We start from the raw sequence: 57671 nt of genomic DNA, 5'->3' as shown, positions 1-57671 counted from the left end.
CAACACAAAGGGGAGCCTGGGCTCCCCTTTAATATGTCGTGCATGCTCTTTTTTTATTATTGAAGGGCGGTTTATTGTTGTTTTTGGAACTCACCCTTTACTGCGTTTTTTTGCGATCCCCATCCGGGATCAAGAGCAAACGTATTTTTTTGAGCGCTGATCCACTTTCATCACGGGCTATCAAACCTGTGATCCAACCTGTGCGGGTGCTACCTGAAGGTAGTTTTATTATTCTCTGCCCGGTTGCGAGGTGGTTTTTAGGCGCCTCGGAAAAGTAAACCTTCTCCAAAAAAATCTGTTAGCTGCGTCTCTGCCGTGTTGTTTTTGTTATGTCAGAGTCGTTTCGTATTGTTTTTATTATGTTGCTGCGGTTTTTATTCTTGTTATGCCATAGAGATAGCAGGAGCCGTGCCAACTTTTAAAAATCCTTATAAATCAAAGGCTTGTATTTCTTGGCAATAAAAAATCGGCCAGTGGGATGGCCGGTTTGTTTCCGTGTTACTCGTTTGTGGGGAGGTGAGGTAACACCATGGAACACTTTTTAGCCCTGGCGGGCCTTTGCTACCCGTGACCCGGTAACACGTCCCAGCACGTTGCAGATGTGCTCGCCTGCCAGGAGCAGCTTGTCCATGTCGACTCCGGTTTCGATGCCCATGCCATTGAGCATGTACAGCACATCTTCCGTGGCCACGTTACCGCTGGCGCCCTTGGCGTAAGGACAACCGCCGAGCCCGGCGATGGAACTGTCGAACACGGCAATGCCTTCTTGCAGGCTGGCGTAGATATTCACCAGCGCCTGACCGTAGGTGTCGTGAAAATGCCCGGCGAGTTTTTCCCGTGGTACGTAAGCCGTTACAGCTTCAAACAGGGTGCGCGTGGCCGTTGGTGTTCCGGTGCCGATGGTGTCGCCCAGCGACACCTCATAGCAGCCCATGGCGTACAACTCGTTGGCCACCTGTGCCACCTGTTGCGCGCTGACCTGACCTTCATAGGGGCACCCGAGCACGCAGGATACATAGCCGCGAACGCTGATGCCGTGCTGTCGGGCGGCCTCGATAATGGGGATAAAGCGCGCCAGGCTTTCGCTGATCGAGCAATTGATGTTGCGCTGCGAGAACGCCTCGGAAGCGGCTGCAAATACCGCCACTTCTTTTACGCCTGCCGCCACGGCATCTTCAAACCCGCGCATGTTGGGCGCCAGTGCTCCGTAGACCACGCCCGCCTTGCGGCGGATTTGCGCAAAGACTTCGGCCGATCCGGCCATTTGCGGCACCCACTTGGGCGACACAAAACTGCCGACTTCGATATAGCCCAACCCGGCATCAGTCAGGGCGTCAACCAGTTGCACCTTGTCAGCGACGCTGATGGGCAGGGCTTCATTTTGCAAACCGTCGCGCGGGCCAACTTCGATCAGGCGCACATGGGTTGGAAGTGTCATGGGGGTCACCTTCTGCGAGTAGTTACCCTTCAGTGGGAGCGGGCCTGTTCGCGATGGCATCGCTGCAGTCCGCATGATGTACCGCGTCGCCCGCTTCCACTGAAGGTATCAGCGTCTAATGGGGTATCTGGCTTTGCAGCGTCTGTTCCAGCGCCTGGAGACACCGCTCTTCAGCGGTATCGAGTTCCAGTTGCATCTGCTGGATATCCAGTAACTGTTGTTCAAGCTGCTCGCGGCGTTCGGCAATCTTGGCCAGCATGCTGTTGAGTTGCTTTTGGTTGCCGCTGGTGGGGTCGTAAAGCTCAATCAGCTCGCGGCATTCGGCCAGGGAAAAACCAATGCGCTTGCCGCGCAGGATCAATTTCAGGCTGACTTTGTCCCGAGCGCTGTACACCCGCTCCTGGCCGCGTCGCTCAGGGGCGAGCAGCCCTTGTTCTTCATAAAAACGAATGGCACGGGTGGTGATGTCGAGCTCGCGGGCAAGGTCGGAAATACTGTACGTCTGGCTGCTCATGGGCGGGCTCTGGAAAATTCGTATTCTTAAACTAATGGCTGGTTGACGTTTACGTCAAGCAAGCTGGCAGCGCAGGATTTCTTTTCCAGGGTTGCCTGCTGCTGGCACAGTTCGATCAGTTGCTCGCGCATCCAGCGATTTGCCGGGTCTTGTTCGGTGCTTTCGTGCCAGTACAAATGGGTTTCCACGTTGGGGAGTTCATTGAGTGGCAAGGGCACAAAGTGCAAGGCATGGCGGCGGGCAAAGCGTTCGGGCACGGTCATCACCATGTCGGTCTGTTGCAGCACATTGGAAGCCATCAGGTAATGCTGGGAGCGCAAGGTGACTTTGCGTTGCAGGCCCATTTTGCCCAGCGCCAGGTCCACCTCACCCAGGCCATTGCGACGGGTCGAGATATGAATATGGGACATGGCCAGATAGTCATCCAGGGACAGGGTGGTCTGACTGGCTAACGGATGGCCTTGACGCATGGCGCACACGTACCGGTCTTCCATCAACTTGACGTGGCGCACCTGGGGATCGGTATTGAGCGGTGCATCCACCGCAAAATCCAGACGTCCGGCAGCAAGATCGCTAGTGGTCTCTCGTCGATGGGACAGAAAACTCTCGATCACCACCGAGGGTGCCTGACGCCGCAGACGCTGAAACAGTGGCGGCAAAATGACCGCCTCGGTCAGGTCCGTCATGCTGATGCGGTAGGTCTTGTTGGCTTGCAGGGGGTTGAAGGTGCGGCTTTCTTGCACTGACACGCGCAAAAGCGCCAAGGCACTGCGCACCGGGCTGATGATGTTCTGCGCCATCGGCGTTGGCACCATGCCTTGGGCCGTGCGTACGAACAGCGGGTCGTTGAAACTCTCGCGCAATCGCGCCAGCGCGTTGGACACGGCAGGCTGAGTGATACCGATGATTTGCCCGGCGCGGGTCAGGTTGGCTTCGGTGTAGATGGCGTCGAAGACGACAAACAGATTGAGATCAACCTTGTTCAGATTCATGGCGCTTGGCTCTTATTGTCAGGGGCGGTGACACGGGCGAATCATATATTGCTTATGAATGGTAATACACGCTGCTAATAGGTGGCGCAAATAAAGGGTGGCTGCTCTAGCATCGGGCATCACTTTTCGACATTCCCGGTAGAAGGTAGCCACCTATGGATTTCGCTTATTCCCCGAAAGTTCAGGCACTGCGCGAGCGTGTGACAGCGTTTATGGACGCCCATGTCTACCCGGCGGAGGCGATTTTCGAGCAGCAGGTGGCTGCAGGCGACCGCTGGCAGCCGACCGCGATTATGGAAGAGTTGAAACTCAAGGCCCGTGCCGAAGGCCTGTGGAATCTGTTTCTGCCCGAGTCCGAGCGGGGCGCCGGTTTGACCAACCTGGAATACGCCCCCTTGGCTGAAATCATGGGCCGCTCGATGCTGGGTTCCGAACCGTTCAATTGCTCGGCGCCTGATACCGGCAACATGGAAGTGCTGGTGCGCTATGCCAGTGATGCACAAAAAAAACAGTGGCTGGACCCGTTGCTACGTGGCGAAATTCGCTCGGCGTTCGCCATGACCGAGCCGGACGTGGCGTCATCGGATGCAACCAACATGGCAGCCCGCGCTGTGCGCGAGGGTGACGAGTGGGTGATCAATGGCCGCAAATGGTGGACTTCGGGCGCCTGTGACCCGCGCTGCAAAATCATGATCTTCATGGGCTTGAGCAATCCTGAGAACCCGCGTCATCAGCAGCACTCGATGATCCTGGTGCCCGTTGACACACCCGGAGTGAACATCGTGCGGCCACTGCCGGTGTTCGGTTACGACGATGCACCCCACGGGCACGCTGAAGTGTTGTTTGAAAACGTGCGAGTGCCCTGCGAAAACGTCTTGCTGGGTGAGGGCCGGGGTTTTGAAATTGCTCAGGGTCGTCTCGGCCCCGGACGTATTCATCACTGCATGCGCTCCATCGGCATGGCCGAGCGGGCATTGGAGCTGATGTGCAAGCGCGCCCTGAAGCGCACGGCGTTTGGCAAACCGCTGGCACGTCTGGGGGCCAATATCGACAAAATCGCCGACTCTCGCATGGAAATCGATATGGCGCGGCTGTTGACGCTCAAGGCCGCGTACATGATGGACACCGTGGGCAACAAGGTGGCGAAAAGCGAAATCGCCCAGATCAAGGTTATCGCCCCGAATGTTGCCTTGAACGTCATCGACCGGGCGATTCAGATTCATGGCGGGGCCGGGGTGTCGGGAGATTTCCCCCTGGCCTACATGTACGCCATGCAGCGCACGTTACGCCTGGCCGATGGCCCGGATGAGGTACACCGTGCGGCGGTGGGCAAATTTGAGCTGGACAAGTGGTAATCAGGTTTCTGCCGGAGGGAGTCTGGTCAATATACCCACACCTCAACCCGACGATTCTTGATGCGGCCTTCATCTTCGGTGTTGGCCGCCACGGGCATTTGCTGACCGTAACCACGAATTTCGCGCAGTATCACGCCGCTTTTAACCAGCTCGCGGCGCACGGCCATTGCCCGCAACTTTGACAGCAGTTGTGCCCGCTCGGGATCGTCCTTGGCATCGCCAAAACCCACCAGCGTCACCTGATTGATCATCTTCTCGTGGGTCTTCAAGTAGTCGATGACTCGCAGCAAGTCCTGGTGCGCCTTGTTGTCCAGTGATGCACTGCCTTCTTCAAAGCGAAAGTTGACCGTCAGGCGCTGGGCCTGCCTGGTCAGCGTCTGGTACTGCGCGGGCATATGGGCACCGGGCAGAACACGTGCGGCCTGCACGCTTTGGGCGACGAAGCCGTTCTGCGCGACGATGGCCTGACCCTGCGGGCTTTGGGTGAACGTCACCAGCGCCCTGGCCCAAGGGTTGCTGGAGGAGGGCGGCAAGTAAAAGAACAGTCGTCGCGACAAGGGGTAGTCCTCGCTGGCGATCAGGCTGGAGAGCGGCAACATGGGCTGGGATGCACCGTCGACGATGGCGACGGCTTTGGCTTGGCGGATATAAGGCAGGCCGATGAAACCGATGGCCTGGGGGTCGTGGCTCACGGCATCCGATAGCTGCTCGCTGGATTCGAAGCGCTGCGCGGTGCGGCTCAGGGCGAGCCTGTTGCGGTTCAGTACCAACTCTTTAAACGTGTCCCAGGTGCCGGACTGTTCATCCCGGGCATACAGGTGGATCGTGCCGCCGACACCGCCCACTTGTTCCCAGCGGTTGATCTGGCCGCTGAAAACCTGTGCCAGTTGTTCGGTATTGAGCTGATTCAGCGGGTTGCGCGGGTGAAGAATAATCGCCAGGCCGTCGATGGCGATGACTTGCTCGGCGTCCGGGCTTTTCAAGTCCCCGAGGCGTTCGAGGTCGACCAGTTCACGGTCCTTGATGGGCCGAGATGAGGCCACCAGATCCGCTTGGCCGGCTGCAAGGGCAGTGAAGCCGGTGCCAGAACCGTGAGCCGCGACATCCACACGAATCTGCTGACCCTGGGCGTTGGTGCCGACAATGCTGTGCTCGTTGGGAGGCATGACCGGGACGCTGTGGATGTCGTGCAGACCTTGCTCGGCCAGCATGGCTGCCACCAGTGATGGCCCGAGGTTGGCACCGATAGTGTTGGAGCCCTGGATCCGCAAGTCTGCAGCGATGGCCAGGGTGGCCATCGTGCATAACAGGGTCAACGACATAAAGCGCAGCATTGAGGGGCACCTTCCTGGAGCCATAGAAATGTCTGCAATTTAAGTCAGGAACGTTTCAAACCGATGACGCAAAGTTCCGGGATTGTGGGTCAGCTCAATTCCAGCCAGATCGGCGCATGGTCTGACGGTTTTTCCATGCCGCGCAGGTCGTAGTCGACGCCTGCTGCCTTGATTCGTGGCACCAGCCCCTGGGAGGCAAGGATCACGTCAATGCGCAGGCCACGCTTGGGCTCGTCTTCAAAGCCGCGGCTGCGGTAGTCAAACCAGCTGAAACGGTCGGCCACATCCGGATGCAGGTAGCGGAAGCTGTCTACCAATCCCCAACCCTTGAGGCGCTCCAGCCATTCGCGCTCTTCCGGCAAAAAGCTGCACTTGCCGGTTTTCAGCCAGCGCTTGGCGTTGTCCGGGCCAATGCCGATATCACAGTCTTGTGGCGAAATATTGATGTCGCCCATCACCACCAACGGTTGTTCGTTGCTGAACCGGCTTTCGAGCAACTGCTGCAGGTCGCTGTAGAAACGCTGTTTGGCCGGGAACTTGGTAGGGTGATCGCGGCTTTCGCCCTGTGGGAAGTAACCATTCATGATGGTGACGGGTTGGCCGTTTTCGTCAGCGAAAGTGCCCCAGATAAAACGCCGCTGTGCGTCTTCTTCATCGCTGGCAAAGCCTTTGTGCAGTTCCAGGGGCGCCTGACGCGAGAGCAGGGCCACGCCGTAATGGCCTTTTTGGCCATGGTAGTGAACGTGGTAGCCTAGCGCTTCGATGTCGGCGAGGGGGAACTGGTCGTCATGGACTTTGGTTTCTTGCAGGCCGATCACGTCAGGCTGATGTTTCTCGATCAGCGCTGCCAGCTGATGCGGCCGAGCGCGCAGGCCATTGATGTTGAATGAAACGATTTTCATGGGCGGGCAGTCCTGAGCAAAACTGCGATGCTAGCTGCCAGCGTGCAGTAGGGCAAATGCACTGCTAACGTAGGATGCACTTGGCCATGATTGAACTGTTGTGGCCCTCGGGGGTTCGTACCCATTGGAAGCGCCGCTATTGAGGCCGCGCCGGGGAGGTTGATCGCATGACGCAAACGTCGAACGCCACCAGTCAGATTCAGTTGCTCGACAGTGGTTATTCAAGAGAAGCGCGTTCCTTGCTGTATCAGGCTTATCGCCATGAGCCGACGTTTCGCTTTCTGTTCAACGCCGAGCGCAGTGGTTACGAGCAGCGGGTTCGGGCTACGGTACGGGAGTTGGTCAAACAGCATTTTCTGCAGGATTTGCCAGCGCTGGGGTTGCTGGTGGACGACCGTCTGTTGGGCATTGCCCTGATTGCCCCACCGCAACGGCGCCTGGGTATCACTGAAAGCTGGGCGTGGCAGTTGCGTATGGTGCTCAGTACCGGCTTGAACTGTACGAGGCGCTATCTGGCCTATCACGAGGCGGTGCAGGCCTGCGTTCCGGGGGATGCGGTGCATATGCTGCCGTTGGTGGGGATTCACCCCGAGTTCCAGGGTAAGCACTACGGTGAACAGTTGCTTGAAGCGGTGCATAACTGGTGCGCCGAGGATGAGCATTCCGAAGGCGTGGTACTCGACACCGGCAACCCGCATTACCTGGAGTTCTACAAACGCCAGGGCTATGTGGAAATCGGTGAAGTTGCCATTGGGCCCGTTGTAGAACATGTGTTCTTCCATGCCAATCCGCAGGTGTCGCATACAGCAACGGCCTGAAGACGAAATTTTTGCCCGTTGGCGCGCTCTATGAGCCCCCCAGCCCGTGATAGCATCCGCGCCTATGAAGTTCTCAGGAAGATTTACCAGTGGTGTTGTCCTGCTGCTCAGCAGCTTTGCGGTGTCTGCCCAAAGCGAGTTGGTGGTCAGAGTCAAACCGGCAAACGATGCCCTAAAGGCCAACGTGGAAGGCTACATAGGCAGTCTCGGTGATCGTGACGAGAAAGCGTTATTGCGCTTTCAACGTGGCGCTCAGGAGCAGGCCCTCAAAGCTTCCCAGGCCTTGGGCTACTACCATCCCTCTATAGAAGCCGAGGTCAAACCCGGCGATCCGCCGCGTCTGGTGTTGAGCATTGATCCCGGCGAGCCGGTGCATCTGCGCAACGTCAACGTGCGCGTCGAAGGCCCGGCAGCCGCTCTTAAAGCCTTTCAAATTCCGGCCAGTGATGATCTGAAACCGGGTGCGGTGCTCAATCAGGGCAATTACGAAGACGCCAAGCGAATGATTCAAAACCGTGCCCTGCGTTACGGTTTTTTCAACGGCAAATTTACTCAGCACGAACTTCTGGTCGACCCCAAGGGCGGGTTTGCGGATATCAATCTGGTCTACGAAAGCGGGCCGCGTTTTTTGCTTGGCAAAGTCACTTTTGCGGGCGATGCACCTTTTGACCAAACCCTGCTTGACCGCATGGTGCCTTTCAAGCCGGACACCCCTTACGACTCTGAACTGGTCGCCGAACTCAATCAGAATCTGCAAAGCAGTGGGTATTTTGAAGTCGTGCGCGTCGATGCCGCGCCCAGTACCGCAGTGGGGCAAGTGATTCCGATTGATGTTGATCTGGAAACCCGCAAGCCGCGCACCATGACCCTGGGCCTTGGCTATTCGACCGACACCGGAGCCCGTGGCAAAGCCAGCTGGATGCGTCATTGGGGCAATCCCCGGGGCGACAGTTATGGCTTTGAATCCGAAATTTCCCAGCCCAAGCAAAACGTCGGCGCCTGGTATGACATTCCGCTGGATCCGCCGCTGACCGACAAGCTGCGTCTTGCCGCGGGCTATCAAAACGAAGAAATCGCCAACACCGATACCCTGAGCAAACTGCTCACGGTCGGCCCCGAGTGGCACAGCAAACTGGACAATGGCTGGACGCGAATCGTGTCGCTCAAATGGCAGCACGAAGAATACCGTCTGGGCGACGACTCGGGTCTTAGCACCCTGTTGATGCCGGGTGTCAGCTATTCGGTATTGCGCAGTGACAACCGTATCGATCCCAGCCACGGCTACAGCGTGGTCACGGAGATGCAAGTGGCCAAGGAGGGGCTGTTGTCTGACACCAACCTGTTTCACGGCGATGTGAAATTCAAGGCATTGACCACGTTGTGGGACAAGCACCGCTTTTTGGGGCGAATTCAGTTTGGCGGCAGCGCCACCAACGGCTACAAGTCGATTCCGCCGTCCCTGCGCTTTTTCGCAGGTGGTGATCAAAGCGTGCGTGGCTATGACTACCAGAGCCTGTCACCGAGAAACGCAGAAGGTGATCGTATCGGCGGGCGCTACATGCTGGCCGGCAGTCTCGAATATCAGTATCAGTTCGCCGAAAAATGGCGTTGGGCGACCTTTGTCGATCAGGGCAATGCGTTCAATACGCTGGACTTCCCGAGTCTGAAAACCGGGGTCGGCGTGGGTATTCGCTGGATCTCGCCGGTAGGCCCGATTCGTCTGGATCTGGCCCATGCGCTGGATGACGATGGCGGTGTTCGTTTGCACTTCTCGATGGGGCCAGAACTGTGATTCGTGGTTTGAAAATAGCGGGTCTGGTGCTGTTGGCGCTGGTTCTGCTGGTGGTGGTGAGCGTGGGCGTGATTCTCGGTACGCAGGCGGGCAGCCGCTGGGTGCTGGGTCAGGTGCCAGGCTTGCAGGTTGAAAATTTTGCCGGGCGCCTGGGCGGTCAGTGGGGTGCCGATCACCTGCTGTGGGAGCAAGGCACCAGTCGGGTAGAGGTCAGCAGGCCCATATTTGCCTGGTCGCCGGGTTGCCTGGCCCGTATGACCCTGTGTATCGATCAGTTGCAGGCCGAGACTATCAGCCTGCAATTCCCGCCCAGTGAAGACAGCAGCAGCGGTCCGGTCAGTCTGCCGGAACTGAAACTGCCCCTGGCGATTGAGGTGGGGGTGGTCAAAGTCGGCAATGTGCTGTTCAACGGCATCGAACAGCTCAAAGGCATGCAGATGTCGGCGCAATGGACAGCCAAGGGCCTGGAAATCGAGTCGGTACAGGTCGAGCGTGAAGACCTGAACGTTGAATTGTCCGGGTTGCTACAACCCTATGGCGATTGGCCGTTGACCCTGCAAGGCACTATCAGCCTGCCTGCACCGGACGACAAGACGCTGGAGGTGGTGCTCAAGGTTGAAGGCAATCTGCGCACCACCCTCAACCTTGCGGCCGACACCAGCGGGTATCTCACTGCACACCTGACGGGGGAGATCCAGCCGTTGGCGGACAATCTGCCGGCGCAGTTGAAAATCACCGCCGAGCCGTTCAAGGCCAGTCCCGACCTGCCGGCTACTCTGGTGCTCAACCAGCTGTTGCTGACAGCCAAGGGCGATCTTAAAGACGGTTATGAACTCAATGGCAGCGCCACATTGCCCGCTGAAAAAGAGCCGGTGAATCTGCTGCTCAAAGGTCGGGTAGATGCCAAGGGCGCGCAAATCGCAGCGCTGGACTTGACCGCCAGTCCGCTGCAGCGCTTGAAGCTGTCAGGGCAAGTGGACTGGCAGGAGGGCTTGAGTGCCGAGGCGAAAATCGACTGGCTGGAATTCCCGTGGCACAACCTGTACCCGGTGATCGACAAGCCCGATGTGGATTTGCGCAAGTTTGTCGGCGAAGTGTCCTATCGCGATGGCAAATATCTGGGCAACTTCCAGGCCGATCTCGATGGCCCAGCAGGCAAGTTCAGCCTCGGCAGCCCGTTCAGCGGCGATCTGGGCAAGATATTTTTGCCACAGCTGAAACTGGTCGCCGGGCAGGGCAAGGCCGAGGGGCACGTCAATGTGCAGTTCGCCGAGGGTGTGGCCTGGGACACGGCACTGGACTTGAGTGCCATCAACCCTGCGTATTGGGTGGCCGAATTGCCGGGTACGCTGGCAGGCCCGCTGCGCAGCAAAGGCTCGTTCAAAAATGAGCGTCTTGAGCTGGATGCCAACCTTGATCTCAAAGGCCGTTTACGCGGCTTGCCAGCAGTGTTGCAGGCCAAGGCCAACGGTGCGGGAGAAGCCTGGACGCTCAGTGCGCTGGATATTCGCCTGGGTGACAACCGGATCAATGGCACCGCCACGTTGCAGCAGCAACTCAAGGCCCAACTGGATCTCAACCTGCCGCGTCTGGGGCAGCTCTGGCCGCAACTGCGTGGCCAGCTCAAGGGTCGTGTCGATGCTGGAGGCACCCTGAAAGCGCCCCAAGGCACGGTGAAGCTTAATGGCCAGCAGTTGGCTTTCGCCGATAATCAGCTGCAAAACCTGACCCTGGATGCCAACCTCGATCGAAATCAGCGTGGCCGCCTTGACCTCAAGGGCAGCGGGATTCAGGTCGGGGACACTCAGCTCGGTGTGCTGACCGCCAACGCCAGTGGCGATATCAAGCGCCAGCAGCTCAAGCTGGGTGTGCAAGGGCCGATGCTGCAACTGGCCCTGGCACTGGATGGCGGCCTGGACAAGGACAATTGGCGCGGTCGATTGGCCAGCGGTGACGTCAAGGCCGGTGGGCAGGCCTGGGTGCTGCAAAATCCGGCAAGGCTGGAGCGTCTGGCCGATGGCCGAGTCAATCTGGGCTCGCAGTGCTGGATTTCAGGCCCGGCCAGTTTGTGCAGCGAAGAACAGCGTTTGATGCCTGATCCAAAACTGCGCCTGCACCTCAAGCAGTTCCCCCTCGACAGCCTGGCCGAGTGGCTGCCCAAGGACTTTCAATGGCAGGGCGACCTCAATGCCGATTTGATCCTGGACCTGCCTGCCAGCGGGCCCAAAGGTCAGATCGTGGTCGATGCCAGCGGTGGCACGCTGCTCTTCAAGGACAAGGGGCAGTGGGTCGACTTCCCGTACCAGGCGTTCAAGCTGACCAGCAACCTGACCCCCAACCGTGTCGATTCCCGCCTGGATTTCGACGGTGGCAAGCTGGGGCAACTGATGCTGTCGGCGCGAATCAATCCGCTGCCTAAAAGCAAACCGATCAGCGGGGAGTTCCGCCTGACCGGGCTGGACATCTCGATGATCCGTCCGTTTGCGCCGATGGTAGAAAAGCTCACCGGTCAGTTGAACGGTACGGGCACCATTTCGGGGGCTTTGCTGGCGCCCCATGTCATCGGTAATGTGGCCCTCAGTGAGGGTGAAATCTCTGGACCGCAGTTGCCGACCAACTTCGAAAATGTGCAGCTTTCGGTGGCTATCAATGGCGAGACAGCTCTGCTCAATGGCGGCTGGACCAGCGGCGAGAAAGGACAGGGCAGCGTCAGCGGTAATGTGGCGTGGGGCCAGACCATGGCGGTCAACGTCCTGGTCAAGGGCAACAGCCTGCCGGTAACGGTCGAGCCCTACGCCAAGCTGGAAGTCGCTCCGGATCTGAAAATCACCCTCAGTCCCGACAACACGTTGTTGATCGCGGGTCGGGTCAATGTTCCCAAAGGTGAAATCGTAGTTCGCGAATTGCCGCCTTCGACGGTGAAGGTTTCGGATGACACTGTCATCGTGGGCCAGCAGGCCGCTGATGAGGCGTCGCCGATGCAGGTCGACATGGATATCACCGTGGTAGTGGGCCAGGAACTGCTGACGTTCTCGGGCTTTGGTCTGAGCGCCGATCTGGCGGGGCAGGTCCATATCGGCAACAACCTGGATACCCGCGGCGAGTTGCGCCTGAACAATGGTCGCTACCGCGCCTATGGCCAGAAGCTGACCATTCGCCGGGCGCGTCTGTTGTTTGCAGGGCCGATCGATCAGCCGTATCTGGATATCGAAGCGATTCGCCAGACTGACGACGTGATCGCGGGTATCCGTCTGACGGGCAGCGCCGAACAGCCAACCACGCAAATATTCTCGGAACCGGCCATGAGCCAGGAGCAGGCGTTGTCGTACCTGATTCTGGGGCGTCCGCTGACAGGCACCGGCGAAGATGAAAACCTGCTGGCTCAAGCGGCCCTGGGCCTGGGGTTGTTGGGCAGCTCGGGGATCACCACCAGTTTGGCGAATCATTTGGGGATCAAGGAGTTTGAACTCGACACCGAAGGCAGTGGCAACAACACGTCAGTGGTGGCCAGTGGCAAGATCAACGAGCGCCTGAGCGTGCGTTACGGAGTGGGTGTGTTTGAACCTGCCAGCACCATTGCCCTGCGTTACAAGTTGAGCAAGCGGGTGTATGTCGAAGTGGCGAGCGGCTTTGCGAGCTCGCTGGATATCTTCTACAAGCGGGACTTCTGACCGCTGTGAAATGTGACTCCCCACCCTGTGTGAAAGCGGGCAAGCCCGCTCCCACAAGGGCAGGGGGCGTTTCAGTAACGGTTGTAATAGCCTGGACCGCCATCATGATGACGGTGACCGTCATGCCATCCATGGCCTGGAAAAATCACGCATCCGCTCATGGCCAGGATGAGCAACAACGGAACCAGCCTGGTGACTCGACGTAACATGTGTGGATCCTCATGGTTAGAGCCATAGCAGCTAAAAAACTGTTCTGGCTGTAAGATGAGACCTCGAATGTTTCAATTTATTATCGAAAACCGAACATATTTGTCAGGTCCCGGTTTTCGCTTTCAGACTTACTTTCAGGAACAGGTTATGACCCCTTCGCAGCGCTTGAAATACTCGATTTTGATTTCACTGGTGGTTCTGGGAATCATGTTTGGTCTTTCGTACATGCAAAACGCCGGCATGATCACTGAAAAAATGTTCCAGTACGTCGCTATCGGCGTGGCCGTGATCGTGGTCGTGATCAATGGCGTGATGCGCCGCAAGACCAAGATTTAAGCTTCGATCTTCCCTGTCAAAACGGCTTCAGCCTGCGGATGCAGGCTGTAGCTCTTGTCGCTGTTGAGCACCACCACCCCTTCGCTGCACAAGCGCTTGAGTACCTCGCGCACACTCAGAAATGACAGTGGAATATCCAGTGCCTGCAAATGGCTGTGCATGCCCCGCACCCCCAGCCTGCGATCATTGCCGGCAGCCGTGAGCAGTGCGTCAATGACCTTGAGGCGCACCAGGCTGGTACGCAGCCCGAAGCACTTGAGTAAGTGGCGAATCCGTTCGTTGCCCTGCAAGGGAGTCAGCGTTTGCAACAACCCCGAGTCGGGCTGGAAAGCTGCGTCGCGATGCTGGTGGCTACCATCCGTTGGTATGTGCTGGTTGTGCATGCAAAAAACTCCTTTTCAGAGCCTGATCAGGAAAAAATAAAAAAGCGCTCTTGGTTAACTAGACGAATGAGCGGCTGAAATCATGAACATTGGAATGTAGAAATTTTGTCGTGAATTCATCTCAAACGCGTACGCGTCCAGTGTGGACGGGGGTTTGGACTGATTATTAAATTTTTTTAATCTGTGCGGTCTTTCACAGGCACGCTGAGTTTTCAGGGCCGGGCGTTCAGCACCGGCGAGCCTTGCGCATTGATACTCAGGTACACCGGCAAGACCTTGGGCAGGGACGTGACCAGGTGATCGATTTCGCGAGTATTGAACACCCCGCCGATACGCAGCTTGCCCGTGGCGCTGTCGGCCACGGACAGAGGGCGATCCAGGTAGCGGTTGATCAGGGGCAAGGCATCGGCCAGTGACAGGTTGTCGAGTACCAGCTTGCCGTTACGCCACGCCAGATCCGGCGTGCCGGCTGGGGTCTGGCTGATTTGCGCTGCGTAGTCTCCCGCCTTGTAGCGCGCCTGCATCCCCGGCTCCAGGCGCAAGCCGTCGCCACTCAGACTCTTGTTGCTGGTCACCAGCACGGAGCCCTCCAGCAGCGTGACCCGTACCTGATCCTCGTACATCCACACATTGAACTCGGTGCCTGTGACCCGAACCTGTCCCTCTGCGGCCCGGACCAGGAACGGGTGCGAGGCATCATGGCTGACCTTGAAAAACGCTTCGCCCTTGCTCAGGGTCACCCGGCGTTCATCCTTGAAGTTGCTGAACGTCAGGTGTGTACCCAGATTGAGCTCGACTTGACTGCCATCGGGCAGTGTCACCGTCTTCGCGCTGGTATCGGCCGCAAAGCGTTCATGGGCATTGGGAATCCAGCCCAGCTGCCAGCCGCTATAAGCCGCTACCGGGGCGGCGAGCAGAGTGATGGCCGCGGCCACGGCAACACGCTGCCAGGCGCTTCGACGTGGCGCGCTGGGCAATGCAACCACCCGGGCCTCGGCAGGCGCGGAGCGCGTCAGGTGCTCACTGACATCCCAGATGTCCAGCATCGCTTCATATTCAACGGCGTGCCGGGGATCGGCATTTAGCCACGCAGCAAAAGCTTCACGTTCCTGGTTTGTGCAATCGGGCTCGTGCAAACGCATGCACCACTGAGCCGCAGCTTCAGTGATGGCATCGTTTTCGGCTTCTGTGGGGCGTGCTTCACTCATTGAATTTTCCAGGTTTTGCGCATTCTAACCCCGCACTGGAGGTAACGAGAACATGAGCCAGGTCAAAAGCATGTCAATTAGCCCTATGGCCGGGATTTTCTCTGCTACGGTTGTTCCAGTCACATTGAGTACCAGACGCAACATCAATTAATGGAGTTAAGACAATGTTGAAGAAAACCTTTGCTGCTGTGATCACTACTGCTGCTTTGTTGAGTGCCGGTGCAGCGATGGCTCAGCCTGTTGACCCCAACTGGGCATTCTCCAAAGAACTGGTAGAAGTGCTCAAGAACAAGAACGGCTACACCGTCATCAAGAAAATCGAAGCTCAGGATCCTGCCGCCGGTATCTGGAAAGCAGAAGGGATCAAGAAGGTCGATGGCCTGGAATATGAAATTATCTTCGATTCGACCGGCAAGGTGATTTCCGAGAAGAAAGACTGATTCTCTTCACCTGAGACGAATCGCCCGCTGAGCGTTTTAACCCGGCCCTGATCGTAACCTTTGACAGGACCGGGTGTTTTTACTCCCGCTTTAATTGTTGCGCTTGTGCCGCGACAACCAGTGTTCCCGGGTCATTTCCCATAGGTCGCAGGTAAACCTGCCGCTGACAAAATCCTTTTCTTCGCTGCTGACCCAATGCATTCCGCCCCGTTCGGAAATTCGTCGCGACGCCACATTGGGGGCGGCTTTTGGCACCCGCATACGTTCGCGCCCCAAGGTCTCGAACCAAAAGCGGTCGACTGTCCCGCACGCTTCGCTCATCAGGCCCTGGCCTTGCCACTGCGGTGCCAGCCAGAATCCACGATTGTTGTCGACGGCATCCATCAAACTGATACAGCCAATCAATTCGTCAGGCTGCGACAACAGGCGAATCGTCCAGTGCCACTCTTCGCCGCGTGCAATGGCCGGTAGCGCGACATCGCGCAAATAGTCCATTGCTCCATGGGCTGGATAGGGCCAGGGCACGAGTGCATTCAAGTAGCGCACGACCTCCCACTGGGCAAAGTGTTTCTGGACCGCGGGAGCGTCACTCAGTTGCAGTGGCTGCAGTATGAGTCGCTGGGTCTGCAGTGTGGGTGAGGTCTGCATGGGGGGATGGCTCCTTGCCAATGGTTTGAGTCGAGAGTACCGCCCAATGGCACCCATAAAAAAGCCCCCGTTAAACGGAGGCCTGGTAGATCGTTACCTCGGGAGCGGGTATTAGCCGTTGCTGCAACCATTACCCATCACACGGTACTCGAGAATATGACGCTGACCCTGATGGTCTTCGTAAGTCATTTGCGCCGGTACAACTTCGCAGACATCCGCGATGGGGGTCACGCTGATGACAGTGGCAATATCAAGGTCGGTGGCGTAAGTGTAATGTTCAACAGCCGGTTGTTGTGGCGCAACTTTAACGTCTTCAGCCGCCGCCAGTGTTGAAAAAGCAAGGAGAGCAAGAACAATCAAACGTTTCATTATCGAGGCCTTAAAACAATCACGAATCACTGACTTCAATTGCCGGTTTGGCGGGAGAAGTTATTACGTCATCGGGGGAGCGTGACGCAATACGAAGTACCGTGCCCTGTTTCAATGTTGCGTTGAGGGATGAACATAGAATACGCCCCTTGCACCGTTATTAAAGTCACAAGATCGCCAAGCAGTCTTTCCAGATCAGTAACAATCGTCATTGTTTTTTCGACGCCCAATAAAAAGCCCCCTCTGAAGAGGGGGCTGGGGTCGCATCCGTGGGTGCAGCCACTGAAGATCAGTGCGAACTGCAACCGTCGCCCATAGCCTTGTATTCAAGGGTGTGACGCTGGCCCTGGGAGTCTTCATAGATCATGGTTGCCGGTACGACTTCACACACATCGGGAATGGTCGACAGGCTGATGACCCGTGCAATATCCAGTTTTGTGCCGTAGCTGTACGATTCGACAGTTGAAGGCTGGACGGCGGAAGTTTCACCTGCAACGGCCAGCGTTGCAAAGCCAGCAAGAAAAAGTGCAATTAAAGTTTTCATAGTAAGGCCTCTAAAGTAATCAAGCGTTAAAACTGACTGACTTCATTTGCCGGTGAGGCGGGAAGAAGTTACGGCACCTGTCAAAGTTTTCATGTGCGTACGAAGTACCGTGTATCGGTGTCAATCAATGTTTGAAGCATGTAAGCAATGTTACGCTGATCCACCCAAGGAAAAAGAGTGGATGGCAAAACGCTCTGTTACCGCTCGGGTAACAATGTGGTGGTGGTGTGGCTTTTTTCAAGTGCTCCGTGCGTCTCCTTGCTGGCATACTGGCACCTCTGATTCAGGAGTCAGTCATCCGTATGAATATCGAGTCGCCCCTCAGTGCATATCAACAGGCCATCGAGCGGCAGGGGTTTGTCCATGACCCTGCCCAGTGGGTTGCAGTCCAAGCGCTGCAACGCTGCCATGAGACCCTGCACTCAGGGGCGCAGCCGGTTAATGGCGTGTATCTGTGGGGGCCGGTGGGGCGGGGTAAAACCTGGTTGATGGATCGCTTCTACCAAAGCCTGCAGGTGCCGGCCCGGCGCCAGCATTTCCATCATTTCATGCAATGGGTGCATCAGCGGCTGTTCCAGCTGACCGGGACCGCAGACCCGCTCAAAGCCTTGGCCAAAGGCCTGGGTGCGGAAGTGAAAGTGCTGTGTTTTGACGAACTGTTCGTCAATGACATTGCCGATGCGATCATCCTTGGGCGCTTGTTTCAGGTCATGTTCGACGAAGGCGTGGTGCTGGTCTGCACCTCTAACCAGCCACCTGAAGACCTCTACGGTCATGGTTTCAACCGGGATCGCTTTGCACCCGGGATCACTGCCATTCTCAAGCATATGGACGTCGTTTCGGTGAACGGGATTGAGGACCATCGCCTGCACCCCGGCATTGCTCATCAACGTTATTGGGTGACTGATACGGGGCAGCCGAGTGCGATTGAACCGGTGTTCAAGGAGTTGACCCAAGGGCAGGCGGTGTCAGACCAGCCCATTGCCGTGGGCCATCGTTCGTTGAATGTGGTGCAGGCCAGCGATGCAGTGTTGTGGTGCAACTTTCACGAACTGTGCGAACAGCCGCTGGCCGCTACGGAGTTCATGGAAATCTGTGACCGTTACAAGATGATGTTGCTCAGCGGCGTGCCCTGCCTGAGTGCCGAACAGCGCGAGGGCAAAATTGCCCGAGGTACGGAAGACGGCGCGGTGAAAGTCGAGGCCGGTGATCGTGAACTGCCGCAGTTGTCCAAATACGATGACAGCGTGCGACGTTTCATTGCGCTGATCGACGAGTGCTACGACCGAAAAGTACCTGTGTGCATCGAAGCTCAAGTGCCGATGGATCAGCTCTACACCCAGGGTTATCTGGAGTTCGCCTTTCGCCGGACCTTGAGCCGGCTGCAGGAAATGCAATTGCAGCGGTTTGGTCTCTAAACACCCTCTGCTACGGGTGCAGTTGTTTATGGGTGCCCGTGGTCCAGTGCAGTAGCGCCCCAGCCGCCCCCCATTGCCTTGTACAACGCAATACTGGCTTGCAGCCTCGCCAGGCGCAGCTGTACGTGCTGGTCCTGGGCCTGATAAAGCGTGCGCTGGGTTTCCAGCACCGTCAGCAGCATCTCGGCACCGGCCCTGTAGCGGTTTTGCGCGATATCGAAGGCCAGTTGCGCCTGCTTGAGCTCTTCATCCTGCCATTGACGTTGCTGGTCCAGGCCGCTGGCGCTGTTGAGGGCTTTTTCGACGTCGGCAAAAGCGCTGATGATGCTTGCCCGATAGGTTTGCAGCAGTTCTTGCTGGCGGGCGGTGGCTTTGTCGCGTTCGGCGCCGAGACGGCCATTGTTGAAAATCGGCGCCGCCAGCCCGGCGGTGAGGGTGTAGAACGGGCTGCGCAGGATATCGCTGAATCGATCTGCCCCCGAGCCCAGGCTGGCGCTCAGGGTCAGACTGGGCAACATGGCGGCGCGGGCGACAGTGATATCGGCCCGGGCGGCGACAAGCCTGGCTTCGGCGCTTGCGATATCAGGGCGTCGATTCAGTAACTCACTGGGCAGCCCGGCGCCAATGGCAGGCCAATGCAGACTTGCGAAAGGCGTATCGCCCACTCTCAGGTTCTGAACGGGCTGGCCGAGCAGGACGGCAAGGGTGATCCGGGCCTCTCGGGCCTGTTGCTCCACCCGCGGGACCTGGCGTTGCTGACTGGCAACCAGGCTTTGTTGCTGGGCCAGTTCCAGGGCTGTTGCTGAACCTGCGTCATGACGGGTCTGTACGACCTGCAGCACGCTTTGCGCATTGGCCAGATTGAGTCGGGCAATGCGCAGTTGTTCATCAAGTGCCAGGGTCTGGACGTAACTGTTGGCGACGCCGCTGAGCAGCGTCAGCTCAACGGTGTCCCGATCAAATTCACTGGCCTTGAGTGCCTGCAGCGCGCTGTCGTGGGCCGCTGCCTTGCCACCCCAGAAATCGACCTCGTAACTGGCGCTCAGGCGGGCATCGAAATAGTCCACCGCCTTGTTGTCGTCACCGGTATCCAGCTGGCTGTAGCCGCTGCCGCGCAGTAGTTTTTCACGATTGGCGGTGCTGCCCACTTTTACCTCGGGCAGCAACGGTGCACCGGCAATCACGGCAGAGGCCCGGGCTTGCTGTACCCGCGCCATTGCCGCGGCCAAGTCGTAGCTGGCAAGCCGCGCCTGGTTGATCAGATGATCCAGGTCGGAGCTGCCAAACTGTTGCCACCATTGCTGATTGACCTGATGGCGAGTCTGGACCTGTGCCGATTGCCAGGTTGCTGGCGCAATGATGTCGTTGTGGTCGTCAGGCGTGGAATGGCTGCATGCGCTCAGTAGCAGGCACAGGGTCAACAGGCTCAAGGACGGCTTCATCAATAGATCATTCACTGGTTAGGGCCGTGACCGGGTCGAGCCGGGCAGCTTTGCGGGCCGGCATAAAGCCGAAAATGACGCCGGTTACCAGCGCGCAACCAAAGGCGCCGAGGACTGCGGCCAGGGAGAACGCAACGGCAACATCGCACAGCAACAGCACCCCGCCGACCATAAAGGCCAGGGTGATGCCGGCGACGCCGCCAACCACCGACAGCATCAGGGCCTCGGTCAAAAACTGGCGCAGAATGTCCCGCTGACGGGCGCCGGTGGCCATGCGGATGCCGATTTCGCGGGTGCGCTCGCGCACGGTCATCAGCATGATGTTCATCACCCCGATGCCACCTACCAGCAGCGAGATGGCGGCAATCGAACCGAGCATCAGCGACAGGGTGTTACGGGTTTTGGCTTCGGCCTGGATCATCGCCGCGTTGTTGGTGATTTCGAAGTCGCGTGTACCGTGGTGCAGCTTGAGCATCAGTTGCTCAATGGCCTTTTCGGTTTGCTGGACCCTGCTGGCATCCGCAGCCGCGATGACCACGTATTCCGGATTGTGGCTGCCGAACAGGCGCACGCTGGCAGCGGAGTAGGGCACCACGATGCGCGTGTCGCTGTCCGAGTCACCGGAGCTGGCGCCTTTTTCGGCCAGGACGCCGACCACGCGAAACGGCACGTTTTCCAGCAGGATGTACTGGCCGATCGGGTTGGGCACATCCTTGAGGACTTTATCGCGCACCTTCTTGCCAATCACCGCCACGGCGGCCGCGGCGTTTTCGTCGGCCTGGGTGAAGAAGCTGCCTTGCACCACCGGCCAATTGAAGATGGCCGAGAAGTCGATGCCGTTGCCGCCGGTGTACATCGTGTGGTCGACATTGCCGAAACGCACGCCGATTTCGGCGCCATTGACCGGCATGATCATCTTGACCTGGGGCAAGGTCGACAGGGCCGCCACGTCATTGAGGGTGATGATGCCCAGCGGTGCCCTTGGTCTGGGTGGCATGCCGCTGAGGTAAATAATGTTTGAGCCAAAGGCGCCCATTTCGGCCATCACCTGGCGCTTGCTGCCTTCACCCACCGCCAGCATGACCACGACAGAAGCCACCCCGATGACGATGCCGAGCAGCGTCAGTGCGGTGCGGAAACGGTTGATCCACATCACCCGCCAGGCGGCATGAACCGCATCGACCAGCTCGCCTTTCCAGGCGCCCCGCGCTTCGCTGCCTTCGCTCAGGCGCTTGCGCAGGTCGATGGCCTGCAAGGCGTCGGGGTTGTCGGTCGTGGGGGGTTGCTTGCCGTTGGCACTGTCGCTGATCACTTCACCATCGCGCACCTCGATGATCCGGTTGGCCCGTGCTGCCACTTCACGATCATGGGTGATCAGGATGACGACGTGCCCCTGGCTCGCCAGTTCGTCGAGCAAGGTCATGACCTCGGCACCGCTGTGGCTGTCGAGGGCGCCGGTGGGTTCGTCGGCGAGAATGATATGCCCGCCGTTCATCAAGGCACGCGCGATGGACACCCGCTGTTGCTGGCCTCCGGACAATTGGTGCGGGCGATTGGCAGTGCGCTCGGCCAGCCCCAGGCGATTGAGCAGGGCGGCGGCGCGTGCATGGCGTTCAGCGGCCGGGGTGCCAGCATAGATGGCCGGCATTTCGACGTTCTCCTGGGCCGAGGCCGAGGGAATCAAGTGGTAGCCCTGGAACACGAAACCAAAGGCTTCGCGGCGCAGCCAGGCCAGTTCGTCACTGTCGAGGTGGGCGACGTCTTCGCCAGCAAACAGATAGCGGCCTGACGTTGGGCGGTCGAGGCAGCCAAGGATGTTCATCAGGGTTGACTTGCCCGAGCCCGAAGCGCCGACGATGGCGACAAATTCCCCGGCATGAATCGACAGGCTGATGCCCTTGAGCACGTGAACTTCTGGAGTATCGATGCCGCCGTAGACCTTGCGAATAGCCTGCAGGTCGATCAAGGGAGTGGGCATTTAACCTCCGCTGCCGGTAGCGGGGCCGATCAGCAGGTGATCGCCTTCATTCAAGCCGTCGATGATCTCGAGGCGTAGACGGTCGCTGATGCCGGTGCGGATCTCGCGGGGCTCGACCTTGCCGTTTTCAGTCACGACGTAGGCGGTCTGGCGGTTGTCCTGCGTGGTGCCCTGCAGCGCGATGATCGGGGCCAGCAGTACGTCCCGGGCCTGGTCGGCGACGAAGAATACCTGGGTGGTCATCTCGGGCATCAGTGCCTGATCGGTGTTGTCGACATCCAGCAGCACGGTGTACAGCACAACCCGGGCGCTGCCGCTTTTGCTGGCGGGGCTGCCGCCGCCCTGACTGGTCTCGTTGAGGGGTTTGGGCGGTACGGGCAGGACTTGGCGCACCGTGCTGTTCCAGCGCCTGTTGCCGCCACTCAAAGTCGTGAACCAGGCGTGCATGCCGGGTTTGACATGGCCGATATCAGCTTCCGACACTTCGGCCCACACCGTCATGGGCGAGAGTTTGGCAATGCGCAGAATCAGCGGCGTTTGCTGTTGGGCATTGAGGGTCTGACCCTCGCGGGCATCCAGTGCTACCACGGTGCCGGACATGGGCGCATAGATGCGGGTGTAACCCAGCTCGGCCTCATCACTGCGCAAACTGGCCCTGGCCTGATTGATCTGGGCCTCGAACATGTTGATCCGGGCCTGGGTGGTTCGTACTTCAGCCCGTGCGGCCTGAACGTCCTCTTCCCGGGTGGCGCCGCCTTTGGCCAGATGTTGCTGGCGCTGGAACTTCTGTTTTGCCAGGTCATGCAGGGCACGTTGCTCCTGCAACTGGGCCTTGAGGTTTTCAATGGCAAAGCGGCTGGCATCGAGCTTGGCGGTCTGGGTGGAGGGGTCGATTTCGACCAGCAGCTGGCCTTCTTTGACTTCAGTGCCGACGTCCACGTGAATGTTTTGAATTTGCCCTGATGCCTGCGCGCCCACATCGACGTATTGCCGGGGCTGCAGAGTGCCCAGTGCGGTCACGCTGCTTTCGATATCGCCCCGGGTGACGGGCACGGTGTCATACGCGTCCCGTCCCGGGCTCAGTAATAGCCAGACTAAAACGGCTGCGACCAGTAATAAACACAGGGTGACAAGCAGCGCACGGCGGGTCTGTCGAGGGCGTTTCATGGGGGGATCCAGCCAGTGAAAATCGGCCCGTCGTCATGCCTGAAGGGGCTAGGCAAACGCTGTCGCCCTGGCAACAGATACGGGGAGCTGTTGAGTAAACGAATGATTTGGCGGGGGATTTAGGTATTGGATGATGCGTCTGTTACTGGATGTTTCGACAATGTTTAAGCGTGCGGGGTTTAAATCTATATGAGAATTACTATAAATTACATCCGCAAAAATGCCATCATCACGCCGCTATCCCATTAGATCTGTTTCTGCGCTCATGGAGTGTTGCCGCTGCCGTCGCGGCCTGGAGTCCTGTTGGAAAACTACTATCGAGAACTGGTGGGTTTTTTGAGTGCCAGGCTGGGTAATGCCCAGGCGGCCGAAGATGTGGTGCATGACGCTTATGTGCGGGTGCTGGAACGTACACGGGGCGAGCCGATAGAGCAGCCCCGTGCCTTTCTGTACCGCACGGCACTCAACCTGGTGATTGATGGCCATCGACGCAGCACCTTGCGCCAGTCCGAGCCGCTGGAAGTGCTCGATGGTGAGGAACGTTTTTTCAGCCCCTCACCCCAGGTACTGCTGGATCAGGGTCAGCGGCTGGACATGATCCAGAAGGCGCTCGCCGAGCTGCCTGCAGCGTGTCGCGAGTGTTTTTTGCTGCGCAAGATCGAAGGCTTGTCACACCCCGAAATTGCCGAGCGCCTCGGCGTATCGCGCAGCGTGGTGGAGAAGCACATCGTCAACGCCATGAAGCATTGCCGGGTTCGAATCCGGCAGTGGGACAACGCCTGAATCGTCCGTTTTTGGGCTTAGATAAGTAACGCTCCTGCGCCAATCCCCGCTGTTTTACTGGGTGCTCTTTTCCTTAGAAAGTGAGCGCCATGACTGACTCCCAAACGCCTTCTGCCGCACCTCCCCGCCCAGACTTGCCCAGTACCTTGACTCGCCGCGAGCGGTTCGTGATCGAATTGAGCCGCGCGATTGAGGAGGCTGCGTACCCCAGCGAACTGCTTAATCGATTACAGGCTGCAGTGACCGTGAACCAGCATGCGTTGGGCGAGGTACAGGCTTTGTTCAGTGCGGCGCCGACTCTGTATCAGGTGGTGCATGGCCAGGTGCTCCAGGCTCTGGGGGTCGACCCCGATAACCTGTCATGGACCAGCGCGCTGCGGCCTGATGCGCCGGTCACGTTGACCTTGACTCAAGTTGCGGTCGAGAGCCTGCGCGACGATTTTGCCGAGGCTGATCTCAATCAGCGAGTCAGTCTGGTCGCTGATGAAGGCACTACGGGCCAGCCAGTTATGCTCATCCCCGAGCAGGTATTGAACCAGCTGAATTCACTGAATTTGAAAGGCCGCTACAACAAGGCTGTGCGCGATTACTGGCAGGGCATTGCCCAAGGTCAAAGCGTTAGTTGTTGCGAGTATGTGGGTGTGTTGCGCCGCCAGCTGATTAAAACCCGGGCGCTGCTGGCTCATGCTGCGGGGCAATTGAGCAATGATGGCCTTGGCATGTGGTTGCAGGTGGTGGATGCCCCGACTGATCAGCAACGCCTGGAGGCAGGGGGGGAATCTGGCGATCTGCAGGTCAGTGAAATCGCCTGGGCCAATGGTCATGGAAATGGTAACGGGGTGGTGTTCAAAGGGGCGTTTGTGATCCACGGGCGTGACGCCGGGCAAAACGCCCGCGAGCTATTGTTTGTGCCGGGTATGGATACCGAACTGTTTGAGTTCTCTTCGCGTACGGAGTTACTGGCACAGATGGTGCGCTGGATCGACAGCGATGCGGGGCCAGGCTGGTTGTTATGGCAACTGTTGCCCTATCACAGCCGTTCGGTGCTGTATGAGTCGGGTAACAGACGGCCATTGGCCGACCTCGATTACCGCGCGGTAGCGGACAATATTTTTGAGCACAGCGCCACGGCCAGTGTGTACACACAGCACGCCAATGAGTTGCTTTGTGCCGTTATGGTCAGTCCGGCGATGGTAACCGGCGAAGCGACCCTGGAGCCGATTGATGCCAGTGGTGTGGCCTTGAGTTATGCGCAAACCACCGAGCAATGGCGCCTGGAGGTGGCAGGCAAAGGTTTGTCGTCAGAGTTGAGCGCCGTGGTGACTGAATTTATCCGCCGTGACGCACGCTGGCATGAGCAGGATATTTCTTTTGGCAGCCTGGCACCTGAGTTGGCATTGCGTATTCGCAAGGAAAAAATCGAACTGCACGAACACAGCATTTTGCAGATGTTGAAACCGGGTCAGGTGGGTCAAGACACTCCGCAGTTCAATGAATTTCTGACCCACCAACAAGCCTTGAACAACGAGCGCGAATGGTCGTTGGCCTGTTTGAAGGAATTGGCCAGCGAGGCAAATCTTGAAAATGCCGACGTGTTGACGCTTGATGGCGGGCAGGGTTCGCCCCAGAGCCGGTTGATCGCCAGTCGCAATCTGGCACTGCTGCTTGAAGGCCAGTTGCAAGTGTTGCAAAAGCAACTGACCGCTGCGGATTTTGCCTTGCTGACCCAGGCGCTGAAACTCAATCTCGCAGGCCATGACACCGCCACCGAGTTGCGTCTGGTGGCCATTGCACTGGGTACTGAACAACTGTCCTACCCCTTGGTCGGCTGCTTTGTGATCACTTCGCGCCAAGGGTTGCTCACGCCATCGCTTCAAGCGTCGACCTTGCTGTTTGTACCCGGTCAGGACGGTGGTTTGCTCAGATTCGATTCATTGGCGCAGTTGCGCGAGCACGTGGGTAAAACCCTGTCCCGCCGTGCTGACTGTTCGCTGTGGCTGACAGTGGCGCTGGAGGAGCAGGCGCCAGCGCGGGCCTGGGTCGGCGCGGTGCCTTTGCGCTCGCAGGTTGAACTGCAATTGAGCGAAATTACCCTCGGAATTGTCGAGTACAGCGTCAAAGCGCAAATCAAGGCCCACAAGAAAACCCTGCAGGCCATCAACAAGTTCTTGCTGGTGATTATCGGCGCAGATCGGCAGACCGCGCTGCGCCTGCTGGCTCAGACCAGTGCGATGCAATTGCAAGTGCCCGGGCATGCGGCCCGTGAGGTGGCACTTGCTCATGTGGTGATGCAGCGCCAGGCCATGGCACTCCAGCAGCGGCTTGGGCCCTGGTTACTGGCAGCGCCCAATGAGGTCCAGGCTGACTATGCGCGGCGGTCCAGGCAGATCAACGAAAATCAGCTGGCGGTTGAAGAGTATTTGTCCAGGCGCTTGCCTTCTGTCACGGAGTTCGCCACGCAAAAATTGCGTGAACAGTTCAAGCACGATGGTTTTGAGGAGGATCTGGACCCGCTTGAGGATATGTTCAGCATCCCGGATCAGGTGGAGGTCATCAAGACCCTGGGCACTCCCAATTTGCCTACCCCCACCAACGTCGTGCCGAGCGTCGAGCTGGCGCAACGGCCTCTGGGGATGCGCACCTACAACCTGGTGCAGCTGGCCCTGGAGAACTTCGACCCGGACGACCCGCAGATAGCACTGCGCCTCAAGTATTTGCAGGTGTTGAAACCCGAGTGGAGCTCGCGCCTGACCGTTGAGTACCTGAGCCGGATCATGCCTGCTCTGGATATCGGAGGTGCCTACGAGCAGCAGATCAATCTGGCGTTTTATGGCCGGGCGGTGATTGAACAAAACCATTTCTTGCAAGCGCCGGGCAGCGACGTGCAGATTCAGCTCATGGCCCGGCCGTACCGGCAGACACTGGAGATGGTGCTATGGCAGGCCCGACTTCAGGGCATGGATGCAACCGCCCAGGCGCTGTTCGCTCACACCATCAGGGCGCGAACGTCAGCGGATCTTAAAGTCGCGGGGATGGACATCAGCGTTGGCCATGTCACTTACAGCAGCGATGTCGAACGCTATGCCATGAGCTCGGTGGAGGGGGTGCGCGTCATTCGCGACACCCTGTCGGATATGACACTGATCTATATGCCCGGCACCGCTCACGGCAATAGCCTGGTCATGTATCCCAGCCTGGAGTTGGCCAACGCGGCATTGGCAAGCATGGGCAAAAGCCCGGAGTTGTTGGCTTACCTTGCGCAACGCACGGAACCCGGTGAGGACGCGGCGCAGATTCAAGGCCGCCTGGCCGAAGCCGCGAACCAGGCACCGCAGGACTGGATCGCTGCCGAGTTCAAGGGCGAGGTTGATATGGGCTGGAGCCTGAGTACTGATCGTCCTGAACGCATGATCAAGGTGCTGCGATTGACGTCCCGGTCCACTGCCAAGCGCGATCTCTTGCGCGAGGAGCGCAATCGTCAGCAATGGTTCGCGAACTTTTTTGCGTTGATCGGGTTTATTCCGGGATTGAACCTGTTATCCGATATTTATTTCATCGACCAGGGATTCAAGGCATTGCGCAATGCCAATTCCGCTTATGAAGCAGCACAGCAGGTGCTGCAAATAGGAATGTGCCTGGTTGATATGATCCTCACTTTCGCGATGCTGGGCCTGGAAAGCCCGCAACCGAGCAAGTGGCAAAGCGTTGTCACCCATGATCCTGTACCGCCCCGATTGTTATTGCAGACCTTCAAGGCGCGACAAACCCTGGCGCGTGAGGGCTGGGCGGCACGGGCCATTGCGCCCGAGCCCCAACCCTTTGTGATGCCTGACTTCGGCGGCTATGAAATCTCTCTGGCCCCGCAGGACGCCTGTGCACTGACCGGACAATACGATCTGGGCAGTTATCGCAAGGATGGCGTGCAATTTATTGTTCAAAAGGGCAAAAGCTACCGCGTGACACGCCCAAAAAATGCCCAAACCCTGCATTTGCAAAATCCGCAGACTCAGCGCCTGGGGCCGCCTGTCCGGCTGGCCGAGTCGGGTGAATGGCACTTTGCTTCAGGCTATGGGTTGCCGGGTGGGGTGAAAGAGGCAGAAACCATCTTGATGAATTGCGGCATGTCGCTGGAGGTGGCCCAGGGATTATTGGCCGATTACGACTTTCCGGCCAACTCAGGGCTGGAGCATTTGTTTGCCATGAGCGTGCAGCGAGACGGTATCAGGCCCGAGTGGGCCAACAAATTCCGTGCCGTCAGTGCAGAGCCCATGGCCGGCCCCTCCCATCGTCCAGCGACAAGCCGACCGGTCACCCCGGGGCTGGAAGACTATGTTGTGACGCCCCGTGTCACCCAGACCATAGCCAGCAGCGAGCTGTCGATGGATCGGGTTGTAATAGGTGACCATGATCTGTTTGTTGCCCAAGGCACAGATGCGGATGGTTTTTACCCGTTGTATCAACCCAATCCCCTTGATGCCGGGCAACTGCAGGTCTGCGGGCGTCTCTCTCCAGAAGGTGTCTACCACCTCGAAGTACCTGTTGAAATGGATTACATCTCGATTGATGGGCATTTTTACGAGGCGCACTTCAATGAGAACCTCAATCGACTCACCATCAACAAGCCCGGTGGAAGGGTGGGGCATATGCTGGTGGTGGAGCCCCAAGGGATCTTTCGGCGGATGGGCGAATGGCAATTGCTGCAGTCCCCGGTGGCGCAGCTGGATCTCTCCGCCCGGCTTGACGCACTGGCACGCCAGTTAATGCCGTTACCGGCGACTGATCAGCAAGTCGCCCGATATGTTTCGCGCTATGGGCATCAACTGATCAAATCCACGGTGCCTGAGCTGCTCCTGGCCCGCAGTGTGCCGGAGCTGGAGCGATTGGCCAGGCAGCATACCTATCGCCACGGCTTGCCGATTGAAACGCTGATCCGGATCTTCGAGGCGCAAATCAATGGTTTGCCCGTGCCAGAGGGTTTACCGGTTTACGATGAGCTACAGGGCCTGGCGCCCTTGTCCTTGTCTACGCGCAATACCCTCTATATCCATGAGGCTATGGTTTTGGGTGATTTCCTGAGCATCTTGCCCCTGTCCACCGAAGAGTCTGCGCTATTGGCCGACCTGAGCACCTTACTGAACAGTCGAACAAACATAATGTTGTCGACGCAAATGCCAATGAATCAATTTTTGCGCAGTGTGCTGAGGCGTAAAGGCTATGTGTCATTAGGCCGCGGGAACGAAGCACTGTTTAGACGAGGTTTGTTCAGCCAGATATTCAAAAGCCCTAATGGAGACTTGTATGTGATGACGACAAAGTTCCTGCCACCTCGCAGGACGGGCGTCGGGTTGAAGCCAGTGGTGCTGAATGAGTCGCGACGTGGTTTGCACTTTTCTGATGCCTGGATCGATTCTGTGATTGCCAATCAGATATGGGAGTTACCTGACAACTCTGTGGTCAAAGCCTTGCGCGAAGCCCATGAGCGCCACCGGTTGTTCAAACTGTTGGCCGGGGTGACGCGGGATGGCCAGGTGATGATTTTCAGGCTACTGGCCCCAGGGGACATTTAGTCCGGGCCCATCCCGGGCTGAACCGATCCTGAAGAATATTCTGATAGATAAAACGTCATCCTTCTTACGGCTTACTCTTTAAAACGCCGGGCATCAGCTACCGGCGTTTTGATCATGAGCGAAGTCCCTCAGTGGCATGTGCGCTCGCGTCGCAGGAGTAGCACCATGAAACTCGCCCTGAAAGAATTCTTCGCAGGCTTTTTGCGTACTCGCCATTTCGGCCGGCACTTTCGGCGCCTGGCCTTGCTCGACAGCCTGACCAACACCACGGTCAGTCGGGAAGTACCACCGACTCTGGCGCAAACCCTGGTGGTCGCTGCCAACAGCGACAGCGCGTTATTGATCGACAACCTGGGCACCCACACCGACGGGTTGAGTGATGCCGAGGTCGATGCGTTGCGTCAGCAACACGGGCTCAATGAGGTTGAGCACGAACAGCCGCTCAGTCGCTGGGTGCATTTGTGGCACTGCTACAAAAACCCGTTCAACCTGCTGCTGACCTTGCTCGCAGGTGTGTCGCTGGCCACCGATGACGTACAGGCGGCCGTGGTGATCAGCACCATGGTGGTGCTGTCGACCGTGCTGCGTTTTTGGCAGGAGGCAAAGTCCAACAAGGCGGCTGACGCGCTCAAGGAAATGGTGAGCAACACCGCCACGGTGATGCGCCGAGACTTTGGTGCTGACACTTCGCCGATGTTTGGCCGGTTTTCGGGAGCCGCTCGGCAAATCAGGGACGCGCAGCGTATCGAATTGCCGATCAAGCAACTGGTGCCGGGTGATCTGATTGTGTTGTCGGCAGGCGACATGATTCCGGCCGATTGCCGGGTGCTAAGTGCCAAGGACTTGTTTGTCAGCCAGGCGGCGATGACCGGTGAGTCCATGCCGGTGGAGAAGTTTTCGCGTCAGTTTGACAACCAGACCAGCAACCCGCTGGAGCTGGAAAATATCTTGTTCATGGGCACCAACGTGGTCTCCGGTGCGGCGACGGCGGTGGTACTGACCACGGGTAATAACACCTATTTTGGCGCGCTGGCCCAACGGGTGGGTGCGACCGATCGTGGCCCGACTTCGTTTCAGACCGGGGTCAACAACATCAGTTGGCTACTCATCCGCTTCATGTTTGTGATGGCGCCGCTGGTGCTCTTTATCAATGGTTTTACCAAGGGGGACTGGACCGAAGCCTTGCTGTTCGCGTTGTCGGTGGCCGTGGGGCTGACCCCGGAAATGTTGCCGATGATTGTGACCTCGACCCTGGCCAAGGGTGCGGTGTTTTTGTCCCGTAAAAAAGTCATCGTCAAACGCCTGGATGCGATTCAGAACTTTGGCGCGATGGATGTGCTGTGCACCGACAAGACCGGCACCCTGACCCAGGACAAGATTTTTCTGGCCCGACACGTTGATGTGTGGGGGCAAGAGTCTGACGATGTGCTGGAAATGGCCTATCTCAATAGCTACTACCAGACCGGCTTGAAGAACCTGCTGGACGTGGCGGTGCTGGAGCATGTTGAGGTTCACCGTGAGCTGAACGTGGGCACGGCTTTCAGCAAGGTGGATGAAATCCCGTTCGACTTTACCCGCCGACGCATGTCGGTGGTGGTGGCCGAGCAGGATCAGCCTCATCTGCTGATCTGCAAGGGGGCTGTCGAAGAAGTGCTGTCCGTGTGTAACACCGTGCGCCATGGCGATCAGGAAGAAGCCCTGAGTGACCCGTTGCTGGCGCGTATTCGCCAGGTGACCGCCGAATTCAACGAGGAAGGCTTGCGGGTTGTGGCCGTGGCTGCGCGGCCAATGACCGGGGGGCGGGACACTTACAGCCTGGCGGATGAACAGGAACTGACGCTGATTGGCTATGTGGCGTTCCTGGACCCTCCCAAGGAGAGCACCGCCCCGGCGCTCAAGGCGTTGGCCGAGCATGGCGTTGCCGTAAAAGTGCTGACCGGCGATAACGAATTGGTTACGGCCAAAATCTGTCGGGAGGTCGGCCTGGAGCAACAGGGCCTGCTGATGGGCAACGACATTGAGCGCATGAGTGATGCCCAGTTGGCGGAGGCAGTGGAAACCACCAACGTATTTGCCCGGCTTACCCCCACGCACAAGGAACGTATCGTGCGTTTGCTCAAGGCCAATGGTCATGTGGTCGGCTTTATGGGCGACGGGATCAACGATGCCCCGGCGTTGCGCACGGCAGATATCGGGATTTCGGTGGACAGTGCGGTAGACATCGCCAAGGAGGCAGCTGACATCATTCTGTTGGAAAAAAGCCTCATGGTGCTGGAGGAGGGTGTGCTGGAAGGGCGCCGCACCTTTGCCAACATGCTCAAGTACATCAAAATGACTGCCAGCTCGAACTTCGGCAATGTGTTCTCGGTGTTGGTCGCCAGTGCGTTTATTCCGTTTCTGCCAATGTTGCCAATGCACTTGCTGGTGCAGAACCTGCTTTACGACGTGTCACAAATTGCCATCCCGTTCGATAACGTCGATGAGGAAATGCTGAAAAAACCGCAGCGCTGGCAGCCTGCTGATGTCGGGCGTTTCATGTTGTTCTTTGGGCCGATCAGCTCGGTCTTCGACATCCTGACTTTTGGGCTGATGTGGTACGTCTTCAAAGCCAACACACCCGAACACCAGACCCTGTTTCAGTCAGGCTGGTTTGTGGTCGGTTTGCTGACCCAAACCCTGATCGTCCACATGATACGTACACCGAAAATCCCGTTCCTTCAAAGCCGCGCGGCAATGCCGTTGATGGTCATGACGGGGATAATCATGGCCGTTGGCATTTTCCTGCCAATGGGGCCTTTGGCAGGCTACTTCAAGTTGCAGGCGTTGCCGGGGTTGTACTTTGTGTTCTTACCAATGATTTTGCTGGCCTACATGGCGCTGACCCAGGCGGTAAAAGGGTTCTACATTCGCAAGTTTGGATGGCAATAAGAATTAACTTTGACATCTAAAGGGAGCCGAATCGTTATTCGGCTTTTGGATCCATATCTTGGGAAAAAACCTACAAATCAGATGGTGTTTTCCCTTCTCGTAGATCGTCTCCGATTAGCGATCATCCCCGGCTCGATTTCGAACGGGGTACGGTATGTTGCGCATAGATATTGTGGACTTTGGAGATTATGTTCGTAAGAACTGTCCTATACTTTCAGTGTCATTCATCAGGTCGTTTTTTCCAGGCTTTGGCTTGCCGTACCTATTCAAAACGATATGTTTGTGCCTGATATACGCTGATGCTCGGCTAGCTAGTGTCTCGAGCGGTTAGTTCATTAGCTTATTCTTCATCACACTCAGCTTTGCCATATGTACCGAGCTGATGATGGCCGCTGCGGTCTTTGTCCACTTGAACGGCTTGGCTGAATGCTCGTTATGAGCAGTAATGAACTGGCGGATCGCGACTTTCAGATCAGTAACACTGGTGAAGACACCTCGATACAGTGCGCGTCTCTCCAGCTGTGAAAACCAGCCTTCCACCGCGTTTAGCCAGGACGCACTGGTCGGCGTGAAGTGCAGCTTGAAGCGCGGATGTTTTTCCAGCCAGGCCTTGATCGCTGGGGTTTTGTGGGTCGAACTGTTATCCAGGATCACATGGAGATCCAACTCGGCAGGCGTGTTCTTATCAATCTGCCGGAGGAAATCCAGGAACTCCTTGGCCCGGTGCCGCTGGGTAATCCGGCCCATTACTTCACCGGTCATGATGTCGAACGCGGCGTACAAGCTCGCCGTGCCATGGCGCTTGTAATCATGGGTTCGCCGCTCGATCTGCCCAGGCCGAAGTTGCAGCATTGGCTGAGTACGATCCAGCGCTTGGATCTGAGTTTTCTCGTCAACCGACAGCACCATGGCGTTGTCCGGAGGGCTCAGGTACAGCCCGACCACATCGATGACCTTCTCAGCGAAGTGCGGATCGTTGCTGATCTTGAATGTCTTCAGTCGGTGCGGCTTGAGATCCGACGCAGCCCATATCTGCCGGACTTGCCAGGTGGTAACGCGAGCGTACTTGGCCATCAACCGGACGCTCCAGTGCGTTGCTTCCTTGGGAACCCGGTGCGTTGTCAGGGTCAGGATTTCTTTGACTTTCTCAGCACCCAGCTTCAAAGGCTGACCGCTACGCGGCAGGTCGTTCAGGCCGTCGATGCCCGACGCCAGATAACGCTTTCGCCACTTGAACACGGTCGGTGTCGTGATCAGTAATTGCCCACAGATGGCAATGGGCGTCACCCCTTCATTGAGCAAAAGCAGTATCCGCGCCCGCTGAGCAAGGCTCTGCTCCAGCGTACTCATGCGCAGCCAACCTTGAAGCGTAAGAACGTCGGCGGGCTGTAGTGCAAAGGGAGCAATTGGACGAGGCATGCCTGGAACCATCTCGGGGCGAGGGGTGCACAGTATATCGTGGTACGTTAGAAAATAAACTAACCGCTCACGACACTAGGGAAGCTCCGATCAACTTGCCGCAACCGCGCAGTAAGTTGAAAATCCCGCTGAATTTGGCGCTATTGATCGCGAAATATCCCGTACGCGCCGCCTTGGCGAGCTTGTCAGCCCATTTCTCCGTGTTACGTGCGTAATTAGCCCATACCCATCAGCTTTTTTCGAGCCATCCATAAATTGGACAAGGCAAACAGCGTGGTCAATTGAGCGGTGTTTTTCATCAGGCCGCGAAAGCGCACTTTCACATAACCGAACTGACGTTTGATCACCCGAAATGGGTGTTCGACCTTGGCCCGTGTCTGGGCCTTGAGGTACTCGATTTTGCGCTTGGCTTTGTACAGCACGCTGCGCTTGCTCAGCTTGGAATAGGTGCTGCGTCGCGCGGCGATTTGCCAAACCACTTCACGGTTTTCATGCTCTTCGCGCTTCTCGACACCGGTGTAACCAGCATCAGCGTAGACCGCGTTTTCCTCGCCGTGCAGCAGTTCGGCAACCTGAGTGACATCGGCTACATTCGCCGCGGTGCCGTGAACGTGGTGAACCAGCCCCGACTCAACGTCGGCACCAATATGGGCCTTCATTCCGAAGAAATATTGATTGCCTTTAATGAGATGGTCAGCCCTGCTCGAGAAACCCAGTGAGTCTAGACTTACTGGGTTTCTCTCTTTACCGAAGGAGGATCTCTCATGAATACCGTGACGCTTCTGGGTATTGATATCGGCAAGAATACCTTCCACTTGCATGGCCAGGACGCCAGAGGAAACCAGCTCTTGCGCAAGAAGCTCAATCGTAGCCAATTGCTGCCGTATCTGACGCAGTTGCCAACCTGCAAAATTGCCATGGAGTCCTGCGGCGGCTCGCAGTGGCTGGCTAGGCAGATCGAAAGCTTAGGCCATCGAGTGCAATTAATCGCGGCGCAGCATGTAAAGGCCTACGTCACCGGCAACAAGAATGACTTTATCGATGCAGAGGCCATCTGCGAAGCAGCGTCGCGACCCAGAACCCACTCGGTTCCGGTAAAGACCCTTGAACAGCAGATCCTGTCGACCGAGCACAAGCTGCGCAAGTCTTGGGTGGATAATCGCACGGGAATCATCAACCAGGTGCACGGCTTTCTGTTGGAGTTCGGCATCATTTTCCCCGTTGGATATGCGGCTCTGGAGCAGGTACCGGCGTTAATGGAAAACCACGAACTGCCGATTCGACTGCGCAATGCGGTTGAGCGAATGCTGCTCGATATTCAACGCCTGACTCGAGATATCAAAACCATCGATGTCGAGATCAAACAGCAACTGTCCGAGGACGCAGCCGGCATGCGCTTGTTGAGCATCCCCGGCATCGGCCCTCTCACCGCTAGCGCGCTGCTGGCCGATGTCGGCGACGCTTCGACTTACAAAAGCTCGCGCGACTTTGCCGCCTCACTCGGGTTGGTGCCTCGACAGTATTCAACCGGTGGCAAGACGAGCTTGCTCGGCATCAGCAAACGCGGCGACAAGTATCTGCGCAGCCTACTGGTGCAAGGCGCTCACGCACTGATGATCCGAATCGACAAGCGAAACGATGCGCTCGGAGCCTGGGTAAGAAAGCTTTTGGCTCGCAAGCCGCCGAACAAGGTCGCCTGTGCGCTAGCCAACAAAATGGCAAGAATCGTCTGGGCTGTGTTAGCCCGAGGCGGTAGCTACAACGTGGAACAAACGGCTTGATCTAACCGAATTACCACCGGCTTTTGCGACGACAGTGATGATGACGATAAACGGCAAACATCCCGACTGAAAACCTGAAGACGAAGATAGCTTTTTTCGTAGCTGATCCTTTTATCAAGGACTGTTGGGAGCGACTTCTCATCAAGGGCCGAGCACTAATGACCGTGCTCACAATGAGCCCGGATACATTAGCGCAAGCATGTTTTACCGTTCATCACGCTGGCTTGCGGGAGGTGGGCTGACCATACATCTTCGTCTGATGCATCTCTGGATCGCGTTTACCGTGCTCGTTTTTAGTCGAACTGGGCGCGTGGATAATCGTCGCATCGACGATGGTGCCCTGGCGCAGCGAGAGGCCTTTCTCCTGCAAATAACCGTTGATGACCGCCAGGATCGCCGGCGCCAACTTATGATTCTCCAGCAGGTGTCGGAAGTTCATGATCGTGGTGTCTTCAGGGATCGGCGCGCTCAGGGTCAAGTGCGCAAACTGGCGCATGGGCGTGATTTCATACAGCGCTTCTTCCATGGCAGGATCGCTCAGCGAGAACCAGTTTTGCAGCAAGTGAATGCGCAGCATGGTTTCCAGCGGATACGGTTTTCGGCCACCACCAGCCTTCGGATAATACGGCTCGATCAACGCCAGTAAACCGCTCCAGGGCACGACCTGATCCATCTCGGCGAGGAACCGTTCGCGGCGTGTTTGCTTGCGCTTGCCCGCGTATTCGAAATCGGAAAAGCTCATCTGGCTCATGACGCACTCGGGGCAGGTGGTGAGGCTGTATTTCAGCATACTTGGAGACTTGTTCGGAGTTTCCCTAGCGGAGGATTAAATGTATGAAAGTGTTGATTGCGGATGATCATTCACTTATTCGGTCAGCCATGAAAGTACTGCTGGAAAGCCAGGGTTATGAAGTCGTGGCTGAGGCGGCCAATGGCACTGACACTGTTCAATTGGCGCGTTTGCATCATGTTGACCTGATTGTCCTGGATATCACCATGCCCGGCCTTGATGGCCTGGAGGTGATCAATCGAATCAGGGTCGCAGGGCTGGACACCCGTATTCTGGTGCTGACGTCTCAGTCCCCCCTGTTTTATTCCCAACGGTGCATGAAAGCCGGGGCGGCAGGGTTCATCAGTAAAAGCCAGGATCTCACCGAGTTGTTGAGGGCCGTGAAAATAATCATGGATGGTTACACGTTTTTTCCGTACCTGGCGGCCAGTTCGGTACGCAACAGTGATGCAAACATGAGCGACGTTGAGTTGATTCAGCACTTGTCGGCCCGGGAGTTGTACATATTGCAACAGCTCGCCCGTGGCTTGAGTAACAAGAAGATTGCTGAAGACATGATATTGAGCAGTAAGACCATCAGTACTTACAAGGCGAGGTTGATTGAGAAGTTGAATATAAAGTCGGTCGTTTATTTGGCAGATTTTGCCAAGCGCAATGATTTGATTTAATTGAAAACTCTTGCATGTCTGGGACTTGCTGGGCTGCTGCTTGTCCTTGGCCAGTACGTCGCAGCCGCTGAAACATCGGTGCAGACATTGCGCCTGTTGGGACGTTCGAGTGTTGAAGAGTACAGCGTGGTACTTGAGCCTTCCGAAGTGCAATGGCTCAAACAACAGGGCCCCTTGCGTCTTGGCATCTCGGCCCCCGATTACGGTCCGTTTGACCTGGCCGTCAATGGCCAGGACTTCGAAGGCTTGACCGCCGATTATGCGCAGTTGCTGTCACAGTTGCTGCACATCGATATTGAGGTCAAACGGTATCCCTCGAGGCCGTTGGCGATAGAAGCACTCAAGCAGGGCGAGCTGGACTTATTAAGCAGCTCCAATGGTTTCGAGGCACAAGATCCCCAGTTGGTGCTAAGCCTTGCCTACGCAGACGATTCGCCTGCGCTGGTGACGCGCATCAGTAATCGTGAGCGTCCACCTGTCGATCTGGCAGGGTTGCGTGTGGCCATGCTTGATCACTATTTACCGCCCCAAAAGGTCAAGGATTTTTACCCCAAGGCTACCTTGCAGTTGTATCCCTCAACCCTGACGGCGATCGGCGCCGTAGCGTTTGGCCAGGCCGACGTCTACCTCGGGGATTACATCAGTGCCAATTACCTGATCAACAAAAACTACCTGAACAACGTGCAACTGGCTGACTTTTCCCGGCTGGAAGACAACCCGTTCTCTTTTGCGGTACGCCGCGATAACCCCAGATTGCTGCGCGTTGTTAATGCGGCGCTGGCGGTGATTCCGCCCAGTGCGCGCATGACGATCCTGCGGCGCTGGAGCTCCGACGGGCCTCAAATCACCAACCCCTGGCGCTTTAACCCCAGCCCTGGCGAGCAACGATGGATGGCTATGCACCCCAGGATAAAGGTGGCGATCAATGATCAGTTTGTACCGTTGTCATTCTTTGATGAGCAGGGCACGTTCAAGGGTTTGATTGCTGATCTGTTAACCAAGATCAGTGCACACACAGGACTTGAGTTCGAAGCCGTGCGCGAGAGCACGGTGGCTGAGGGGGTTAAGCTGGTCAGTTCGGGCAAGGCACACATGCTGGGAGGGATCACGAGCGGTACTGCCCGAGAGAATCAACTGCGCTTTACCAGACCTTACCTCACAACGCCTTTTGTGCTGACCACCCGTATTGGTTCTGATGTGCCTGAAACCCTGGATGAAATGTCGGGCCGGCGGGTGGCATTGGTGCGGGGCAACGTGTTGCGCGAGTTTATTGAGCAGAACTACCCCGGCATTCAGGTGGTGGAGGCTGACAACCCTCCTGCGGCCCTGAGCATGGTGGCAGAAGGCGCAGCTGATGCGGCGGTCAGTGCGCTGGTCAGTGCACGCTATCTGGTCTCGAGGCGATTTAGTAAACAGCTGCAAATCACCAGCACGGTAGGCACACAACCCGAGCAGATCGGCTTTGCCACAGCCAGCAATGATCCGCAGCTGAACTCCATTCTGGGCAAGGCGCTCATGAGCATTACCCCAGGAGAAATGAGTGAGCTGACCGGCCGTTGGCGCACTGACATACCCGTCGTTGAAAGCTATTGGCTGCGTAATCGTGCGGCAATTATTCAAGGGTTCGCCATTGCGGCGGCCCTGCTCTTGGTGGCGGTTGCCTGGATTACTTACTTGCAGCGAGTGATTGCCAGGCGCCAGCAGCTAATGAACGAGTTGAACGTCGCCAAACAAAGTGCCGATGAGGCTAATCGGGCGAAGACAACATTCCTGGCGACCATGAGTCATGAAATACGCACACCCATGAATGCGGTAATCGGCATGCTTGAACTGGCCATGAAAAAAGCCGACCAGGGTGTCATGGATCGGTTTGCAATCGAAGTGGCATCCGTCTCGGCCCGCGAGTTACTCGACTTGATTGGCGATATTCTGGATATCGCGCGTATTGAATCCGGTTATTTGTCATTGACCCCCAAGCGCTCCAATCTCAAGTCCCTGGTAGAGGCCGTGGCACGGATGTTCGATGGGCTTGCACGCCAGAAGCACTTGAGCCTGATATGCGAATTGAGCCCTGCGTCGGACACAGATGTCATGATCGATCCGATGCGTTTTAAACAAGTCGTCTCCAACATGTTGAGCAATGCCATCAAGTTCACGAATGTGGGCGCAGTTCGGCTGAAACTGAACGTAGAGCCTGCTCACGATGGGCAGCAGGTGTCGGTGTGTTTGCGCGTTGAGGATACGGGCGTCGGTATTTCTGACGAAGACCAGTCTCGACTGTTCAGTCCATTTGTTCAGGCCAGCAACAACACCCAGTCTGCGCGTAGTGGCTCAGGGTTGGGCTTGGTGATTAGCCGTGAACTCTGCGAAATGATGGGCGGGCAGTTGCACCTCAGTAGCGTGCAGGGGGCCGGAACTCAGGTTGAGATCACGATGGTGGTGCCATTGCTTGAACCTGAAGAAATCGCCGTCGACGAGGCGCAGCAAGAAGTCGGGAGCACACGCTCGCTGAATGTATTGGTGGTGGATGATTATCCGGCGAATCGGATGCTGCTGGCCCAACAACTCAGCTACCTGGGGCACCGCGTGGCCGACGCCGAAAATGGTGCGCTGGGTCTGAAGGCATGGCGGATGGGGCAGTTTGACGTGGTCATCACTGATTGTTCCATGCCGGTCATGGATGGCTATGAGCTGGCACGGGCAGTGCGGTCAGAGGAGGTCGCGTTGGGGCGAGCGCCCTGCCAGATTTTTGGTTTTACGGCCAACGCACAACCAGAGGAAGCTGTGCGTTGCCGGGAAGCTGGAATGGATCAATGCTTGTTCAAGCCCATCAGTTTGAAGGACTTGAGTGCCTGCCTGGCGTCTGGGGTACCGCAGGGGCCATCAGGCAAGAGTGCCGATGAGTCTGACGGGCAGATTGATCTGACTTATCTTAAACAGTTGAGCCAAGGTGATGATGGGGTGGTCCACAAACTGCTCGCTGAACTGGCCATCAGTAATCGCCAGGACCTCGGCGCACTGATCGAGCTGTTTGTGAAAGATGATTATGAGGGATTGAGTGCTCTGGCACATGGTGTCAAAGGAGGAGGCAAGCTCATTCAAGCCAGGAAGCTGATTGAGTGTTGCGAGCAACTGGAAGAGATTTGCAGGATGGCGGAACCACAAGGTCTTGCTGGTGCTGTCGATGCACTGCACTACAGCATGGAGCAACTGGCCGACGAGCTGGACCGTTATGCTCAAGCCGATGAGTCTCATGAATGACGAGGCCAAAATGCCAACAAAAACATTACGAATATTGATTGCCGATGATGATCCAGTACAAGCGCTGAAAATGGAAAGGGCTCTTAACCTTCTGGGCTATTACCGGATCGCGCCTTTGTACAACCCTGAGGCCTTGGTGAGCTTGAGAGCAGCCCGGACCAATGAGTATGACGTGCTGCTGATCAGCCAGAAAATGGCAGGAGGGGGCATTGCGGATGAAGCTCAATTCCACAAGGAAAATTCGCAGTTTCGCCATGTACTGATTTATACGGATGCTGAGAGTTTTTCAAATCAGCTCGCCACCCGGATGTCGATGCTTGATTCCACGCACTTGCCCTGAAACGGATACTTGTGTGCTTCACAGGGGCCGCGCTAAGGTCTGGTGTTCTCATAAACAGAACCAGGATTGGTCGAGGAATGCCCGTAATGTCGGATGTCGTGGTAGTTCAAGCTGATTATACAAACCCGGTTCATGCTCAAGCGCTGAGAGACGTGTTGAACCACTACGCCAAAGACCCCATGGGTGGAGGTGAAGAGTTGTCGCAGGACGTGTTGGCGCAATTGCCGGCAGAGCTTGCCAGACGCCCTCATGCGTTTAGCGTGCTGGCGTTCGTCAACGGCGAGGCGGCAGGTCTGGTGAACTGTTTTGAAGGTTTTTCGACGTTTGCTGGCAAACCGTTAGTCAACGTACATGATGTGTCAGTGGTGGATACGTTTCGCGGTCTGGGCCTGAGTCAGAAAATGTTGCTCAAGGTCGAAGACATTGCCCGTGAGCGAGGCTGCTGCAAGATCACCCTGGAAGTGCTTGAGGGCAACCCCGTGGCTCAAGGTTCCTATCGCAAGTTTGGTTTCAGCGATGGTCAGCTCGACCCTGCTCACGGGCGCATGATGTTCTGGAACAAATATTTGTAAGCGCGGCGGGTTTCACACGTCCTGCGGGAACGGTGCTTGCCCGTCATGCAGGTGGGGCGGTGTTTCAGGCTTGCCGCGGCGATTGCATCGCGAGCAAGCCTGCTCCCGCTGTGCTTGATAAAGCTCCGGTTTAGAGCGTCCACTCCAGGCCAACACTCACCGTTCGCGGTTCGCCCCAGAACACGCCGTTATAGAAGCCGACGTTTTCGTAATACTTCTGATCGAGCAGGTTCTTGACGTTCAATGATGCCGAGACGTGTTCGTCGAATGTGTAGCGGGCCATCAGGTCGACGAGGGTGTAGGACTTTTGGGTGATGTCTTCTTTAAAGGTGATCGGATAACCCGCTGCATTTTTCTGTCCGGTAGGACGGTTGGCAGCGCGATAGATATCGCTTTGCCAGTTGACGGCGGCGCCCACGGTCATGGCATTCCACTCACCTGGCAGGCGGTAGGTGCTCGAAATCTTGACCAGATTCAATGGCGACGCGGTATTCATGCGTTGGCCTGCGGCGTTGCGTGAATGGGTGTAGGTGTAACCGGCGACCATGTTCCAGTCCTGCATGACCTCACCGGCCAGTTCGACCTCAAAGCCATTGATCTTGTTGCCCTTGCCACCGGATTTGTAATATTCCTCGCCCTTGGGGCCGCGAGGCACTGAGTCGTCGATTTCCGGTACGTTGTCCTGCTTGCTCCAGAACACGGCTGTCGACAGGTTGAGGCGTTCTTGCAAGAAGCTGCCCTTCAAGCCCAGTTCATAATTGCTACCCACCACCGGTTCAAGATAAGCATCGCCTACGCCCTTGTTGGTTGTAGGTTTGAAAATATCGGTGTAGCTCGCGTAGACCGTCAACTCCTCGGTGAAGTCATACAGCAAGCCCGCGTAAGGCGTAATGATGTCGTTTTGTGTCTGGCTGACTTTTGTGTGCTTGAGAGGGCCTGAATTGTTCTCAACAAACACGGTGTTGGCGTTGGAGCTTTTCCAGCTGCCATAACGGGTGCCGAGTACGGCATGCCATTCATCCGTCAGGTTGAAGCGTGTAGCCAGGTAACCGGACTTTTGTTTGACGATGTTTTGGCTGCCCTCAATGCCGGTATTAAAGTCCTGATACTTGGGAATCGAACTCATGTCCTGCCAGTTTGGAATGGTGTCGTAGGTCTCTGGGTTGAGGTTAATCATCAAGGGTGACGTGTTGTCGTTTTTGGCCTGGCCGTAACCCACCATCAACTCGTGGTCACGCCCGAACAAGGGGTAAGTGCCTGAGATATTGACGTCGACGGCGGTCATTTTTTCTTCGCCGATAAAATGGCTGTTATAGGCCGACATACCTGTGCCATCGGCATTGGGGAAACCGCCCCCGGCGTAGTAGACCTTGCCTTCGGCGTCACTGGTGCGATGGGTATAGGCCGCTTTGAGGTGCCAGTCATTGGACAGTTGCTGGTCCAGGGTGGCGAAGGCGGTCTTGTCCTTCATCGGCCATGAACTCCAGGAGGTGGCCAGGTTGGTTGAGCGGCCAAATTTGGCTTTCTCGCCCGAACCGGTCCAATAGGGAGTGGTCCCCCAGGACGACCCTTTTACCTGTTTGTCCTGGTAGTCGTAACCCACTGCCAGGAGGGTGGTGTCGGTCAGGTCTGCTTCCAGAATGCCGTAGGCCACTTCACGCTTGAGTGCATAGATATCGCGAAACGACTTGCTGTCGCGATAAGACAACACGGTGCGCCCGCGCAAACGACCGTCGAAAGCCAGCGGGCCGCCCACGTCGACATAGCTGTAATAGTCATCGTAACTGCCGCCTGTTGCCCCGGCCTTGGCCTGCAATTGGTGGGTGGGGCGTTTGCGGATCATGTTGATGGTGCCCGACGGATCGCCCGCGCCGGTTGTGAGGCCGGTGGCGCCGCGCACCACTTCAATTCGGTCGTAGATGATGGTGTCGGCATCAGTCTTCATAAAACTGAACGTATTGAGCATCCCGTCAATCTGGAAATTGGAGATGGTGTAGCCGCGTGATGAATAACTGACCCGGTCGGAGTCGTTGTGCTGCACCACAATCCCCGTGGTATGGCGCATGGCCTCGGTCAGGGTGTTGAGGTTGAAGTCATCCATCTCCTGACGGGTGACGACTGAGATCGACTGCGGAGTTTCGCGAATACTCAGGTTGAGTTTGGTCGCGGTGCTGGTCGAGCCCGTGGTGTAGGAACCGGTATTTTCGGTGCTGGCGCCCAGGCCTTGGGCGGTGACACTGGTACTGCCCAGTTCCAGTGAACGGGAGGTTTTCTCTACGTCATCCTGCTCGGTGTCGGCCAACAATTGCGGGCTGACGGTAGTGCCGATAAGCCCGAGTGTCAGGGTCATGGAACGGGTAAATGGCGCGAACATCGCTGCCGACTCCTTGTCGTTGTTATGAAGTTGTCTAGTGCTTCAAACGAATGACAAGGAGAAGGTTTAGGGGTAAAGAGAATTATTTGTGATGTGTGTGCCTGAAAACGAGCAGGGCGCCATTGGCGCCCTGCAGGTTATTTATTGCTTGGCTACATTGCCTGCAGCCGGAGGTTTAGGCTTGATCAGGCTGAAGTCGATCAAGGCTTTCTGCGGGCGCGAGTACGGATCGCCAATCAGTTGCGGGCGGGCGACAAACTGATCGCTGACCAGGCTTTTCTTGTCGTCCAGTTCATCGGCACTCAGGCCGGCCAGATCAGTCCAGGTATGGATGAACTGCGAGCTGCTGTAAGGACGGCTGAGGTCACTGGCGAAATTCCAGGTGTGGTTTTCACGCCATTTTGGCGATGCCCAGGCCATGAACGGAATGGTGTACATCGGTGCTGTCGGCTTGGCTTCGTTACGGCCCAGGGTGTTGTGACCGACCGAATCGAATACATCTTCGCCGTGGTCGGACAGATACAACAGGAAGCCGTTGGGGTCGGTCTTGGCGAAGTCCTTGATCAGGCTCGACACCACGAAATCGTTATACAACACGGCATTGTCGTAGCTGTTGTAAGTCGGTACCTGGTCGTCGGTCAGTCCGGCTGGCACACCGGTACGGTCCACGAACTTGTCGAAGGTCGGCGGGTAACGGTACTGGTAGCTCATGTGGGTGCCGAGCAGGTGGATCACGATCAGTTTGCGCGGGGCGCTGTCGGCCAGGATCTTGTTGAACGGCTCAATGACATCGCCGTCGTACTGACGAGCGTTCTGGTTGCGGTTGTTGTTGAGGTAGACCTGTTCATCAGCCTGCTCGGAGAAGGTGGTGAGCATGGTGTTGCGCTTGGTCATGGTCTGCTGGTTGGTGACCCAGAAAGTCTTGTAGCCCGCTTGCTTCATGACACTGACCAGTGACGGAGTACTGAGATACAGATCCGGGTTTTCTTCGTCAGCGAACGTCAGCACTTGTTGCAGGGCTTCAATGGTGTAGGGCCGTGGAGTGACGACGTTGTCGAAAATCGCCAGTTGATCGCGCAATTTATCGAGGTTTGGCGTTGTCTCGCGCGGGTAGCCATAGAGGCTCATGCGCTGGCGATTGGTCGATTCGCCTATGACCAGCACCAGGGTGGTTGGCTTGCCGGCTTCGTTGTCCTTGAGGTTGGTCAGGGGCGGAATCTTGCTGACGCTGGCCAGCATGCCTTGCATGTTATCCAGTTGCTCCAGATAACGGCGATACGCCACTACCATCTGCCACGGCACTGCAGGTTCGACACGGCTTTCGAAGCTTTCCATGGCGGAGGCCATAGAGTCGTGCTTCATTGTCTGTTTGATCAGCGGGTAACCGATAACCGCCACCAGTATGGCAACCGCTGCAGCCCAGGCCTGCACGCGGGGCAGGTACACCGGGCGCAAGCGTGACCACAGGAACACGGCGAAAGCGGTATGGGCCACGAATGCCAGCACCATCCACCAGGCAAAATACTGGGTCATGTATTCGCCAGCTTCGGAGATGTTCGATTCGAACATGATGAAGATGACGCTTTGCGAGAATTCTTGCTGATAGATAAAGAAGTAGCCCAGGCTTGCCATCGAGCAGGCCCACAGCACGACGCCAATCACGGCAGCCATTACGCGGGTGTGCTTGGGAAACATCAGCATAGGGGCCAACCAGACGGCACTCATCACAAAGGCCTGGCGGAACCCCGAGAAGCCGGAGGTGCCGGTCAGCTGGATCAGTAGCTGGGTGATGCCGGAAAAATACCAGAAGAACAGGAACAGCCAACCCAGGCCGGCCCAGTCAAATCCTTTCGCAGACGTGTTGCTGCGTTTAAACATCCCCATACAGCGCTCCAGCTGATAACTGACTTGAATGGTTGTTGCCTATTAACCAGGCACAACACATGGGGGCTGCCTCACGAAAGAGCAGCCACAAAGTGTTCAAGTATCTCCAAGTGCATGTGAAAACTTTGTCGCCAATAGCTGCGCTTGCGGGGGGTGTGTCGGCGCATTCGGCGACCTTGAGGGGTATTGGTTTTGCAATCTTTGCTGCTTCGTCCGTCTGTTGAGTGTATTGAATCGGGAATCTGCCCTTCACCTTGTGCGAAACTATGCACCATGTGTCAGGACTGATCCTGACCGGGCACCTTGGGCAATGTTGCACTAAGGTGCTGTACAACTATTTATTTGTCGTTGGGAGCAACAGTACATGCAGTTGGGAATTATTGGATTGGGCCGTATGGGCGGGAATATCGCACGGCGTCTGATGCTCAATGGGCATACAACCGTGGTTTTTGACCGCAATACCGACTTTGTCAGCGCTCTGGAACAGGAAGGCGCCACCGGCGTTGCCGATTTGCCAGCGCTGGTCGCAGGCCTGGCCAAACCCCGTGCTGTCTGGGTCATGCTGCCTTCAGGTGCGCCGACCGAAGACACCATCGAGACCCTGAGCCAGCTGCTGGACGCCGATGACATCATCATCGATGGCGGTAACACCTTCTATAAAGATGACATGCGTCGTTCGCAGTCTCTGGCCGAAAAGGGCATCCAGTACGTTGACGTCGGTACCTCGGGCGGCGTGTGGGGCCTGGAGCGCGGTTATTGCATGATGATCGGTGGAGACAGCGCTGTCGTGAAGCACCTGGACCCGCTGTTTGCAGCGCTGGCCCCGGGCATGGGTGACATCCCGCGCACCAAGGACCGTGTATCTGACGACGATCGTGCCGAGCGTGGTTATATCCATGCGGGCCCGGCAGGTGCTGGTCATTTCGTGAAGATGGTGCACAACGGTATTGAATACGGTTTGATGCAGGCTTACGCCGAAGGCTTCAACCTGATGAAGATGAAGGGCGGTGAGAACCTGCCTGAAGAGCAGCGCTTTGACCTGAACCTGGGCGATATTGCCGAAGTATGGCGTCGTGGTAGCGTTGTTTCGTCCTGGCTGCTGGATTTGACTGCCGATGCCCTGGCCACTGATGAGCCGCTGGATGGCTACTCAGGCGCCGTGGCAGATAGCGGTGAAGGCCGCTGGACCATCGAAGCTGCAATGGAGCAGTCGACGCCGGTTCCGGTGTTGTCGCAAGCCCTGTTTGCCCGCTACAGTTCGCGCCAGCAAAGCCTCTATGGCGACAAAATGCTATCGGCCATGCGCTTTGGTTTCGGTGGCCATGTGGAGACGTCTAAAAAATGATTGATCTGTCCAGTAAACCTGACGCCAAGCCCGCGCCGCCCACCACTCTGTTCTTGTTTGGTGCCCACGGTGATCTGGTAAAGCGCTTGCTGATGCCTGCGCTGTACAACTTGAGTCGAGACGGTTTACTGGACGGTGGCCTGCGCATTGTGGGCGTTGACCACAATGGGATCAGTGATGAGGGGTTTGCCAAAAAGCTGGAGGACTTCATTCGCAATGAAGCGTCCAGCAAGGTGGATCATCCTGACGGGCAAGGCTTGAATGCCGATTTGTGGGCCTCGTTGGCGAAGAACATCAGCTACGTGCAGGGCGATTTTCTGGATGACAGCACCTACGGGGCGCTGGAGCAGAAAATCATCGCCAGCGGCACTGGCAATGCGGTGTTCTACCTGGCCACTGCACCACGCTTTTTCAGCGAAGTCGTGCAGCGGCTGGGTGCCAGCGGGTTGCTCAAGGAAACCCCCGATGCATTTCGCCGGGTCGTCATTGAAAAACCTTTTGGCTCTGACGTGCAGACAGCTCAAGCATTGAATGAGTGCCTGCTCAATGTCATGAGCGAGAAGCAGATCTACCGGATTGACCATTACCTGGGCAAGGAAACCGTCCAGAATATTTTGGTCAGCCGTTTCTCCAACGGGCTTTTCGAAGCCTTCTGGAACAATCATTACATTGACCATGTGCAGATCACTGCGGCTGAAACCGTCGGGGTTGAGACACGTGGCAGTTTTTACGAACACACCGGCGCCTTGCGCGACATGTTGCCCAATCATTTGTTTCAACTGCTGGCGATGGTGGCGATGGAGCCCCCCGCAGCCTTTGGGGCCGATGCAGTGCGCGGTGAAAAAGCCAAGGTGATTGGAGCAATCCGCCCCTGGTCGAAAGAAGAGGCGTTGAAAAATTCTGTACGCGGGCAGTACACCCAGGGTGAGTCCGGCGGCAAGCCGGTCGTGGGATACCGCGAAGAGAACAACGTGGCTGCTGACAGCAGCACTGAAACCTTTGTGGCGCTCAAGGTGATGATCGACAACTGGCGCTGGGTCGGTGTGCCGTTCTACCTGCGCACCGGCAAACGCATGAGTGCGCGCGACACTGAAATCGCCATCTGTTTCAAGCCTGCGCCTTATGCACAGTTCCGCGACACCGAAGTTGAACGTTTGCAGCCCAATTATTTACGTATCCAGATCCAGCCCAACGAAGGCATGTGGTTTGACCTTCAAGCCAAGCGCCCGGGCCCCGGGCTGAAAATGGCCAATATCGAGTTGGGGTTTGCGTACAAGGACTTCTTCGAAATGCAGCCTTCCACAGGCTACGAGACGTTGATTTACGACTGCCTCACCGGTGACCAGACCTTGTTCCAGCGTGCCGACAATATTGAAAACGGCTGGCGTGGTGTGCAGCCTTTTCTGGATGCGTGGCGTGAACACACTGACGTTCAGCCTTACAAGGCCGGGGAAGACGGCCCGGAGGCGGCCAAAGAGTTGCTGGCTCGCGATGGTCGCGTCTGGCTCAACATAGGATGAGTGACGTGAAGCTGGACTCCGTTGAATTGGTGCTGTGCGACATGGATGGCACCTTACTGTTGCCCGACCACACCATCAGCCCGCGCAACCTGGCTGCGGTCAAGGCGTTGCAGGCTGCAGGCATTCATTTCACCCTGGCTACCGGCCGCCCGCCCAGGGCCATGCGCGAGTACATCCGGCAGTTGGGTATTGAATTGCCCACTGCAGGATTCAACGGCGGAGCGCTGGTAAACGCCGATGGCAGCTATTTGCAGTCCCATCATGTGCCGTACGAGGCGGTGTTGAAGGCGCTGGCCCTGTTGTCCGGGCATGACGTTGAAATCTGGGTGTTTGCTGACGATGAGTGGCTGTTGCGCGATCCGTTGGGCCCGATGGTTGCCCACGAACAACAGGGGCTGGGTTATGCGCCGTTAGTGGTAGAGAGCTTTGAACCTTATTTGCATCGAGTGGACAAGATCGTGGCCACTACCAGCAATGCGCCACTGCTGGTGGAGCTTGAACAGAGTCTGCAGCAGGTGTTGAGCGGGGAGGCATCGGCCAGCCGGTCGCAGGCCCGTTATCTGGACATCACTGCACTCAAGGCCAACAAAGGCGATGCCCTTGCAGCGCTGGCCGAGCATTTGGGTGTGCCCCTTGAGCGTACGGTAGCGATCGGCGACGGCGGCAATGACCCTGCGATGTTCCATCGTGCCGGGCTGTCGATCGCCATGGGGCAGGCCGAAGCGCAGGTTCGCGAGCAGGCGATGCAGGTCACTGGCAGCAATGTCGAAGACGGCGTTGCCCAGGTGATAGAGCGTTTTATCCTGCAGCGTTGAGGGCTATTCAGGCAGGTCATTTTGTCCGTAGTTTGGCGCAATCGCGGCCTGCCTGGGGCCGGTCAGGCTTGTTATAGTCCGCCGCTCATTGAGCGGCGACAGCGCCCCATAAAGGATTCAGGTTATGTCCGACTACCAGGCTTTTCAGGTTGAGTTAAACGGCAACATTGCCCACGTTCAGATCAACCGGCCTGAAAAGGTCAATGCGATGAACGCGGCGTTCTGGACCGAGATCATCGAGATCTTCCAGTGGATTGATGAAACCGATGCCGTACGGGTTGTCGTGCTCAGTGGTGCAGGCAAGCACTTTTCAGCCGGTATCGACTTGATGCTGCTGGCATCGGTAGCCAATGAGATGGGCAAGGATGTGGGCCGTAATGCCCGCATGCTGCGGCGCAAGATTCTGCAAATGCAGGCCTCGTTCAATGCCGTGGATCATTGTCGCAAGCCCGTTTTGGCGGCTGTTCAGGGCTATTGCCTGGGCGGGGCGATTGACCTGATCGCGGCCTGTGATATGCGCTACGCCGCCGAGGATGCGCAGTTCTCGATCAAGGAAATCGACATGGGCATGGCCGCTGACGTGGGGACTTTGCAACGTTTGCCGCGCATCATCGGTGATGGCATGCTCCGCGAACTGGCTTACACCGGGCGGATGGTCGCGGCGGATGAGGCCCGAGCTATCGGCCTGGTCAACCGCGTCTACAGCGATCATCAGGCGTTGCTGGACGGGGTAATGGCAATTGCCCTGGAAATCGCCAGCAAATCCCCCATCGCCATTGCCGGCACCAAGCAGATAATCAGCTATATGCGCGATCACCGTGTGGACGATGGTCTGGAATATGTTGCGACCTGGAACGCGGCGATGCTTCAGTCCAGCGACTTGCGGCTGGCGATGACGGCGCACATGACCAAGCAAAAACCCGAGTTTCTGGATTGAAGTCTTTGTAACCTGAACAAGGATCATTTAATGACACCGCGTTGGATCACGGCAGTACTGGATACAGACCTGACTGGAGGCTGGGCCGTGGCGCGCGGCCCCGACGGGTTCTTGATCAGTCACAATGGCCCGCTCTTTTCCCGGGAGTGGCTCAAGCGCCAGGACCTTGTTGTGCTGGCGGAGCATGGCATCGGACACCTGGACGGCGAGCCGGTGTACCTGCTCGAGCTTGCAAGTGCGGCCCAGGTCGAGGGCTGTGATTGGCAGGGCTTGCGTGCCTTCATGCTGGGCGATGACCACACGCTGTACAAGGTGCTGGGTTATGCCGCGCAAATTGGCACCTGGGCTCGTGAGCATCGCTTTTGTGGTAGCTGCGGGCAGGCCATGACGCAGGTGCCGAGGGAGCGTGCGATGTATTGCGCGGCCTGCGATTTGCGCAGTTATCCACGTATCTCGCCCAGCATGATTGTATTGATTACCCGGGGCGATGAAGTGCTTCTGGCCCGTTCACCGCGCTTTGTACCGGGGGTCTACAGCACTCTGGCGGGGTTCGCCGAGCCGGGGGAGTCGGCCGAGGATTGCCTGATTCGCGAAGTGCGCGAAGAAGTGCAGGTGGAGGTCAGGAACATCCAGTATGTGGGCAGCCAGTGCTGGCCGTTCCCGCACTCCATGATGCTGGGTTTTCACGCCGAGTACGCGGGAGGCGATATCGTGCCTCAGGCCGACGAGATAGAAGATGCGCAGTGGTTCAATGTGCACCGGCTGCCGCCGTTGCCGGCGTCGCGCTCAATTGCGCGTTATCTCATCGACTTGTATGTAGCCCGTCGTTTAGGCCATGCCGAACCAGTGCTGCCAGGCTAGGCGCACGGTCAAACCCAATACCACGGTGATAAACACCGGGCGAATGAATTTGGCCCCGCCGCTGATTGCGCTGCGGGCGCCGAAGAAGGCGCCGACCATGACTGCAAAGCCCATGGTCAGACCGATCACCCAGTCCACATGGCCGGAGAATATGAACACCGACAGCGCTGCAATGTTGCTGACGAAATTCATGCTGCGCGCCACACCGCTGGCCTTCACCAGATCGACCGGGTACATCAGCATGGTGCTGACGGTCCAGAACGCGCCCGTACCCGGCCCGGCTACGCCATCATAAAATCCCAGGCCCAGGCCCTGGGGCAGTTGCCATTTCTTTTTGATCGGCGCGTCGTTGTCGACAGGCGTTTTGGGTGTGCCGCCAAACAGCAGGTAGAGCCCGCAGCCGAAAACAATCACCGGCAGCATTTTGTTGAGCCATTCGGCGGGCATGTAGTGGGCGACAACTGCGCCGATCAGCGCACCGGCGAGGGTTCCGAAAATGGCCAGTTTCCATTCGCGAGGATGGAACAGTTTGCGTCGGTAGAAGGTAAGGCTCGCGGTGGCTGCGCCGAATGTCGAGCTGAGCTTGTTGGTGCCCAGCACCAGATGTGGCGGCAAGCCTGCGGTGAGCAGGGCAGGGGTGGTGAGCAGCCCCCCGCCCCCGGCAATGGCGTCGATGAATCCGGCAACAAAGGCAACGGCGGCCAGAATGGCGAGGGTGGTCAAATCTACGCTGAGTTCAAAAGGCATGGGATCGACTTAATTTGGCGGGACGTACAGCGCAAACGCGCAGGAAGGACGTCATCTTACCGATAAGCGTGAATAGCGGCGATAGGCCTTTTGTGGTTGATCGGACCCACTGAACCCGCGTGGGTCGCCCAACCCGGCATCGAGCGATGTTGCCAAACGTTCCGAGGTATCGTCAGGCAACTGCGATGGGGGCAGGCTTTCAATAGGCGAGGGCGTCGGGCTCCGTGCGACGCACATTGACTGAAAGTGCTCCGAGCTTGATCAGGCGTGTTCGGGTGACGTTGCGACTCAAACCCAGCAATTTTGCAGTGTGTACCTGATTGTAATGGCAAAACTCATAGGCCGTACGCAGCAGGGTATCTTCAACGGCTTCATGCAGGGCGCCCGGCTCTTCTTCGAACAGTTTCCGAAAGGCGCGTTGTAACAAGTCCCGGGTGGTATGCGTGGCGGGTTGTTGCAGCGCGAAGTCCTGGCGTCTGCTGCGTGATTGGGACAGGCGCAGGTCTTGTACCGTAATGGTCTGATTGCGGCACAGGAGCAGGCTGTGATGCACGACATTTTCAAGCTCGCGAATATTGCCCTGCCAAGGATGGTGGATCAGTACGTGTTCGGCACATTCACTGAGTGCCGTTGGTCCATGAGGCAGCCGTTGGCGATAGGTTTTAAGGAAGTGTCTGGCTAACGGAAGGATATCCCCGGGGCGCTCACGTAACGGGAGCAGCGCAAGGCTGACGACATTGAGGCGGTAGTACAGATCTTCTCGAAAATGCCCGGCGTCTATGGCCTGTTCCAGATTGACGTTTGTGGCAGCCAGTACGCGCACGTTGATCGGTGTGCTTTTGCGCGAGCCCAACCGCACGACCTCCTGCTCTTGCAGGACGCGTAGCAGCTTTACCTGGATGGTCAGCGGCAAGTCGCCGATCTCATCCAGAAATAATGTGCCGCCATCGGCCTCTTCAAACCATCCGGCTTTTGCAGTCAGCGCGCCTGTAAAAGCCCCTTTTTCATGGCCAAACAGTTCAGCTTCCACCAATGACTCGGCAAAGGCGCCGCAATTGACGGCCACAAATGGCTGGTTGTGACGGTGGCTGAGTTGGTGGATATGCCGGGCGACCAGTTCTTTGCCGGTGCCGGTTTCACCAATGATCAGTACGCTGGCGTCACTGGGCGCTATCTGTTGCAAGTGTGCCAACAGGGCTTTGGACGCGGGGTCTTCAAACACTTGTGCCGTGGCGCGTATGGACGTGGCCAGTGCCGGGGTGGCAGGTAATGTTAAAAGCTGCATTGACAGCTCCTTTTAACAGGGGCTCTGCCCACAAAAGGAAAGCCGAAGGCTGCTTTATAAAGTCATTTTGTTATTCCGTAAACTAACCTAATTCCATATTTATATATCGATATTGCATATCTGACTTGCGTGATGACCTGCTTTTAGCGCTTTATAAGCTCCTGCTTTCCAGATAGCCCAGATTTGAGACATATCCTACGGCCTTCCTGTCGAATGCACCTTTTTTCACCTGGCTCAATCGGTTATCTCTAACGGCCGCATTTTCTCGTGGCTTCACTCTCCGGTACCAGGCACTGCCTGTTTCCGGAATGCGCTCAGTGGATTTGAACAATGAACAAGCGACCTATTTATTTCGATTACGCGGCCACCACTCCCGTGGACGCTCGTGTCATTCAGGTGATGGTCGATTGCCTGGGTTTTGAAGGCAACTTTGGCAATCCGGCCTCTGGCTCCCATGTCTTTGGTCAGCAAGCCCGGCAGACGGTAGAACTGGCCCGTGAACAGGTCGCGAAACTGATCAATGCCAGGCCTGAGCAGATTATCTGGACCTCGGGTGCGACCGAGTCCAATAACCTGGCGCTAAAAGGTGTGGCCCAGGCGGGTGGTCAGTCCCGCGGGCATATCATCACCAGTCAGATCGAGCACAAGGCGGTGTTGGACACTGCACGCTTTTTACAAGAGGCGGGTTTTGAGGTGACGTATCTGGCCCCTGATGCCAATGGGCTCGTAAGTGCCGATCAGGTAGATGCTGCTCTGCGCGACGACACACTGCTGGTGTCGTTGATGCTGGTCAACAATGAACTGGGCACGGTCAACGATATTCCGGGTATCGGGCGCCGGGTCCGCGAGCATGGTGCGCTGTTCCACGTCGATGCCGCGCAGGGAGCGGGCAAGGTTGCCATCGACCTGGATGAGTGGGCGGTAGACTTGATGTCGTTCTCGGGGCACAAGATCTATGGTCCCAAAGGTATCGGCGCCTTGTATGTGGGGCCGCGTGCGCAGGATCGGCTACAGGCACAGATTCATGGTGGCGGGCATGAGTCCGGTTTGCGCTCAGGAACCCTGGCGACTCATCAAATTGCAGGCATGGGCGCTGCATTTGCAGTGGCCAGTGAGTCATTTGCTCAGGAGCTGGCTCACATTCGCGGACTTCGCCAGCGCTTGCTTGAGCAGTTGGTCGATGTGCAAGGGCTGCAATGTAATGGCTGTCCGACAGAGCGAATTCCCCATACCTTGAGCCTGACCTTCAGCGAAGGGCACTTCAACAGCGCAATCCTGAGTGCTTCCCTCGCGTACTCGGCAACTTCAGCGTGCAACTCGGCGAGTAATGCACCGTCCCACGTGCTGCTGGCCCTGGGGCATGATGCCGATAAAGCCAGCCGAACAATCCGCCTGAGTCTTGGGCGCTTCACCAGCGAGCAGGATATAGATGCCGCAGTGAAGGCGATTAAAGCTTCTGTCGCCGCGCCGGCACCGTTTTGGGCGGTTGCCCAACGGTAGTGGCTGATCCATGATCACTAGCGATCAATAATAATACCCAGTGATAAACAGGAGACAGAATGAGTACTCAGTCGTTGAATCCAGTACCGGTTGTGGAGCGTTTGGCGCGTACTCGGGCGTTGATGAGCCAGAACGGTATATATGCGCTGCTGGTGCCCTCGGCTGACCCCCATCTTTCAGAGTACTTGCCTGCGTATTGGCAAGGACGCCAATGGCTGTCGGGTTTTTACGGTTCGGTTGGAACATTGATTGTGACGCCAACCTTTGCCGGAGTGTGGGCTGATAGTCGTTACTGGGAGCAGGCGGCCAAAGAGCTGAAGGGCAGTACCATTGAGCTGGTCAAGCTGTTACCCGGGCAATCGGGTCCTCTTGAGTGGCTGGCCGAGCAGACACCTGAAGGTGCAACGGTTTCCGTTGATGGCGCAGTGCTCGCCCTGGCATCTGCACGCACACTCGAGAGCAAGCTTAAAGAGCGTGGTGCCGTTTTACGTACGGATATCGATCTGCTTGGCCAGGTTTGGGATGACCGTCCAATACTGCCGGTACAGCCGGTTTATGAGCATCTGCCGCCGCAAGCGACGGTCAGTCGGGCTGTAAAACTGGCGCAGTTGCGAGAAACACTCAAGCAGCGCCAGGCGGATGCACATTTTATTGCGACTCTGGATGACATCGCCTGGTTGTTTAATCTGCGAGGCTCGGATGTCTCCTTCAACCCAGTGTTCGTTTCGTTTGCATTGGTCGAGGCCTCGCGGGCTACCTTGTTTCTGGACTTGAATAAAATCAGTGTCGAACTGCGCGAGACACTTGAGGCTGATGGCGTTGAGCTGCGTGATTACGTTGAGATCAATGCGGCTCTGGCGTCTTTGCCGGGTTCAACTCGTCTATTGGTGGACCCTGCCCGTGTGACCTGCGGGCTGCTCGGTCATTTACAGGCTGAGGTGAAACTGGTTGAAGGCTTGAATCCAACTACCTTGGCCAAGTCTCAGAAGAGCCTCGAGGACGCTGTCCATATCCGTCAGGCTATGGAGCAGGATGGTGCTGCGCTCTGTGAGTTCTTTGCATGGCTGGAGACAGCCCTTGGGCGTGAGCGCATTACCGAGTTGACTATTGATGAGCAGTTGACCGCTGCTCGTGCCCGCCGCCCCGGCTTTGTATCGTTAAGCTTCAACACCATTGCGGCTTTTAATGCCAATGCCGCAATGCCGCATTACCACGCAACGGAGCAAGAGCATGCTGTGATTGAAGGTGATGGCTTGTTGTTGATCGACTCGGGTGGGCAGTACCTGGGAGGCACAACCGATATCACGCGTATGGTCCCTGTTGGTACGCCAACCCGCGAGCAGAAACACGATTGTACCCGTGTGCTTAAAGGTGTGATCGCCTTGTCCAGGGCTCAATTTCCAAAAGGGATCCTGTCACCTTTGCTGGATTCGATCGCAAGGGCGCCGATTTGGGCTGAGCACGTCGATTACGGGCACGGGACAGGTCATGGGGTCGGCTACTTCCTGAATGTGCATGAAGGGCCTCAAGTTATTGCGTATCAGGCTGCGCCGGCACCACATACTGCGATGCAGCCAGGGATGATTACCTCGATTGAGCCTGGAACATACCGCCCGGGTCGTTGGGGAGTGCGAATCGAGAATCTGGTGTTGAATCGTGAGGCGGGAACTTCGGAGTTTGGGGCATTCTTGAAGTTTGAAACCCTGACGCTGTGCCCAATCGACACGCGCTGTCTGGAGCCATCATTGCTGACCCTGGAAGAGCGCGAATGGTTTGACGCCTATCATGCGCTGGTTCGCGAGCGTTTGAGCCCGCACCTTGTCGGGTCTGCGCTTGAGTGGCTGCTGGAGCGTACGGCACCACTTACGATAACTGCCTGATCTCCTTGCCATGCTGTCGGCTCGCTCGACGGCATGGCTGGGCGGGGCGTTACTTGCAGATAACAATCATGCTGCGGCTGGTATAGCCGGCTGGGTTCAGGCCGAATGGATAGTCCCCTGGTTCTTCTGCGGTATCGCCCGATTTGGCTACCACCCGGTATCCCTTGCTTCCACAGGATTTGACGGCTTCGGCGTAGCACTTGTTCCACGATGAGGACAATCCAGAGCAATTGATATGCAATCCTCGTTTTCCATGCTTGACGGCAGTTTCCGAGGTTGCTGCGCAGCCGGTTACAACGAGTACGGCTAAAGCTACCAAAATTCGTTTCATTCCTGTCCTTAAGCGTTTGCGTCGGATTTACGGGATGCGAGAATCGGTGACCATCTCCCCATGGTTTTAGTGGATATCCTTATCCGGAATCGGTTCATGTGATTCTCAAGGGACAAACATCTCTTAAATGAGAGTCAATTACCAGAGCAGAGTTAAATGGCGTGCTTATTGTCGGTGATGATCGGTTTTGAGTGGTTGCGCATCGTTAAGGTCGCACCGATTGAGGCCATTATGATGCAAGAGATGGCCATCCACTGTGTGAACGACAAGACCTCATTCAGGAATAGCAGCCCTGAAAGCGCCCCAAAGGCAGGCTCTATGCTCATTAAAGTGCCGAATGTTCGGGTGGGCATGCGTGTAAGAGCGATCATCTCAAGCGTGTAAGGCAGTGCTGTCGATAAGAGTGCTACACCAATGGCTATTGGGATCAGACCAGGGTTCAGCAATGCCGCCCCTGCGTGGTAAACCCCGATAGGTGCGAAAAACAGAGCCGCAATAATGACGCCCAATGCTGCGGTCTGAACGCCATTGTCCGCACCGGCCCGCTGTCCATAGAGGATGTACAGCGCCCAGCAGACCCCGGCACTTAGCGCGTAGCCGGCGCCTGTTGGATCAATGCCTTGAACGCTTTCACCAATGGGTATGAGCAGTAGGAGTCCCGTGATGGCCAGGCCGATCCATATAAAGTCGATAGGTCTGCGGGAGCTATAAATAGCCACTGCCAAAGGACCCGTAAACTCCAGAGCAACTGCAATACCCAGCGGAACAGTGCGCAGTGACATATAGAAGAGGAAATTCATTCCTCCCAGGGCAATCCCGTAAACGATCACGGTCTTCAAGGACTTGGTGGTGAACTTGGCTCTCCATGGTCGCAGTATCAGAAGCATGATGAGGCTGGCGAATGTCAGGCGCAGGCTGGTTGTTCCTTGTGCGCCGATAATAGGGAACATGCTTTTTGCCAGCGAGGCGCCGGATTGGATCGAGGCCATGGCAATGAGTAGCAAGCCAACAGGGAATAGCGTTGCTACGAAGCTATGGGGGGGCTTTATCATTGATAGGTGTGCCTGGCAGAAGGTTTAAAGACAGGCATGATGCTTGGGTAATTCTGGATGTGCAATATAGTG

Annotated in this window: 43 protein-coding genes and 3 pseudogenes; 22 read left to right on the top strand and 24 right to left on the bottom strand. The window is 57.0% G+C overall.

The window, feature by feature from the left end; all coding sequences use genetic code 11:
- Positions 1-541: 541 nt before the first annotated feature.
- The 3 genes from V6P94_RS20540 to V6P94_RS20530 all read right to left on the bottom strand — a co-directional run bounded on the left by V6P94_RS20540 (position 542) and on the right by V6P94_RS20530 (position 2944).
- The gene (locus tag V6P94_RS20540; protein WP_219262092.1) at positions 542-1438 is read right to left on the bottom strand and encodes a hydroxymethylglutaryl-CoA lyase; all 897 of its coding nucleotides are present in this window, start codon (positions 1436-1438) and stop codon (positions 542-544) included.
- Positions 1439-1553: 115 nt separating this feature from the next.
- Positions 1554-1952, bottom strand: coding sequence for a MerR family DNA-binding transcriptional regulator (locus tag V6P94_RS20535; RefSeq protein WP_133077922.1), 399 nt, complete (start codon positions 1950-1952; stop codon positions 1554-1556).
- A gap of 26 nt (positions 1953-1978) precedes the next feature.
- Complete coding sequence (locus V6P94_RS20530) at positions 1979-2944, bottom strand: LysR family transcriptional regulator (protein ID WP_133077921.1); 966 nt, start codon at positions 2942-2944, stop codon at positions 1979-1981.
- A 155-nt stretch (positions 2945-3099) separates the two neighbouring features.
- Here V6P94_RS20530 and V6P94_RS20525 point away from each other — a divergent pair, with 155 nt between their 5' ends.
- On the top strand, positions 3100-4299 hold the full coding sequence (locus V6P94_RS20525; RefSeq protein ID WP_133077920.1) for an acyl-CoA dehydrogenase: 1200 nt from the start codon (positions 3100-3102) through the stop codon (positions 4297-4299).
- Between the two features lie 26 nt (positions 4300-4325).
- On the opposite strand, the gene V6P94_RS20520 is transcribed toward V6P94_RS20525, so the two are convergent.
- Entirely contained in the window at positions 4326-5633 is a 1308-nt protein-coding gene (locus tag V6P94_RS20520) for a substrate-binding domain-containing protein (protein WP_405046711.1), read from the bottom strand.
- Between the two features lie 89 nt (positions 5634-5722).
- Positions 5723-6535, bottom strand: a complete 813-nt coding sequence (xthA, locus tag V6P94_RS20515; RefSeq protein ID WP_219262094.1) for an exodeoxyribonuclease III — start codon at positions 6533-6535, stop codon at positions 5723-5725.
- A gap of 167 nt (positions 6536-6702) precedes the next feature.
- On the opposite strand from xthA, the gene V6P94_RS20510 reads away from it, so the two are divergent.
- The 3 genes from V6P94_RS20510 (at position 6703) to V6P94_RS20500 (ending at position 12816) form a co-directional block, all read left to right on the top strand.
- A complete protein-coding gene (locus V6P94_RS20510) occupies positions 6703-7353 on the top strand; it encodes a GNAT family N-acetyltransferase (protein ID WP_133077917.1) in 651 nt (216 codons plus the stop codon).
- Positions 7354-7417: 64 nt separating this feature from the next.
- Positions 7418-9145 carry an autotransporter assembly complex family protein gene (locus V6P94_RS20505; protein WP_133077916.1) on the top strand — a complete coding sequence of 576 codons (1728 nt, stop codon included), beginning with the start codon at positions 7418-7420 and terminating at the stop codon, positions 9143-9145.
- Positions 9142-12816, top strand: coding sequence for a translocation/assembly module TamB domain-containing protein (locus V6P94_RS20500; protein WP_338648558.1), 3675 nt, complete (start codon positions 9142-9144; stop codon positions 12814-12816). Before V6P94_RS20505 ends, V6P94_RS20500 begins: the two co-directional genes overlap by 4 nt.
- Here the strand turns inward: V6P94_RS20500 and V6P94_RS25115 are convergent.
- Positions 12798-12887 (bottom strand): annotated as a pseudogene (locus tag V6P94_RS25115) (SEC-C metal-binding domain-containing protein); the annotation flags it as partial. The gene V6P94_RS20500 and the pseudogene V6P94_RS25115 overlap by 19 nt on opposite strands.
- Entirely contained in the window at positions 12888-13025 is a 138-nt protein-coding gene (locus V6P94_RS20495; RefSeq protein WP_219262096.1) for a hypothetical protein, read from the bottom strand. It abuts the pseudogene before it with no gap.
- Positions 13026-13173: 148 nt separating this feature from the next.
- Between V6P94_RS20495 and V6P94_RS20490 the strand changes: the two genes are divergently transcribed.
- On the top strand, positions 13174-13362 hold the full coding sequence (locus tag V6P94_RS20490) for a hypothetical protein (protein ID WP_019828355.1): 189 nt from the start codon (positions 13174-13176) through the stop codon (positions 13360-13362).
- Here the strand turns inward: V6P94_RS20490 and V6P94_RS20485 are convergent.
- Together V6P94_RS20485 and V6P94_RS20480 are read right to left on the bottom strand one after the other, a co-directional pair.
- Positions 13359-13745 (bottom strand): fe2+ zn2+ uptake regulation protein, encoded by a 387-nt coding sequence (locus V6P94_RS20485; RefSeq protein WP_326397578.1) that lies wholly within the window; start codon positions 13743-13745, stop codon positions 13359-13361. The two genes, V6P94_RS20490 and V6P94_RS20485, sit on opposite strands and share 4 nt — an antisense overlap.
- A 212-nt stretch (positions 13746-13957) precedes the next feature.
- Positions 13958-14953, bottom strand: a complete 996-nt coding sequence (locus tag V6P94_RS20480; RefSeq protein ID WP_338648553.1) for a FecR family protein — start codon at positions 14951-14953, stop codon at positions 13958-13960.
- 164 nt (positions 14954-15117) lie between these two features.
- Between V6P94_RS20480 and V6P94_RS20475 the strand changes: the two genes are divergently transcribed.
- On the top strand, positions 15118-15393 hold the full coding sequence (locus V6P94_RS20475; protein WP_016782369.1) for a PepSY domain-containing protein: 276 nt from the start codon (positions 15118-15120) through the stop codon (positions 15391-15393).
- Between the two features lie 90 nt (positions 15394-15483).
- Here V6P94_RS20475 and V6P94_RS20470 read toward each other — a convergent pair whose 3' ends face one another.
- The 3 genes from V6P94_RS20470 to V6P94_RS20460 form a co-directional block, all read right to left on the bottom strand.
- Positions 15484-16041, bottom strand: a complete 558-nt coding sequence (locus V6P94_RS20470; RefSeq protein WP_219262097.1) for a GNAT family N-acetyltransferase — start codon at positions 16039-16041, stop codon at positions 15484-15486.
- 111 nt (positions 16042-16152) lie between these two features.
- The gene (locus V6P94_RS20465; RefSeq protein WP_133077911.1) at positions 16153-16410 is read right to left on the bottom strand and encodes a DUF2790 domain-containing protein; all 258 of its coding nucleotides are present in this window, start codon (positions 16408-16410) and stop codon (positions 16153-16155) included.
- 289 nt (positions 16411-16699) lie between these two features.
- Positions 16700-16954: a DUF2790 domain-containing protein gene (locus V6P94_RS20460; RefSeq protein ID WP_338648549.1), complete on the bottom strand. Its 255-nt coding sequence runs from the start codon at positions 16952-16954 to the stop codon at positions 16700-16702.
- 302 nt (positions 16955-17256) lie between these two features.
- On the opposite strand from V6P94_RS20460, the gene zapE reads away from it, so the two are divergent.
- Complete coding sequence (zapE, locus tag V6P94_RS20455; protein ID WP_338648547.1) at positions 17257-18372, top strand: cell division protein ZapE; 1116 nt, start codon at positions 17257-17259, stop codon at positions 18370-18372.
- A gap of 26 nt (positions 18373-18398) precedes the next feature.
- Here zapE and V6P94_RS20450 read toward each other — a convergent pair whose 3' ends face one another.
- The 3 genes from V6P94_RS20450 to V6P94_RS20440 are packed head-to-tail and all read right to left on the bottom strand — an operon-like array spanning position 18399 to position 22959.
- Positions 18399-19814 (bottom strand): efflux transporter outer membrane subunit, encoded by a 1416-nt coding sequence (locus V6P94_RS20450; protein WP_338648545.1) that lies wholly within the window; start codon positions 19812-19814, stop codon positions 18399-18401.
- Positions 19815-19821: 7 nt separating this feature from the next.
- Positions 19822-21792, bottom strand: a complete 1971-nt coding sequence (locus V6P94_RS20445; RefSeq protein ID WP_219262100.1) for a MacB family efflux pump subunit — start codon at positions 21790-21792, stop codon at positions 19822-19824.
- Positions 21793-22959, bottom strand: a complete 1167-nt coding sequence (locus V6P94_RS20440) for an efflux RND transporter periplasmic adaptor subunit (RefSeq protein WP_219262101.1) — start codon at positions 22957-22959, stop codon at positions 21793-21795. It lies immediately after the preceding gene.
- Positions 22960-23262: 303 nt separating this feature from the next.
- On the opposite strand from V6P94_RS20440, the gene V6P94_RS20435 reads away from it, so the two are divergent.
- The 3 genes from V6P94_RS20435 (at position 23263) to mgtA (ending at position 32237) form a co-directional block, all read left to right on the top strand.
- Positions 23263-23742, top strand: a complete 480-nt coding sequence (locus V6P94_RS20435) for a sigma-70 family RNA polymerase sigma factor (RefSeq protein WP_219262102.1) — start codon at positions 23263-23265, stop codon at positions 23740-23742.
- An 89-nt stretch (positions 23743-23831) separates the two neighbouring features.
- The gene (locus V6P94_RS20430) at positions 23832-29309 is read left to right on the top strand and encodes a dermonecrotic toxin domain-containing protein (protein ID WP_338648540.1); all 5478 of its coding nucleotides are present in this window, start codon (positions 23832-23834) and stop codon (positions 29307-29309) included.
- Positions 29310-29474: 165 nt separating this feature from the next.
- Complete coding sequence (mgtA, locus tag V6P94_RS20425) at positions 29475-32237, top strand: magnesium-translocating P-type ATPase (protein ID WP_338648538.1); 2763 nt, start codon at positions 29475-29477, stop codon at positions 32235-32237.
- Positions 32238-32564: 327 nt separating this feature from the next.
- On the opposite strand, the gene V6P94_RS20420 is transcribed toward mgtA, so the two are convergent.
- On the bottom strand, positions 32565-33656 hold the full coding sequence (locus tag V6P94_RS20420) for an IS630 family transposase (protein WP_044272157.1): 1092 nt from the start codon (positions 33654-33656) through the stop codon (positions 32565-32567).
- Positions 33657-33871: 215 nt separating this feature from the next.
- Positions 33872-34516, bottom strand: a pseudogene (locus tag V6P94_RS20415) (IS5 family transposase); the annotation flags it as partial.
- Between V6P94_RS20415 and V6P94_RS20410 the strand changes: the two are divergent.
- The gene (locus tag V6P94_RS20410; RefSeq protein ID WP_169863150.1) at positions 34421-35437 is read left to right on the top strand and encodes an IS110 family transposase; all 1017 of its coding nucleotides are present in this window, start codon (positions 34421-34423) and stop codon (positions 35435-35437) included. The pseudogene V6P94_RS20415 and the gene V6P94_RS20410 sit on opposite strands and share 96 nt — an antisense overlap.
- A 238-nt stretch (positions 35438-35675) precedes the next feature.
- Here V6P94_RS20410 and V6P94_RS20405 read toward each other — a convergent pair.
- A pseudogene (locus tag V6P94_RS20405) lies at positions 35676-36188 on the bottom strand (IS5 family transposase); the annotation flags it as partial.
- Between the two features lie 83 nt (positions 36189-36271).
- Between V6P94_RS20405 and V6P94_RS20400 the strand changes: the two are divergent.
- The 4 genes from V6P94_RS20400 to V6P94_RS20385 all read left to right on the top strand — a co-directional run bounded on the left by V6P94_RS20400 (position 36272) and on the right by V6P94_RS20385 (position 41068).
- Complete coding sequence (locus V6P94_RS20400; protein WP_133077901.1) at positions 36272-36895, top strand: response regulator transcription factor; 624 nt, start codon at positions 36272-36274, stop codon at positions 36893-36895.
- A complete protein-coding gene (locus tag V6P94_RS20395; RefSeq protein ID WP_338648535.1) occupies positions 36896-40156 on the top strand; it encodes an ATP-binding protein in 3261 nt (1086 codons plus the stop codon).
- Positions 40149-40496 carry a hypothetical protein gene (locus tag V6P94_RS20390; RefSeq protein ID WP_257622913.1) on the top strand — a complete coding sequence of 116 codons (348 nt, stop codon included), beginning with the start codon at positions 40149-40151 and terminating at the stop codon, positions 40494-40496. The genes V6P94_RS20395 and V6P94_RS20390 overlap by 8 nt, the downstream gene beginning before the upstream one ends.
- Positions 40497-40582: 86 nt before the next feature.
- Positions 40583-41068 (top strand): GNAT family N-acetyltransferase, encoded by a 486-nt coding sequence (locus tag V6P94_RS20385; RefSeq protein ID WP_133077989.1) that lies wholly within the window; start codon positions 40583-40585, stop codon positions 41066-41068.
- Between the two features lie 130 nt (positions 41069-41198).
- Here the strand turns inward: V6P94_RS20385 and V6P94_RS20380 are convergent, their stop codons facing one another.
- Positions 41199-43442, bottom strand: a complete 2244-nt coding sequence (locus tag V6P94_RS20380; protein ID WP_338648531.1) for a TonB-dependent siderophore receptor — start codon at positions 43440-43442, stop codon at positions 41199-41201.
- A 141-nt stretch (positions 43443-43583) separates the two neighbouring features.
- Positions 43584-45326 (bottom strand): phosphoethanolamine transferase CptA, encoded by a 1743-nt coding sequence (locus tag V6P94_RS20375; protein ID WP_133077898.1) that lies wholly within the window; start codon positions 45324-45326, stop codon positions 43584-43586.
- A 364-nt stretch (positions 45327-45690) separates the two neighbouring features.
- Here V6P94_RS20375 and gnd point away from each other — a divergent pair, with 364 nt between their 5' ends.
- The 5 genes from gnd (at position 45691) to nudC (ending at position 50804) form a co-directional block, all read left to right on the top strand.
- Positions 45691-46671, top strand: a complete 981-nt coding sequence (gnd, locus tag V6P94_RS20370) for a phosphogluconate dehydrogenase (NAD(+)-dependent, decarboxylating) (protein ID WP_133077897.1) — start codon at positions 45691-45693, stop codon at positions 46669-46671.
- On the top strand, positions 46668-48191 hold the full coding sequence (gene zwf / locus V6P94_RS20365; protein WP_338648525.1) for a glucose-6-phosphate dehydrogenase: 1524 nt from the start codon (positions 46668-46670) through the stop codon (positions 48189-48191). The genes gnd and zwf overlap by 4 nt, the downstream gene beginning before the upstream one ends.
- Entirely contained in the window at positions 48188-49006 is an 819-nt protein-coding gene (locus V6P94_RS20360; protein ID WP_338648523.1) for an HAD family hydrolase, read from the top strand. Before zwf ends, V6P94_RS20360 begins: the two co-directional genes overlap by 4 nt.
- Before the next feature lie 124 nt (positions 49007-49130).
- On the top strand, positions 49131-49943 hold the full coding sequence (locus V6P94_RS20355) for a crotonase/enoyl-CoA hydratase family protein (protein ID WP_338648521.1): 813 nt from the start codon (positions 49131-49133) through the stop codon (positions 49941-49943).
- A 30-nt stretch (positions 49944-49973) separates the two neighbouring features.
- Positions 49974-50804 (top strand): NAD(+) diphosphatase, encoded by an 831-nt coding sequence (gene nudC, locus V6P94_RS20350; RefSeq protein ID WP_338648519.1) that lies wholly within the window; start codon positions 49974-49976, stop codon positions 50802-50804.
- Here nudC and V6P94_RS20345 read toward each other — a convergent pair.
- Entirely contained in the window at positions 50772-51551 is a 780-nt protein-coding gene (locus tag V6P94_RS20345) for a TSUP family transporter (RefSeq protein ID WP_219262110.1), read from the bottom strand. The two genes, nudC and V6P94_RS20345, sit on opposite strands and share 33 nt — an antisense overlap.
- Positions 51552-51750: 199 nt before the next feature.
- On the bottom strand, positions 51751-52836 hold the full coding sequence (locus tag V6P94_RS20340; protein WP_338648516.1) for a sigma-54 dependent transcriptional regulator: 1086 nt from the start codon (positions 52834-52836) through the stop codon (positions 51751-51753).
- Between the two features lie 330 nt (positions 52837-53166).
- Between V6P94_RS20340 and V6P94_RS20335 the strand changes: the two genes are divergently transcribed.
- Positions 53167-54336: an aminotransferase class V-fold PLP-dependent enzyme gene (locus tag V6P94_RS20335; RefSeq protein WP_326427210.1), complete on the top strand. Its 1170-nt coding sequence runs from the start codon at positions 53167-53169 to the stop codon at positions 54334-54336.
- A gap of 59 nt (positions 54337-54395) precedes the next feature.
- Positions 54396-56216: an aminopeptidase P family protein gene (locus tag V6P94_RS20330; RefSeq protein WP_338648513.1), complete on the top strand. Its 1821-nt coding sequence runs from the start codon at positions 54396-54398 to the stop codon at positions 56214-56216.
- Positions 56217-56265: 49 nt separating this feature from the next.
- Here V6P94_RS20330 and V6P94_RS20325 read toward each other — a convergent pair whose 3' ends face one another.
- A complete protein-coding gene (locus V6P94_RS20325; RefSeq protein WP_133077888.1) occupies positions 56266-56547 on the bottom strand; it encodes a hypothetical protein in 282 nt (93 codons plus the stop codon).
- A gap of 152 nt (positions 56548-56699) precedes the next feature.
- Complete coding sequence (rhtA, locus tag V6P94_RS20320) at positions 56700-57599, bottom strand: threonine/homoserine exporter RhtA (protein WP_338648509.1); 900 nt, start codon at positions 57597-57599, stop codon at positions 56700-56702.
- Positions 57600-57671 lie beyond the last annotated feature (72 nt).

Origin of the sequence: Pseudomonas sp. ML2-2023-3, from assembly GCF_037055275.1 — a bacterium.
Taxonomy (GTDB): domain Bacteria; phylum Pseudomonadota; class Gammaproteobacteria; order Pseudomonadales; family Pseudomonadaceae; genus Aquipseudomonas.
This window is presented reverse-complemented; position numbering and strand designations above follow the sequence as displayed.

Coding starts and splice junctions, on each gene's coding strand:
- V6P94_RS20540 (WP_219262092.1), bottom strand. CDS start 1,438: ATGACACTTCCAACCCATGTGCGCCTGATCGAAGTTGGCCCGCGCGAC.
- V6P94_RS20535 (WP_133077922.1), bottom strand. CDS start 1,952: ATGAGCAGCCAGACGTACAGTATTTCCGACCTTGCCCGCGAGCTCGAC.
- V6P94_RS20530 (WP_133077921.1), bottom strand. CDS start 2,944: ATGAATCTGAACAAGGTTGATCTCAATCTGTTTGTCGTCTTCGACGCC.
- V6P94_RS20525 (WP_133077920.1), top strand. CDS start 3,100: ATGGATTTCGCTTATTCCCCGAAAGTTCAGGCACTGCGCGAGCGTGTG.
- V6P94_RS20520 (WP_405046711.1), bottom strand. CDS start 5,633: ATGCTGCGCTTTATGTCGTTGACCCTGTTATGCACGATGGCCACCCTG.
- xthA (WP_219262094.1), bottom strand. CDS start 6,535: ATGAAAATCGTTTCATTCAACATCAATGGCCTGCGCGCTCGGCCGCAT.
- V6P94_RS20510 (WP_133077917.1), top strand. CDS start 6,703: ATGACGCAAACGTCGAACGCCACCAGTCAGATTCAGTTGCTCGACAGT.
- V6P94_RS20505 (WP_133077916.1), top strand. CDS start 7,418: ATGAAGTTCTCAGGAAGATTTACCAGTGGTGTTGTCCTGCTGCTCAGC.
- V6P94_RS20495 (WP_219262096.1), bottom strand. CDS start 13,025: ATGTTACGTCGAGTCACCAGGCTGGTTCCGTTGTTGCTCATCCTGGCC.
- V6P94_RS20490 (WP_019828355.1), top strand. CDS start 13,174: ATGACCCCTTCGCAGCGCTTGAAATACTCGATTTTGATTTCACTGGTG.
- V6P94_RS20485 (WP_326397578.1), bottom strand. CDS start 13,745: ATGCACAACCAGCACATACCAACGGATGGTAGCCACCAGCATCGCGAC.
- V6P94_RS20480 (WP_338648553.1), bottom strand. CDS start 14,953: ATGAGTGAAGCACGCCCCACAGAAGCCGAAAACGATGCCATCACTGAA.
- V6P94_RS20475 (WP_016782369.1), top strand. CDS start 15,118: ATGTTGAAGAAAACCTTTGCTGCTGTGATCACTACTGCTGCTTTGTTG.
- V6P94_RS20470 (WP_219262097.1), bottom strand. CDS start 16,041: ATGCAGACCTCACCCACACTGCAGACCCAGCGACTCATACTGCAGCCA.
- V6P94_RS20465 (WP_133077911.1), bottom strand. CDS start 16,410: ATGAAACGTTTGATTGTTCTTGCTCTCCTTGCTTTTTCAACACTGGCG.
- V6P94_RS20460 (WP_338648549.1), bottom strand. CDS start 16,954: ATGAAAACTTTAATTGCACTTTTTCTTGCTGGCTTTGCAACGCTGGCC.
- zapE (WP_338648547.1), top strand. CDS start 17,257: ATGAATATCGAGTCGCCCCTCAGTGCATATCAACAGGCCATCGAGCGG.
- V6P94_RS20450 (WP_338648545.1), bottom strand. CDS start 19,814: ATGAAGCCGTCCTTGAGCCTGTTGACCCTGTGCCTGCTACTGAGCGCA.
- V6P94_RS20445 (WP_219262100.1), bottom strand. CDS start 21,792: ATGCCCACTCCCTTGATCGACCTGCAGGCTATTCGCAAGGTCTACGGC.
- V6P94_RS20440 (WP_219262101.1), bottom strand. CDS start 22,959: ATGAAACGCCCTCGACAGACCCGCCGTGCGCTGCTTGTCACCCTGTGT.
- V6P94_RS20430 (WP_338648540.1), top strand. CDS start 23,832: ATGACTGACTCCCAAACGCCTTCTGCCGCACCTCCCCGCCCAGACTTG.
- mgtA (WP_338648538.1), top strand. CDS start 29,475: ATGAAACTCGCCCTGAAAGAATTCTTCGCAGGCTTTTTGCGTACTCGC.
- V6P94_RS20420 (WP_044272157.1), bottom strand. CDS start 33,656: ATGCCTCGTCCAATTGCTCCCTTTGCACTACAGCCCGCCGACGTTCTT.
- V6P94_RS20410 (WP_169863150.1), top strand. CDS start 34,421: ATGAATACCGTGACGCTTCTGGGTATTGATATCGGCAAGAATACCTTC.
- V6P94_RS20400 (WP_133077901.1), top strand. CDS start 36,272: ATGAAAGTGTTGATTGCGGATGATCATTCACTTATTCGGTCAGCCATG.
- V6P94_RS20390 (WP_257622913.1), top strand. CDS start 40,149: ATGAATGACGAGGCCAAAATGCCAACAAAAACATTACGAATATTGATT.
- V6P94_RS20385 (WP_133077989.1), top strand. CDS start 40,583: ATGTCGGATGTCGTGGTAGTTCAAGCTGATTATACAAACCCGGTTCAT.
- V6P94_RS20380 (WP_338648531.1), bottom strand. CDS start 43,442: ATGTTCGCGCCATTTACCCGTTCCATGACCCTGACACTCGGGCTTATC.
- V6P94_RS20375 (WP_133077898.1), bottom strand. CDS start 45,326: ATGGGGATGTTTAAACGCAGCAACACGTCTGCGAAAGGATTTGACTGG.
- gnd (WP_133077897.1), top strand. CDS start 45,691: ATGCAGTTGGGAATTATTGGATTGGGCCGTATGGGCGGGAATATCGCA.
- zwf (WP_338648525.1), top strand. CDS start 46,668: ATGATTGATCTGTCCAGTAAACCTGACGCCAAGCCCGCGCCGCCCACC.
- V6P94_RS20360 (WP_338648523.1), top strand. CDS start 48,188: ATGAGTGACGTGAAGCTGGACTCCGTTGAATTGGTGCTGTGCGACATG.
- V6P94_RS20355 (WP_338648521.1), top strand. CDS start 49,131: ATGTCCGACTACCAGGCTTTTCAGGTTGAGTTAAACGGCAACATTGCC.
- nudC (WP_338648519.1), top strand. CDS start 49,974: ATGACACCGCGTTGGATCACGGCAGTACTGGATACAGACCTGACTGGA.
- V6P94_RS20345 (WP_219262110.1), bottom strand. CDS start 51,551: ATGCCTTTTGAACTCAGCGTAGATTTGACCACCCTCGCCATTCTGGCC.
- V6P94_RS20340 (WP_338648516.1), bottom strand. CDS start 52,836: ATGCAGCTTTTAACATTACCTGCCACCCCGGCACTGGCCACGTCCATA.
- V6P94_RS20335 (WP_326427210.1), top strand. CDS start 53,167: ATGAACAAGCGACCTATTTATTTCGATTACGCGGCCACCACTCCCGTG.
- V6P94_RS20330 (WP_338648513.1), top strand. CDS start 54,396: ATGAGTACTCAGTCGTTGAATCCAGTACCGGTTGTGGAGCGTTTGGCG.
- V6P94_RS20325 (WP_133077888.1), bottom strand. CDS start 56,547: ATGAAACGAATTTTGGTAGCTTTAGCCGTACTCGTTGTAACCGGCTGC.
- rhtA (WP_338648509.1), bottom strand. CDS start 57,599: ATGATAAAGCCCCCCCATAGCTTCGTAGCAACGCTATTCCCTGTTGGC.